The sequence below is a fragment of the Streptomyces sp. NPDC097107 genome, assembly GCF_044762405.1.
GTDB classification, from domain to species: domain Bacteria; phylum Actinomycetota; class Actinomycetes; order Streptomycetales; family Streptomycetaceae; genus Streptomyces; species Streptomyces thinghirensis.
The window spans coordinates 231,292-287,914 of record NZ_JBIWEF010000004.1 but is presented as its reverse complement, the minus strand read 5'-3'; the positions used below and the strand labels follow the sequence as shown (position 1 = coordinate 287,914).

At 73.4% G+C, this 56,623-nt stretch carries 48 protein-coding genes and 3 pseudogenes (2 of these 51 running past the window's edge); 20 read left to right on the top strand and 31 right to left on the bottom strand.

Translation table 11 applies throughout. The features are described 5' to 3' along the window. On the bottom strand, positions 1-367 hold the 5' end (the start) of the coding sequence (locus tag ACIQ1J_RS11510) for a LysR family transcriptional regulator (RefSeq protein WP_403556225.1). The gene continues 530 nt to the left of window position 1, outside the view; only the first 367 of its 897 coding nucleotides appear in the window; the start codon lies at positions 365-367; the stop codon falls past the left edge of the window. A 175-nt stretch (positions 368-542) separates the two neighbouring features. Here ACIQ1J_RS11510 and ACIQ1J_RS11505 point away from each other — a divergent pair, with 175 nt between their 5' ends. Together ACIQ1J_RS11505 and ACIQ1J_RS11500 are read left to right on the top strand one after the other, a co-directional pair. Further along, positions 543-890: a DoxX family protein gene (locus ACIQ1J_RS11505; protein WP_403556223.1), complete on the top strand. Its 348-nt coding sequence runs from the start codon at positions 543-545 to the stop codon at positions 888-890. 169 nt (positions 891-1,059) lie between these two features. Next, positions 1,060-1,566, top strand: a complete 507-nt coding sequence (locus ACIQ1J_RS11500; protein ID WP_210963785.1) for a DUF2165 domain-containing protein — start codon at positions 1,060-1,062, stop codon at positions 1,564-1,566. On the opposite strand, the gene ACIQ1J_RS11495 is transcribed toward ACIQ1J_RS11500, so the two are convergent. Further along, positions 1,550-2,110: a hypothetical protein gene (locus tag ACIQ1J_RS11495; protein ID WP_403556221.1), complete on the bottom strand. Its 561-nt coding sequence runs from the start codon at positions 2,108-2,110 to the stop codon at positions 1,550-1,552. The two genes, ACIQ1J_RS11500 and ACIQ1J_RS11495, sit on opposite strands and share 17 nt — an antisense overlap. A gap of 93 nt (positions 2,111-2,203) precedes the next feature. After that, a complete protein-coding gene (locus ACIQ1J_RS11490; protein ID WP_403556219.1) occupies positions 2,204-4,807 on the bottom strand; it encodes a bifunctional FO biosynthesis protein CofGH in 2,604 nt (867 codons plus the stop codon). Positions 4,808-5,013: 206 nt separating this feature from the next. On the opposite strand from ACIQ1J_RS11490, the gene ACIQ1J_RS11485 reads away from it, so the two are divergent. Next, positions 5,014-6,546: a CehA/McbA family metallohydrolase gene (locus ACIQ1J_RS11485; RefSeq protein ID WP_403556217.1), complete on the top strand. Its 1,533-nt coding sequence runs from the start codon at positions 5,014-5,016 to the stop codon at positions 6,544-6,546. Between the two features lie 220 nt (positions 6,547-6,766). Here the strand turns inward: ACIQ1J_RS11485 and ACIQ1J_RS11480 are convergent, their stop codons facing one another. The 3 genes from ACIQ1J_RS11480 to ACIQ1J_RS11470 form a co-directional block, all read right to left on the bottom strand. Further along, positions 6,767-6,967: a hypothetical protein gene (locus ACIQ1J_RS11480; RefSeq protein ID WP_403556215.1), complete on the bottom strand. Its 201-nt coding sequence runs from the start codon at positions 6,965-6,967 to the stop codon at positions 6,767-6,769. Between the two features lie 42 nt (positions 6,968-7,009). Beyond that, on the bottom strand, positions 7,010-7,828 hold the full coding sequence (locus ACIQ1J_RS11475) for an endonuclease/exonuclease/phosphatase family protein (protein ID WP_403556213.1): 819 nt from the start codon (positions 7,826-7,828) through the stop codon (positions 7,010-7,012). Between the two features lie 120 nt (positions 7,829-7,948). After that, positions 7,949-9,175: an RNA-guided endonuclease InsQ/TnpB family protein gene (locus ACIQ1J_RS11470; protein ID WP_403556211.1), complete on the bottom strand. Its 1,227-nt coding sequence runs from the start codon at positions 9,173-9,175 to the stop codon at positions 7,949-7,951. 283 nt (positions 9,176-9,458) lie between these two features. Between ACIQ1J_RS11470 and ACIQ1J_RS11465 the strand changes: the two genes are divergently transcribed. From ACIQ1J_RS11465 to ACIQ1J_RS11455, 3 genes are all read left to right on the top strand, one after another. Beyond that, positions 9,459-9,875: a nitroreductase family deazaflavin-dependent oxidoreductase gene (locus ACIQ1J_RS11465; protein WP_403556209.1), complete on the top strand. Its 417-nt coding sequence runs from the start codon at positions 9,459-9,461 to the stop codon at positions 9,873-9,875. Between the two features lie 90 nt (positions 9,876-9,965). Next, the gene (locus tag ACIQ1J_RS11460) at positions 9,966-12,938 is read left to right on the top strand and encodes a BTAD domain-containing putative transcriptional regulator (protein WP_403556207.1); all 2,973 of its coding nucleotides are present in this window, start codon (positions 9,966-9,968) and stop codon (positions 12,936-12,938) included. Positions 12,939-13,190: 252 nt separating this feature from the next. Continuing rightward, positions 13,191-13,382 carry a hypothetical protein gene (locus tag ACIQ1J_RS11455; protein ID WP_403556205.1) on the top strand — a complete coding sequence of 64 codons (192 nt, stop codon included), beginning with the start codon at positions 13,191-13,193 and terminating at the stop codon, positions 13,380-13,382. A gap of 99 nt (positions 13,383-13,481) precedes the next feature. On the opposite strand, the gene ACIQ1J_RS11450 is transcribed toward ACIQ1J_RS11455, so the two are convergent. Together ACIQ1J_RS11450 and ACIQ1J_RS11445 are read right to left on the bottom strand one after the other, a co-directional pair. Continuing rightward, complete coding sequence (locus ACIQ1J_RS11450; RefSeq protein WP_403556203.1) at positions 13,482-15,887, bottom strand: PQQ-binding-like beta-propeller repeat protein; 2,406 nt, start codon at positions 15,885-15,887, stop codon at positions 13,482-13,484. Positions 15,888-16,078: 191 nt separating this feature from the next. Further along, positions 16,079-16,885: a VOC family protein gene (locus tag ACIQ1J_RS11445; protein WP_403556201.1), complete on the bottom strand. Its 807-nt coding sequence runs from the start codon at positions 16,883-16,885 to the stop codon at positions 16,079-16,081. 134 nt (positions 16,886-17,019) lie between these two features. On the opposite strand from ACIQ1J_RS11445, the gene ACIQ1J_RS11440 reads away from it, so the two are divergent. After that, positions 17,020-17,655: a TetR family transcriptional regulator gene (locus ACIQ1J_RS11440; protein WP_403556644.1), complete on the top strand. Its 636-nt coding sequence runs from the start codon at positions 17,020-17,022 to the stop codon at positions 17,653-17,655. Positions 17,656-17,704: 49 nt separating this feature from the next. Here ACIQ1J_RS11440 and ACIQ1J_RS11435 read toward each other — a convergent pair whose 3' ends face one another. Next, positions 17,705-18,157 (bottom strand): Lrp/AsnC family transcriptional regulator, encoded by a 453-nt coding sequence (locus ACIQ1J_RS11435; RefSeq protein ID WP_210962244.1) that lies wholly within the window; start codon positions 18,155-18,157, stop codon positions 17,705-17,707. An 82-nt stretch (positions 18,158-18,239) separates the two neighbouring features. Between ACIQ1J_RS11435 and ACIQ1J_RS11430 the strand changes: the two genes are divergently transcribed. The 3 genes from ACIQ1J_RS11430 to ACIQ1J_RS11420 all read left to right on the top strand — a co-directional run bounded on the left by ACIQ1J_RS11430 (position 18,240) and on the right by ACIQ1J_RS11420 (position 20,102). After that, positions 18,240-18,878: a LysE family translocator gene (locus tag ACIQ1J_RS11430; RefSeq protein WP_403556199.1), complete on the top strand. Its 639-nt coding sequence runs from the start codon at positions 18,240-18,242 to the stop codon at positions 18,876-18,878. A 98-nt stretch (positions 18,879-18,976) separates the two neighbouring features. Next, positions 18,977-19,402 carry a pyridoxamine 5'-phosphate oxidase family protein gene (locus ACIQ1J_RS11425; protein WP_403556197.1) on the top strand — a complete coding sequence of 142 codons (426 nt, stop codon included), beginning with the start codon at positions 18,977-18,979 and terminating at the stop codon, positions 19,400-19,402. A gap of 31 nt (positions 19,403-19,433) precedes the next feature. Then, complete coding sequence (locus ACIQ1J_RS11420; RefSeq protein WP_403556195.1) at positions 19,434-20,102, top strand: pyridoxal 5'-phosphate synthase; 669 nt, start codon at positions 19,434-19,436, stop codon at positions 20,100-20,102. A 7-nt stretch (positions 20,103-20,109) separates the two neighbouring features. Here the strand turns inward: ACIQ1J_RS11420 and ACIQ1J_RS11415 are convergent, their stop codons facing one another. Then, positions 20,110-20,730, bottom strand: a complete 621-nt coding sequence (locus tag ACIQ1J_RS11415) for a GNAT family N-acetyltransferase (RefSeq protein WP_403556193.1) — start codon at positions 20,728-20,730, stop codon at positions 20,110-20,112. A gap of 102 nt (positions 20,731-20,832) precedes the next feature. Between ACIQ1J_RS11415 and ACIQ1J_RS11410 the strand changes: the two genes are divergently transcribed. Together ACIQ1J_RS11410 and ACIQ1J_RS11405 are read left to right on the top strand one after the other, a co-directional pair. Further along, complete coding sequence (locus tag ACIQ1J_RS11410; RefSeq protein ID WP_403556191.1) at positions 20,833-22,035, top strand: flavin-containing monooxygenase; 1,203 nt, start codon at positions 20,833-20,835, stop codon at positions 22,033-22,035. A 112-nt stretch (positions 22,036-22,147) separates the two neighbouring features. Then, positions 22,148-22,789, top strand: a pseudogene (locus ACIQ1J_RS11405) (GlxA family transcriptional regulator); the annotation flags it as partial. Positions 22,790-23,207: 418 nt separating this feature from the next. On the opposite strand, the gene ACIQ1J_RS11400 reads toward ACIQ1J_RS11405, so the two are convergent. The 3 genes from ACIQ1J_RS11400 to ACIQ1J_RS11390 form a co-directional block, all read right to left on the bottom strand. Beyond that, positions 23,208-23,684 carry an ATP-binding protein gene (locus ACIQ1J_RS11400; RefSeq protein ID WP_403556642.1) on the bottom strand — a complete coding sequence of 159 codons (477 nt, stop codon included), beginning with the start codon at positions 23,682-23,684 and terminating at the stop codon, positions 23,208-23,210. Between the two features lie 508 nt (positions 23,685-24,192). Further along, on the bottom strand, positions 24,193-24,705 hold the full coding sequence (locus ACIQ1J_RS11395; RefSeq protein ID WP_403556189.1) for an EF-hand domain-containing protein: 513 nt from the start codon (positions 24,703-24,705) through the stop codon (positions 24,193-24,195). 112 nt (positions 24,706-24,817) lie between these two features. After that, positions 24,818-25,198 carry an STAS domain-containing protein gene (locus ACIQ1J_RS11390; protein WP_210962250.1) on the bottom strand — a complete coding sequence of 127 codons (381 nt, stop codon included), beginning with the start codon at positions 25,196-25,198 and terminating at the stop codon, positions 24,818-24,820. 379 nt (positions 25,199-25,577) lie between these two features. Between ACIQ1J_RS11390 and ACIQ1J_RS11385 the strand changes: the two genes are divergently transcribed. Together ACIQ1J_RS11385 and ACIQ1J_RS11380 are read left to right on the top strand one after the other, a co-directional pair. Continuing rightward, the gene (locus ACIQ1J_RS11385) at positions 25,578-26,168 is read left to right on the top strand and encodes a sigma-70 family RNA polymerase sigma factor (RefSeq protein ID WP_403556187.1); all 591 of its coding nucleotides are present in this window, start codon (positions 25,578-25,580) and stop codon (positions 26,166-26,168) included. Positions 26,169-26,356: 188 nt separating this feature from the next. Next, entirely contained in the window at positions 26,357-27,763 is a 1,407-nt protein-coding gene (locus tag ACIQ1J_RS11380; protein ID WP_403556640.1) for a zf-HC2 domain-containing protein, read from the top strand. A 191-nt stretch (positions 27,764-27,954) separates the two neighbouring features. Here ACIQ1J_RS11380 and purU read toward each other — a convergent pair whose 3' ends face one another. Together purU and ACIQ1J_RS11370 are read right to left on the bottom strand one after the other, a co-directional pair. After that, positions 27,955-28,848 (bottom strand): formyltetrahydrofolate deformylase, encoded by an 894-nt coding sequence (gene purU, locus ACIQ1J_RS11375; RefSeq protein ID WP_210962252.1) that lies wholly within the window; start codon positions 28,846-28,848, stop codon positions 27,955-27,957. A gap of 46 nt (positions 28,849-28,894) precedes the next feature. Continuing rightward, positions 28,895-29,395 (bottom strand): hypothetical protein, encoded by a 501-nt coding sequence (locus ACIQ1J_RS11370; RefSeq protein ID WP_210962253.1) that lies wholly within the window; start codon positions 29,393-29,395, stop codon positions 28,895-28,897. 117 nt (positions 29,396-29,512) lie between these two features. On the opposite strand from ACIQ1J_RS11370, the gene ACIQ1J_RS11365 reads away from it, so the two are divergent. After that, positions 29,513-30,829: an ABC transporter substrate-binding protein gene (locus ACIQ1J_RS11365; RefSeq protein WP_403556184.1), complete on the top strand. Its 1,317-nt coding sequence runs from the start codon at positions 29,513-29,515 to the stop codon at positions 30,827-30,829. A 41-nt stretch (positions 30,830-30,870) separates the two neighbouring features. Here the strand turns inward: ACIQ1J_RS11365 and ACIQ1J_RS11360 are convergent, their stop codons facing one another. After that, positions 30,871-32,772: a hypothetical protein gene (locus ACIQ1J_RS11360; RefSeq protein ID WP_403556182.1), complete on the bottom strand. Its 1,902-nt coding sequence runs from the start codon at positions 32,770-32,772 to the stop codon at positions 30,871-30,873. A gap of 201 nt (positions 32,773-32,973) precedes the next feature. Next, complete coding sequence (locus ACIQ1J_RS11355; RefSeq protein WP_403556180.1) at positions 32,974-34,359, bottom strand: transcriptional regulator; 1,386 nt, start codon at positions 34,357-34,359, stop codon at positions 32,974-32,976. A gap of 304 nt (positions 34,360-34,663) precedes the next feature. Here ACIQ1J_RS11355 and ACIQ1J_RS11350 point away from each other — a divergent pair, with 304 nt between their 5' ends. The 3 genes and pseudogenes from ACIQ1J_RS11350 to ACIQ1J_RS11340 all read left to right on the top strand — a co-directional run. Continuing rightward, the gene (locus tag ACIQ1J_RS11350) at positions 34,664-35,317 is read left to right on the top strand and encodes a bifunctional DNA primase/polymerase (RefSeq protein WP_210962257.1); all 654 of its coding nucleotides are present in this window, start codon (positions 34,664-34,666) and stop codon (positions 35,315-35,317) included. Then, positions 35,224-35,802: pseudogene (locus tag ACIQ1J_RS11345) on the top strand (ATP-binding cassette domain-containing protein); the annotation flags it as partial. The gene ACIQ1J_RS11350 and the pseudogene ACIQ1J_RS11345, both read left to right, overlap by 94 nt. 55 nt (positions 35,803-35,857) lie before the next feature. After that, positions 35,858-36,019 (top strand): annotated as a pseudogene (locus tag ACIQ1J_RS11340) (transporter); the annotation flags it as partial. Positions 36,020-36,038: 19 nt separating this feature from the next. On the opposite strand, the gene ACIQ1J_RS11335 reads toward ACIQ1J_RS11340, so the two are convergent. Continuing rightward, on the bottom strand, positions 36,039-36,968 hold the full coding sequence (locus ACIQ1J_RS11335; protein ID WP_403556178.1) for an alpha/beta fold hydrolase: 930 nt from the start codon (positions 36,966-36,968) through the stop codon (positions 36,039-36,041). A gap of 573 nt (positions 36,969-37,541) precedes the next feature. Then, a complete protein-coding gene (locus ACIQ1J_RS11330; protein ID WP_121747618.1) occupies positions 37,542-38,234 on the bottom strand; it encodes a metal-dependent transcriptional regulator in 693 nt (230 codons plus the stop codon). 211 nt (positions 38,235-38,445) lie between these two features. On the opposite strand from ACIQ1J_RS11330, the gene ACIQ1J_RS11325 reads away from it, so the two are divergent. Beyond that, positions 38,446-39,201, top strand: a complete 756-nt coding sequence (locus ACIQ1J_RS11325) for an SIS domain-containing protein (protein WP_210962261.1) — start codon at positions 38,446-38,448, stop codon at positions 39,199-39,201. A 449-nt stretch (positions 39,202-39,650) separates the two neighbouring features. On the opposite strand, the gene ACIQ1J_RS11320 is transcribed toward ACIQ1J_RS11325, so the two are convergent. Continuing rightward, the gene (locus ACIQ1J_RS11320; protein ID WP_403556175.1) at positions 39,651-41,054 is read right to left on the bottom strand and encodes a PAS domain-containing protein; all 1,404 of its coding nucleotides are present in this window, start codon (positions 41,052-41,054) and stop codon (positions 39,651-39,653) included. A gap of 523 nt (positions 41,055-41,577) precedes the next feature. After that, positions 41,578-42,678 (bottom strand): citrate synthase 2, encoded by a 1,101-nt coding sequence (locus ACIQ1J_RS11315; RefSeq protein WP_403556173.1) that lies wholly within the window; start codon positions 42,676-42,678, stop codon positions 41,578-41,580. 306 nt (positions 42,679-42,984) lie between these two features. Between ACIQ1J_RS11315 and pdxH the strand changes: the two genes are divergently transcribed. Further along, entirely contained in the window at positions 42,985-43,671 is a 687-nt protein-coding gene (pdxH, locus tag ACIQ1J_RS11310) for a pyridoxamine 5'-phosphate oxidase (protein WP_403556171.1), read from the top strand. A gap of 32 nt (positions 43,672-43,703) precedes the next feature. Here the strand turns inward: pdxH and ACIQ1J_RS11305 are convergent, their stop codons facing one another. The 10 genes from ACIQ1J_RS11305 to ACIQ1J_RS11260 form a co-directional block, all read right to left on the bottom strand. Beyond that, positions 43,704-44,342, bottom strand: a complete 639-nt coding sequence (locus tag ACIQ1J_RS11305; protein WP_403556169.1) for a TetR/AcrR family transcriptional regulator — start codon at positions 44,340-44,342, stop codon at positions 43,704-43,706. Beyond that, positions 44,330-45,064, bottom strand: a complete 735-nt coding sequence (locus ACIQ1J_RS11300; protein ID WP_403556167.1) for an enoyl-CoA hydratase family protein — start codon at positions 45,062-45,064, stop codon at positions 44,330-44,332. The genes ACIQ1J_RS11305 and ACIQ1J_RS11300 overlap by 13 nt, the downstream gene beginning before the upstream one ends. Then, entirely contained in the window at positions 45,061-46,629 is a 1,569-nt protein-coding gene (locus ACIQ1J_RS11295) for a 4-coumarate--CoA ligase family protein (RefSeq protein ID WP_403556165.1), read from the bottom strand. The genes ACIQ1J_RS11300 and ACIQ1J_RS11295 overlap by 4 nt, the downstream gene beginning before the upstream one ends. A 205-nt stretch (positions 46,630-46,834) precedes the next feature. Next, positions 46,835-47,974, bottom strand: a complete 1,140-nt coding sequence (locus tag ACIQ1J_RS11290; protein ID WP_403556163.1) for an acyl-CoA dehydrogenase family protein — start codon at positions 47,972-47,974, stop codon at positions 46,835-46,837. A gap of 96 nt (positions 47,975-48,070) precedes the next feature. Continuing rightward, entirely contained in the window at positions 48,071-49,918 is a 1,848-nt protein-coding gene (locus ACIQ1J_RS11285) for a biotin carboxylase N-terminal domain-containing protein (protein ID WP_403556161.1), read from the bottom strand. A gap of 10 nt (positions 49,919-49,928) precedes the next feature. Next, the gene (locus tag ACIQ1J_RS11280; RefSeq protein WP_403556159.1) at positions 49,929-51,527 is read right to left on the bottom strand and encodes an acyl-CoA carboxylase subunit beta; all 1,599 of its coding nucleotides are present in this window, start codon (positions 51,525-51,527) and stop codon (positions 49,929-49,931) included. Continuing rightward, positions 51,524-53,194 (bottom strand): acyclic terpene utilization AtuA family protein, encoded by a 1,671-nt coding sequence (locus ACIQ1J_RS11275; RefSeq protein ID WP_403556158.1) that lies wholly within the window; start codon positions 53,192-53,194, stop codon positions 51,524-51,526. The genes ACIQ1J_RS11280 and ACIQ1J_RS11275 overlap by 4 nt, the downstream gene beginning before the upstream one ends. Beyond that, the gene (locus ACIQ1J_RS11270) at positions 53,191-54,057 is read right to left on the bottom strand and encodes a TIGR03084 family metal-binding protein (protein ID WP_403556156.1); all 867 of its coding nucleotides are present in this window, start codon (positions 54,055-54,057) and stop codon (positions 53,191-53,193) included. Before ACIQ1J_RS11270 ends, ACIQ1J_RS11275 begins: the two co-directional genes overlap by 4 nt. Before the next feature lie 385 nt (positions 54,058-54,442). Beyond that, positions 54,443-56,374, bottom strand: a complete 1,932-nt coding sequence (locus ACIQ1J_RS11265) for a protein kinase (protein ID WP_403556154.1) — start codon at positions 56,372-56,374, stop codon at positions 54,443-54,445. A gap of 99 nt (positions 56,375-56,473) precedes the next feature. Then, on the bottom strand, positions 56,474-56,623 hold the 3' portion of the coding sequence (locus ACIQ1J_RS11260) for an EamA family transporter (RefSeq protein WP_403556152.1). Its footprint extends 813 nt past the window's final position; the window shows 150 of its 963 coding nt (coding positions 814-963); the start codon falls outside the window, past its right edge; it ends in the stop codon at positions 56,474-56,476.

The window sequence follows — 56,623 nt, the reverse complement described above, 5'->3', positions numbered from 1 at the left end:
GCCAGCCCGGCCGGCGCCGGGCGAACTCCGCGATGATCGGCTGCGTCGCCTCGTTGGCGGCGCTGGCGATGAATCCGACCCGCAGGACGCGGGCCGCACGGCTCGCCGCGGACCTCGTCTCCCGCAGCGCCCGCTCCCACCCGGCCAGCAGGGCGGGGGCCCGTTCCGCCAGCGCCCGCCCCGGCTCGGTGAGGGTCATGCCGGTCCTCGACCGCGTGAACAGGTCCACGCCGAGCCCGGCCTCCAACTGCCGGATCTGCTTGGTCAGCGCGGGCTGGGAGACGTACAGCAGCTCGGCGGCCCGGGTGAGGCTGCTCTCCTCCGCCACAGCCACGAAATACCGCAGCAGCCGGGTGTCGACGTCCATGCCGCCAGGTTATAGGCGCAGGTATTGGACGTCGTGGCACGCCGAGATGAAGGCTTGGTCCCGTGGTTCCTTGGCCTCTTGGCCTCTTGGCCTCTCGGCCTCTTGGCCTCTTGGCCTCTTGGCCTCTTGGCCTCTTGGCTTCTTGGCTCAGGGAAACGGGTGGGAGGAGAGGTGCGTGTTCACGGCCTGCGTGATCGTCACCGTCGTCGCCGTCGTGGCGAACGCCGGGATCGCCGTCGCGGACCTGATGGGGGCCCGGTTCGTCCTCGCCAACTCGGCCGAGGTGAAGGTCCCCGCGTCGTGGATTCCGGGACTGGCCGTGCTCAAGGCCGCCGGAGCCGCCGGGCTCCTCATCGGCATGCTGGGCGTCCGGCCCCTCGGGATCGCCGCCGCGGTCGGTCTCGTCCTGTTCTTCGTCGGTGCCGTCGTCGCCCACGTCCGCACGCGGGTCTTCCACAACATCGCCTTCCCCGCCGGGTACCTGGCTCTGAACGCGGTCGCGCTCGTCCTGGTGGCCATGTGAGTCGGAAGGCGTGAACACTTCGGGCGGTTTTGTCATCGGGCTGCTCGGATGAGCCGACGGAGGACGGATTGCCGTCGAGTGTTCGCGGCGGTGGCCGGGAACACTGCGAAAGGATCACGGTAGCGGACCCCGCCGATCGGAGCGTTCCGCGCTTCGCGATAGTGCTCTCATGGCCAACACTCCACGCACGCTTCCTCTCGCAGCCACCGTCCTCACCGGGATCCTGGCCCTCTACATCGCCCTCGTGGCCCTCGGGAACATCACCGACTTCGACAGCAACCAGCAGTTCGTGCGCCACGTCCTCGCGATGGACACGACGTTCAAGGACGACGACCTGATGTGGCGGGCGATCACGAGCGAGGGCCTTCAGGACACCGCGTACGTGGCGATCATCGTCTGGGAGACGGTCGCCGCGTTCGTGCTGATCTACGCGACCTGGCTCTGGATACGCCGGGACCACGCCCCCGCGCGACGCATGACCACGTACGGCACGCTGATGCTGATGCTGCTCTTCGGGGCCGGGTTCATCGCGATCGGCGGCGAGTGGTTCGCGATGTGGCAGTCGGAGGACTGGAACGGGCTGGAGGCGGCGACGCGGGTCTTCCTGCTCAGCGGCGTCGTGCTGATCGTCGCCCAGCTCACGCCCGGTGACGCGGACGCTACTCGACGACCGTGACCGTCGTGCCCGAGGTCGCGAACTCCCAGAGCGCGTCGCCGTCCGCCTTGGGCAGCCGTATCCCGCCCGTCTTCGCGTCGGCGGCGGGAGGCGGCGAGGAGCCGTCCACGGCGTTGGAGAAGGCGACCCAGACGCCGCCCTCCTGGGCGAAGTACATGATCTGCTCGACCTGAATGCCGTCGGAGCCCGTCGTCGGGTCCTCGCGCCGGGTGCCGACGCTGTACTCCCCGGGGCCGGGGTCGACCGTGCCGGGCCACACCGTGAAGGACCGCCGGGCTGCGTCGCTGGCGTCGACCAGCCACACCCGGTCCTGGCCGACCGAGTAGACGACGCGCCGCCCGGTGCCGGAACCGTCCGGTACCGGGGCCGGGGTGGTCTCCTTCGGCGTCGGGTGCGCCTCGGCCGACGCGGAGGGGCTCGGCTTGGCGTCCGCGGCGGTGGGACGGGGTCCCTGGTCGGCCTGTACGGCCAGGACGCTCACCGCCGCGATCGCCCCCACGGTCAGTCCGGAGACCCAGGCCCATGAGGGAAGTCGGGCAGGCACGGGCACGCATCTCCTCAGCTACGAGAACCCCGACACACCGGGGGCCCGATCATCGTACTGCGGGCGGCCCGTGCCGCTGCTCCTCCCCGGATGTCAGTCCAGTACCGGCAGCAGCTCCGGCAGGTGGCCGTCGGAGGCCGCCGCCGCCCGCCGCCGCTCCTGCGGTACCGGGCCGTACAGCGTCGTACGGGGCCTGGCCGGGCGGCCCGCGGTGTCGGCGACCGCGATCAGGTCCTTGACCGACTTGTACGAGCCGTAGGACGAGCCCGCCATGCGGGAGATCGTCTCCTCCATCAGTGTGCCGCCGAGGTCGTTCGCGCCGGAACGGAGCATCTCCGCCGCACCTTCGGTGCCCAGTTTGACCCAGCTCGTCTGGATGTTGGGGATGTGCGGGTGCAGGAGGAGACGGGCCATCGCCGTCACCGCGCGGTTGTCGCGCATGGAGGGGCCCGGCCTCGCGATGCCCGCGAGGTACACCGGCGCGTTGGTGTGGATGAACGGCAGCGTCACGAACTCCGTGAAGCCGCCCGTGCGCTGCTGGATGCCGGCGAGGGTGCGCAGGTGGCCGAGCCAGTGACGGGGCTGGTCGACGTGGCCGTACATCATGGTCGAGGAGGAGCGGATGCCCAGTTCGTGGGCCGTCTCGACGACCTCGATCCATGTCGCCGTGGGCAGCTTGCCCTTGGTCAGGATCCAGCGGACCTCGTCGTCGAGGATCTCCGCCGCCGTGCCCGGGATCGAGTCCAGGCCCGCATCCTTCGCCGCGCTCAGCCACTCGCGGATGGACATGCCGGTGCGGGTCGCGCCGTTGACGACCTCCATCGGGGAGAAGGCGTGCACGTGCATGCCGGGGACGCGTTCCTTGACCGCCCTCGCGATGTCGAAGTACGCCGTGCCGGGCAGGTCCGGGTGGATGCCGCCCTGCATGCAGACCTCGACCGCGCCCACGTCCCAGGCCTGCTGCGCGCGGTCGGCCACCTGCTCCAGGGAGAGCGTGTAGGCGTCGGCGTCCGTGCGGCGCTGGGCGAAGGCGCAGAAGCGGCAGCCGGTGTAGCAGACGTTCGTGAAGTTGATGTTCCGGGTGACGATGTACGTGACGTCGTCGCCCGACACGGACTTGCGCACGTCGTCGGCCACCTTGCACAGGGCGTCCAGCGCCGGGCCGTCGGCGTGCAGCAGGGCGAGGGCCTCGCCGTCCGTGAGCTTCGCCGGGTCGTCGGCCGCCGTCGCCAGCGCCTGGCGCACGTCGGTGTCGATGCGCTCCGGTGCCATGCCCGGGGCGGCGGCCTCGCGCAGGGCGCCCCAGTCGCCGTACACCTCGTCGAAGTCGTCGCGGCGGTCCGACGTACGGCCCTCGGTGTCGATGGTGGTGTGCAGGTCGGTGCGGCCGGTCGCGGTGAACGCCTCGTCCGGCTCCTGCCACGGGTGGCCCTCGACCGTCGCGTCCTCGCGGGCCAGGCCGGTGGCCGGGTCGGCGAGGGCCGCGACGTGCGGGCGCAGCCGCGGGTCCAGCCAGGGTTCCCCGCGCTGTACGAACTCCGGGTACACGCAGAGACGTTCGCGCAGCTCGAAGCCGGCCGTGCGGGACTTCTCGGCGAGTTCGCCGATCTGCGGCCAGGGGCGCTCGGGGTTGACGTGGTCGATGGTGAGCGGGGAGACACCGCCCCAGTCGTCGATGCCCGCGCCGATCAGGCGCTCGTACTCCGAGTCCACCAGGTTGGGCGGAGCCTGGAGGCAGGCGGACGGGCCCATGATGTGGCGGGCGACGGCCACCGTGGCGACCAGTTCGTCCAGTTCCGCGTCGGGCAGGCCGCGCATCGCCGTGTCCGGCTTGGCGCGGAAGTTCTGGATGATCAGTTCCTGGATGCCGTGGTAGGCGCGGGAGACCTTGCGGAGGGCGAACAGCGACTCGGCGCGCTCCTCGTAGGTCTCGCCGATGCCGATGAGGACACCGGAGGTGAAGGGGACCGAGGAGCGGCCGGCGTCCTCCAGGACGCGCAGGCGGACGGCCGGTTCCTTGTCCGGGGAGCCGTGGTGGGGGCCGCCGGGCTCGGACCACAGGCGGGTCGCGGTGGTCTCCAGCATCATGCCCATGGAGGGGGCGACCGGCTTGAGCCGCTGGAAGTCCGTCCAGGTCATGACGCCGGGGTTGAGGTGCGGGAGGAGGCCCGTCTCCTCCAGGATGCGGATGGAGATGGCGCGGACGTAGGCGATGGTGTCGTCGTAGCCGTGCGCGTCGAGCCACTCGCGCGCCTCGGGCCAGCGGTCCTCGGGCTTGTCGCCGAGGGTGATGAGGGCTTCCTTGCAGCCGAGGGCGGCGCCGCGCCGGGCGATGTCGAGGACCTCGTCGGGGGACATGAACATCCCGTGGCCCTCGCGGCGCAGCTTGCCGGGGACGGTGACGAAGGTGCAGTAGTGGCACTTGTCCCGGCACAGGCGGGTCAGCGGGACGAAGACGCTCTTCGAGTACGTGATGACGCCGGGGCGCCCGGCGGCCTCCAGGCCCGCGTCCCGGACCCGGGCGGCGGAAGCGGTGAGCGCTTCGAGGTGCTCGCCGCGGGCCTGGAGCAGCACCGCCGCCTCGGACACGTCGAGGGCGACGCCGTCCCGAGCGCGTTTGAGGGCGCGACGCATGGAGTTCTCGGTGGGACCGTTGGGGTCGGTGGGTCCGGTTCCGGAGGTCGCGGAAGTCGTCATCCTTCGAGCATACGAGCGGGGTGATCAGGACGCCGGGCCCGTCCCGCCGGCCCACCGCGGCGGGCCCGTGTCCGCACCGCGCGGTTTCCCGCTCTCAATCCGCCGAACCCCTTTCCGTGCGCGGGAGTTCACGGCTCAATACGAGGGTTGCACGCACCACCCCGCGCCACCGATGTCATGTCACTGACGACACTGGGAGCAGCAGCATGTGCGAGGACGACCACGCCGGCACCGGCCCGGGCAGACGCGCCCTGTTCGTGACGGGAGCCGCCGCCGCGCTTACGTTGGGAAGCGTGAGCTTCGCTTCGGCGTCGGGCCGGAACAGCCCGGGCCCGCAGACCAGGACCGTGCGCGGCACCCTGCCGCCCGGTTCCCCCGACTTCGTGTACGTCCCGGTCGAAGTCCCCTCGGGGGTCCGGGAGATCCGGGTCGCCTACACCTACGACCGCCCCTCGGTCCCGGCCGGCACCCAGGGCAACGCCCTCGACATCGGCCTCTTCGACGAGCGCGGCACCGATCTGGGGGGCCGGGGCTTCCGCGGCTGGTCGGGCGGCGCGCGCACGGAGTTCTTCGTCCGGGCCGACGAGGCGACGCCGGGGTACGTTCCGGGACCCGTGCGACCGGGTGTGTGGCACATCGCGCTCGGTCCGTACACGGTGGCCCCGCAGGGCCTGTCGTACGAGATCACGGTCACCCTGACGTACGGGGAGCAGGCCAGGACCGCACGGCCGGTCTATCCGCCCGAGCGCGCCAAGGGGCGGGGACGGGCCTGGTACCGGGGCGACTGCCACCTGCACTCCGTGTACTCCGACGGCCGCTACACCCTCGCCGAGATCGCGGCGCTGGCCCGGGCGGCGGGCCTGGACTTCATCAACTCCTCCGAGCACAACACGCACTCGGCGCACGCGCACTGGGCCGAGGAGGCCGGGGAGGACCTGCTGATCCTGCTCGGCGAGGAGGTGACGACCCGCAACGGCCACGTCGTCGCGCTGGGCACCGATCCCGGCACCTTCGTCGACTGGCGCTACCGGGCCCGCGACAACCGCTTCGGCCGTTTCGCCCGGCAGATCCGCCGCGCCGGCGGCCTGGTCGTCCCCGCCCACCCGCACGCCACCTGCATCGGCTGCAACTGGAAGTTCGGGTTCGGGGAGGCGGACGCGGTCGAGGTGTGGAACGGGGCCTACACGCCCGACGACGAGGTGGCGCTGGCCGACTGGGACAGCATGCTGGTCACCGCCGTGCGCGACGGGCGGGACGGACGCGGCTGGCTCCCGGCGATGGGCAGCAGCGACTCGCACCGCGCCCCCGACGTCATCGGCCGCCCGCAGACCGTCGTCCTCGCCGACGACCTGACGCGGGAGGCGATCCAGGAGGGCATCCGGGCGGGGCGCTCGTACGTCACCGAGTCGGCGAAGGTGTCGCTGGCCCTCACCGCGTCCGGCGGCCGGGGCGAGCACGCCGGCATCGGCGAGCGGCTGCGCGTGGACGGTGACACCCCGGTCACCGTCCGCCTGGAGGTGACGGGCGCCCCGCGCTGCACGGTGCGCTTCGTCACGGACCAGGGCGTGCTGTTCACCGGCCCGCCCCTGCCGGTGTCCGGCTCGGGCGTCGCGGAGTGGCGGACGACCGCCTCGTACGCGGCGTACGTACGGGCGGAACTGCGACACGAGGCGGCGGCGGGACCCCTGCCGGGAGCACTGGCCGCGTTCACGAACCCGATTTTCCTGGGGCGCGGGTAGGCCGAAGGCAGGCATATTCGAGCAATCAGGAAACCGGCCGAATCACCTTTCACCGTCTCGAGCCGTGTAGCGCTCCCGTAGACTCGTCGTGCGTTATCGCAAGGGGAAGGAAGCCGCAAGACAATCTGACAGGCGTGGAAACCGAAGGTCCCTCGGACTTCCTTCCCCGATTACCGCTCCTGCTCCTCGGCGGAAAACGCGCAGTCGTGCAATTCCCGCGCTACTGACGGACGAGGACGATCACATTCCAGACGAACGCCCCGTGGACGAGAAGACACGTGGCCCATGCCCCGCCCGTGCGGGTCCCGTGACGCAGCACCGCGCTCCACCCGACCGCCATCAGGACGGCGGCCAGGGCCAGAAGCCCCCAGGAAGCGGCGAGCCACGGCGCGGAGGGCTCCGTGAAGAGCCTGACCAGCACCGGCGGAATTCATGCCGGGCGGACAATGCCCGCTCTCCGGCGTCAATTGCCGGCCAGGTCCACGACGACCGCCGCGTGGTCGGAGGGCCAAACGCCGTCCACCGGGCCGTCGCCCGCCCGTCGTACGGCGCGTACGCGGGCGAGTCCGTCCGGGCCGGGCGGGCCGACGAGGACGTAGTCGATCCGCGCACCCGGCACCGGGCCGCCGGGGATGTGCGGGTTGGCGCCGTCCCAGGTGGCGGACGGGGCCGACGGGTCGGCGTAGTCCCAGGCGTCGAGCAGGGCGGCCCGCCCGGGGGCGGCGGGCGCCGGACGGGTGAGGAGGCGGACCTCGGCCGAGTCGGGGGTGGCGTTGAAGTCCCCTGTGACGACGGGCGGGAAGACGGTGCCGTGGCGGTGGGTGTCGACGAACCTTGCGAGGGCGGCGGCCTGTTCGCGGCGCAGCGCCGAGGCGTGGCCGCCCGAGTTCAGGTGGGCGGTGAAGAACGGGACCGGGTGGCCGGGCGCGTCCAGGCGGGCGTACAGCGCGAGGCGTCCGTCGTCGAGGTCCTCGGAGGCCGGCAGCCGCAGCGCGGCCCGCTCCACCACGGGCCAGCGGCTGAGCACCGCGGTGCCGATGCCGACCGTGTCGTCCCCGATCCGCCGCTGCCACCGCTCCGGGGCCTCGGAGGCCGCCCAGGCGCAGTGCAGGCCGAGTTCACCGGCCAGCCACTCGGCGAGGTTCCCGCCGTCGTCGGCGGCCCACACCTCCTGGAGCCCCACGACATCGGGGCGCAACTCCGCCAGCACGGCGAGGATCGCCTTCTGCCGGTCGGCCCACGGCCCGAACCGCCACCACAGATTCCAGGTCACGACCCGCACGACCGCACCACCCGTCTCTTGGCCCTGCCATCACCTTTCCCCTGATGTTTTCCGCGGAACATGAGGCACACGAGACGGGAGCTTGAATCCTCCCCTCCCTGAAGGGAGGGGATTCCTGGCTCAGGCTGCCTCCCGGAGCAGCGCTCCAGGAGGTCTTGCGCCATCGGCACCAGCCGGGTTGAGACCAGCCCGGACGAGCATGACGCGTGCGGAGTTCTTGTCCCTGGGGGACGCGATTCCGCAGGCGGTGCAGGTGTAGGTGCGTTCACCCAGCGGCAGTGCGTGCTTGGCTCTCGCTCCGCACTGCGCGCAGTCCATCGTGGTGTACGCGGGGTGGATCAGGCGGATGTCCCGCCCGTGCTTGCGGCCCATCTCGATCAATGCGGCCTTGGTGGCGCCGATGGCGGCGTCAGCGGCCTTGCGGGCCATGGTCGACCTGGCCAGGAACCTCGGACGAAAGTCCTCGACCGCGATGACGTCATGGTCGCGGACCACGTTCTTGGCCCACTTGCGGCCGGTGTCCGTACGCTGCCTGGCGACCTTCTTGTGGGCCTTCGCCCGCAGTCCCCGCGCCTCGCGGTAGCCCTTCGACCCGGACTGGCCCTTCTTGGGTTTGCGGCGGGCCATCATCCGGTCGTACCGGGCCGGCCTCACCCGCGCCTTCCCGCCGTGCCCGGCGTGCGGCAGGTCGTGCACGTCGGACGTGGTCGTCGCGGTCTCCCGCACACCCCAGTCGACACCAAGGACGCGGCCGGTCTCCGGCAGGAGCTGGAGCTGGGCGGGGGCGACGAACGAGCAGTACCAGTGCCCGAGACCGTCCTGGTACACGCGCACCGAGGACGGCTCACCCGGCAGCCCCCGCGACCACACCACCGACAGGACGATGCCACCCGCCAGGTGCAGCCGGCCGTCCTTCAACCGGAACCCGCGCCGGGTGTAATTCAGGGTCGCCAGCGCATCGCGCTTGGTCTTCCACTTCGGCATCCCGGCCCGACGCGCCATCGGCAGGCGCTCTGCGATGTCCTTGTGCGCCTTGGCGCGGGAGCGGCCGAAGTCGCGGATGACCTGCTGCTGGGGGACCGACGAGCCCGCACGTAACCACGCCGTGCGGGCGCGGGCCTCGGTCAGCATCCTGTCGAGCTGGGCCGGGCCGCACGTGGCCTTCTCGCCGGTCGCCCTGTTGTGCAGGTGCACGGCCCTGGACTTGGCGACGCACTCGTTCCACACCCAACGGCACCGGCCCCACTCCGCCACCAGAGCGGTGCGGGCAGCGGACGACACCCGCAACCGGTACGTATACCGTGCATGCCCGACACCCGCACCCGCACCCGCACCCGCCTGCGCCATCCCGCCCCCCTTCACGGCCCCGGCCAGGACACCGTGCCGTCCCGGACCCTGCGAAGGACCATACGTACGACACCCGCACAAACACCCGCAGATCCTGCAACCGCCCCCCGGCCAGCGACCACAGGTACACGTGTTCGCATCACCTCGGGGTCATGCCGACAGCGGTACGGGAGCTCCGCGCCCGGGAACCGGACGCGGCGACGCTCCGCGTCGCAACATCCGAATGTGATTCCTTTCCGGCGTGAACGCCGGAGCCTCCTCGCAAGAAACAGGTGAACGAACGATGTCGAAGCCGCCCTACGCCGAGAAGAAGTACCGGGCCGTCACCGCCGTCCAGCGCCGCCTCAACACCGTCCTGCGCCGCCTGCCGGCCCAGACCCTGCTGGAGACCACCGGCCGCGTCTCCGGTCTCCCCCGCCGCACGCCGGTCGGCGGGCGCCGCGTGGGCGACTCCTTCTGGCTGGTGTCGGAGTTCGGCGAACGGTCCCAGTACGTCCGCAACATCCGGGCCGACCCGCGGGTACGGGTACGGATCCGGGGCCGCTGGCACCCGGGGACGGCCCACCTCCTCCCCGACGACGACCCGATCGCGCGCCTGCGTCGCCTCCCCCGCTTCAACAGCCTCGCGGTGCGGGCCATGGGGGCCGGGACGGGGCTGCTGACGGTGCGGGTGGACCTGGAGGGGCGAGGGAGCAGGTGAGGGACCTGTGATCGGCGTCTCCCACGGCTGACGAGGTCGGCATGAACAAGGCAAACTGACGTAGTTGCTCAGGATGTCTAGGGGGACTGCATGGACGGTGTACCGCGGGTACCGGAGCAGCGGCGTCCCGGGGCCCCGGCGGAACCGGACAATTCGACGGCGCTGCGTTTCGGGGTGCTCGGACCCGTACGCGCCTGGCGCGGCGGGGAACCGCTGGTCACCGGCTCCCCGCAGCAGCGCGCCCTGCTGGCCGCACTGCTGCTCCGCGAGGGCCGTACGGCCACGGCCGCCGAACTGATCGACGCCCTGTGGGGCGAGGAACCTCCGTCGCAGGCGCTGGCGGCGCTGCGCACGTACGCGTCCCGGCTGCGGAAGGTGCTGGACCCCGGGGTCCTGGTGAGCGAGTCGGGCGGGTACGCCGTGCGGGGCCTGGGCGAGGGGGCGCTGGACCTGGCCGCCGTCCAGGACCTGGCCGCCCAGGCGGAGAAGGCGCGGGCCGCCGGGAACCTGTGCCACGCCCGTGACGTGCTGCGCCGCGCGCTGGCGCGGTGGGACGGCGAGGTGCTGGCGGGCGTCCCGGGCCCCTACGCGCAGGCGCAGCGCGTCCGTCTGGAGGAGTGGCGGCTCCAACTCCTCGAAACCTGCCTCGACATGGATCTGGAGCAGGGCTGCCACGCCGAGGCGGTCTCGGAACTCACGGCCCTCACGGCGGCGCACCCTCTGCGCGAACGCCTGCGGGAACTGCTGATGCTGGCCCTCTACCGCAGCGGACGCCAGGCCGAGGCCCTCGCCGTCTACGCCGACACGCGGCGCCTGCTCGCCGACGAACTGGGCGTCGATCCGCGCCCCGGCCTCCGGGAACTCCAGCGGCGCGTCCTCCGGGCCGACCCGGGCCTGGCCGAGCCGTCGGCACCGGCCGCGGAGACGGTGGTGACCCCGGTCCGCCCGGCCCAGCTCCCCGCCTCGGTCGCGGATTTCACCGGCCGGGCGTCCTTCGTCCGCGAGCTGAGCCACGTACTGTCCTCCGCCTCCGGCGAGGGGGACACGGGCCGCGTGATGGCGGTCTCCGCGCTGGCCGGCATCGGCGGCGTCGGCAAGACGACCCTGGCGGTGCACGTCGCCCACCAGGCGCGGGCCGCCTTCCCGGACGGGCAGTTGTACGTCGATCTCCAGGGCACGGGCGCGCGGGCGGCGGAACCGGAGACGGTACTGGGCTCCTTCCTGCGTGCCCTGGGTACGGCCGATACGGCCGTACCGGACTCCCTGGAGGAGCGGGCCGCCCTGTACCGCTCCGTCCTGGACGGCCGCCGCGTCCTCGTCCTCCTCGACAACGCCCGGGACGCCGCACAGGTGCGCCCGCTGCTGCCCGGTGCGGACGGCTGCGCGGCACTGGTGACGTCGCGGGTGCGGATGGTGGGCCTCGCGGGAGCGCATCTGGTCGACCTGGACGTGATGTCCCCGGAGGAGGCGCTGGCCCTCTTCACGAAGATCGTCGGCGAGGAGCGGGTGGCCTCGGAGCGGGAGGCGGCGCTGGACGTGGTCGGGGCGTGCGGCTTCCTGCCGCTGGCGATCCGCATCGCGGCGTCGCGGCTGGCCGCCCGGCGCACGTGGACGGTGTCGGTGCTGGCGGCCAAACTGGCGGACGAGCGACGCCGCCTGGACGAGCTCCAGGCCGGCGACCTGGCCGTCAAGGCCACCTTCGAGCTGGGGTACGGCCAACTGGAACCGGCCCAGGCCCGCGCCTTCCGGCTGCTGGGGCTGGCGGACGGCCCGGACATCTCCCTCGCGGCGGCAACGGCCGTACTGGACCTCCCGGCGGAGGACACCGAGGACCTCCTGGAGTCCCTGGTGGACACGTCGCTGCTCGAATCGGCGGCACCGGGCCGGTACCGGTTCCACGACCTGGTCCGTCTCTACGCGCGGGCGTGCGCGGAGCGGGACGAGCATCCGCCGGGCGAGCGGGGCGCGGCGCTGTCGCGGCTGCTGGACTTCTACCTGGCCACGGCGGCGGGGGTCTACGCGATCGAGCGGCCCGGGGACCGACTGGTGGACGGCCTGGAGCCGACGGAGTACCCGGGGCTCACGTTCGACGACGGTTCGGCGGCGCTGGACTGGCTGTACAGCGAGGCGGCGCCGCTGCTCGCGTGCGTGCGGCAGTGCGCCGGAACGGCCAGGCTGCGGCGGGCGGTGGACCTGCTGTGGGCGGCCAAGGACCTGGCGGAGTCCGGTGCCAACTCCCACCAGTACGAGACGACGGCACGCGCGATGTGCGACGCAACCGAGGACGCCGGGGACGCACGCGCGCAGGGCCGGGCCCGGACCACCCTCACCAACGTCCTGCTGGTCTCCGGCCGCATCCAGCAGGCCGCCGAGCAGGCCGAGTCGGCCATGACGCTGGCGGAGTCCGCGCGGGACACGACCGCCGTGAGCTGGGTCGCCAACGACCGGGGGCTCATCTCGCTGCACCAGGGCCGGTACGCGGACGGACGGACCTTCCTGGAGCAGGCCATCGACGGGTACCGGGCAGCCGACAACCGGGCCGGCGAAGCGCTCAGCCTGTGCAACCTCTCCCGCGCGCACCTGGGTATGGGCAACACCGAGAAGGCGGTGGCCATCGCGCACCGCGGACTGACCGCACAGCTCGACATCGGCCGGACCATGCGTCTCGCCAACGGGCACTTCACGCTGGGTATCGCGCTGACCGCGGCCGGCCGCCACAGCGAGGCGCTCCAGCAGTTCTCCGACGCCCTGTGCATCTTCGAGGCCCACCGGCAGCGCCTGTGGCAGGGGACGACCAACTTCCGTATCGCCGAGGTGCACCTGGCCGCCCGCCGGCCCGCGCAGGCGGCCCAGCACTCGGAGCAGGCGCTGGCGCTGGGATGCATCGGTGGCGACCGGATGCGGGGCAACGTCCTGACGCTGCTGGGACGTTCCCTGTCCGCGCTCGGGCAGGTGGACAGGGCGAAGGCGTGCTGGCAGGAGGCCCTCAACCTGCTCCAGCAGTGCGGCGCGCCGCAGGCGGACGAGGTGCGGGCGCTCCTCTCGCCGCTGACGGCCGCCTGAACCGCCCCTGTGGGGCGTGCGGGTGAGGCGTGCGGGCGGGGCGTGCGGGTGAGGCCCGCGGGTGGGGCGTTCAGCATTCGTTTATCGCCCTCGGGCACTGTCGTTCCTGTCACACCGTCGCGTCGGGGGGCAGGCGGGGTGGCCGGGAGCCCGGCAAGTATCGTGCGGCTCCGCGCGCCCGTCCGGCGCCCACGGGGGAGCTGCCGGACGGGCGTTGCCCACTCGCCGACCTCGCAGCAAAGGACTGATGACATGAGCGACAAGAAGAAGGACGCGGAGATCACCCCGCAGGACAACGCCATGCCCACGCCGCCGGCGAACGACGAGACCGTCACCACGCTCGACGATGCCCTGCCCGGTGGGCCCGCCCAGGGCACCATCACGACGATGGACAACGCCATGCCGGCCCCGCCCGCCCTGGGCCTGGACGGCGGCGGCAAGTAGACCTTTCTTCCCACACGGGGATCGGCCGCGGCGGCGCGGAGGGGAGCCGCCGCGGCCGACGTGTGTCCGGGCCGCGGCCGGTGTGCGCGCGGTCCGGACTCAGGTGGTGCGGGCCGTCCCGGTGCCCTTCTCCGCGTCCAGCGCGTACACGCAGCGGTCCCTGCTGCACGCGTACACGATGCCGTCGCGGACGACCGGGGAGCCGGTGATCTCGCCGCCGGTCGCCAGCTTCCAGCGGAGGCGGCCGTCGTCGGCCTTGAGGGTGTACAGCAGGTGGTCGGTCGAGCCGAAGTGGATGCGGCCCTCGGCCACCGCGGGGGCGCCCACGATGTCGCCGCCCGCCTGGAAGCGCCACTTGGGGGTGCCGGTGACCGCGTCCAGGGTGTAGAGCCCCTTGCCGCTGCCCACGTGGACGTGGCCGGCGGCCACCAGGACCGGGTCGGTCGAGGAGCGGGCCTCCGTGGCGATGCGCCAGCGGTCCCGGCCGTCGGTGGCGTCGAGGGCGTAGACCGTGCCGAGGTAGTCGGCCAAGTAGACGCCGCCGCCGGTCACCGCGGGGCCCGGCACGAACGTGGGCGGGGCGAGGAAGACCGCCGGGGCCTCGAAGTGCCAGCGGACGTGGCCGGTGGTGACCTCCAGGGCGAGGGCCCGGGTGCCGGCACAGACGTAGACGTATCCGTCGGGTGCCTGGGTGACGCGGACCGGCACTCCGCCGCAGGAGGCGGCGTCGCCGATCGGGTACGACCAGCGCTCGTCGCCGGTCCGGGCGTCCAGGGCGCGCAGCCGGGCGTCCTGCCAGACGTACACCGTGCCGTCGTGGAGGGCCGCGCCCGCCTCCGGGGACTCGAAGTCGGTCTGGGCGCCGGTGATCTCCCACAGCTTCTGGCCGCCCGATGCCTCCCGGGCCTGCACGCCGCCGCCGCGGGTGGCGGTGACCACGGTGCCGCGGGACGCCTGCAGCGAGTACACCCAGGCGTCCGTCTGCAGGCGCCAGAGGTCGGCGCCCTCGCGGGCGTCCAGGGCGAAGAGGGTCGGGCCGTCGGAGGCGTGGATACGGCCGTCCGCGACCGCCATCGACCAGGCGACGTCCCGGGTCTTGAAGCGGCGCCGCCCGGTGGCCACGTCCAGGGCGTGCACCTCGAAGGAGGTGACGTAGACGAGGTCCCCGGCGACGGACGGCGTGCCCCACACATCGTTGGACATGCGGAAGCGCCAGGGGCGCCAGCCCGCCGGTGACGCCTCGGGAGGCGCGGCGGGGGCGGGCGGGGCCGCCGCCGGTACGGCGGGGTCGGCGCCGTTGACGCCGGGGCGCGGGCGGGACCAGGACGCGGCGAGGGCGGACTCCGGCGGGGGTGCGGCGACCGCCGCGGAGCGCATGTCGGCGACGCGCGGGCCGGGGCCGATGGGCACCGAGCCGCCGGCCAGCCGGACCGGGCCGGAGTCGGGGGCGCCGACGGGCGCGGGCACCGGCGGTCCGTGCACGGGCGGCGCCGGTACGACGGGGTCGTGCGAGGGCGGGGGCGGCAGCACGGGCGCGGGCACGGCGGGGCGACCGCCGGCCGGGCCACCGCCGCGGCCGCCTGCCGTCGCGCCGGGCTTGACCGGGGGGCGCCCGTTGCGGCGGCCCTCGATCAGGCTCACCGCCCGCTCGGGCAGCCACGCCGACGCCGTACCGCTGTCGTCGGAGCCGGAGCCGAACAGGTGCGGGGCGAGCTGGGACTGGAGGTCGGCGGGGTTGGGGCGGCCGGTCGCCTCCATCTGCATGCAGGACTCGATGAGCGGGCGCAGCTCGTGCGGGAGCCCTTCCAGGTCCGGGCCCTCGCGCAGCAGCATGAAGACCGTTTCGACCGGGTTGGCACCGTGGAACGGCGGGTGCCCGGTGGCGGCGAAGACCAGCATGGAGCCCAGCGAGAACACGTCGCTGGCGCCGGTGACGCTGCGGGAGTCCTTCGCCTGCTCCGGGGACATGTAGGCGGGGGTGCCGACGGCGACGTTCGTCATCGTCAGACGGGTGTTCGAGACGCCGGACGCGATGCCGAAGTCGATCACCCGGGGGCCGTCCTCGACGACGAGGACGTTGGAGGGCTTGAGGTCGCGGTGGACGAGTCCGGCGCCGTGGATCGACTGGAGCGCCTCCGCCACGCCCGCCGCCAGCCAGCGCACCGCCTGGGCCGGCAGCGGCCCGCACTCGTTCACTATCTCCTCGAGGGAGGGTGCGGGGACGTAGGCCGTGGCCAGCCACGGGACCGCCGCGCGGGGGTCGGCGTCGACCACCGCCGCCGTGTAGAAGCCGGAGACCGCGCGGGCCGCCTCCACCTCGCGCGTGAAGCGGACGCGGAACAGCTGGTCCTCCGCCAGCTCCGTGCGGACCGTCTTGATCGCCACGCGCCGGCCGGACGCCGAGCGCGCGAGATAGACCAGCCCCATGCCGCCGGCGCCGAGCCGGCCCAGCACCTCGAACGGCCCGATCCGCCGCGGATCGTGCTGCGTCAGCTGATCCACCACTTGCCTGCCACCTCCCCGTACGGGCCGCGCCATCCACATATGTACGCGACCGAAGTGCAGCGTCTCACCACCGCACCTCCGTGGCGCCACGCACCCCGATTCTTCCTGTCCGAGGCGCTGGTGGCGAACCTGGGGACAATCGGGGTGTCTCACCCGATCCCGGGCATAGGGTCACGGTCCCGCGGACCTGTTCAGCGTTGCAGCAGTGCGAACGACGCCCCCTGGTCGTCCGAGACCACGGCCACCCCTCCGTACGACGTCTCGAACGGCGGAACCCGTACCCGACCGCCGAGCCGGGCCACCGCACCGAGCGCGGCCTCGACGTCCCCGACCAGGAAGTGGACGAGGAAGTGCGGCGGCATCTGGGCGGGGAAGACGGACGAGACCGGGGCACGGCCGAAGTCGGGGGCGGCGTCCGGGCCGAAGAGGGCGTCGTGGAAGAGGTCGCCGTAGAAGGTGTTGGCGGCCTCGGTGTCCCGGGTGTACAGCTCGGTCCAGGTGAAGGTTCCCGGCTCGTGCCGGCGCCCGAAGCCGGGGTGGCCGGCCGGCTGCCAGAGGGCGAAGACGGCTCCGTCGGGATCGGCGGCGAGCGCGGTGGTGCCCAGGCCGCCGACCGGGTGGGGCGGGGTGACGACCTGCCCGCCGCCCGCCCGGATCCGCTCGGCCAGTGCCACCGCGTCCGGGGTGTGGAAGTACACGGACCACACGGTGGGCATCCGGCCGTCCGTCTTGCGGACCAGGGCCGCGACGGGCTCGCCGTCCAGCCGCGCCCACACCCACTCGCCCGCAGCTGCCTCGGCCGACCCCTTCACCGGCTCCTGCGCCGAGCCCTTCGCCCGCTCCTCGAAGGTCCAGCCGAACAGCTCGCCGTAGAAACGCTTGCCCGCCGCCACGTCGGAGAGGTGCGCGTCCACCCAGCAGGGAACGCCTTCCGGGTACGCGGACACCTCAGCCGGGTCACCGGACGTCCGTTTCGCTGATGCACCATTTTCGGCCATGTCGTCAAAGTAACCGCGCCGCCCGCACCGCGCAGACCAGGCACACCAGCCTCTCGCCGCTCGCGCACCCCATTTGCAGTCGGCCGAATCGCGCTCGGATCACCCGTCGGTAAGCTGACGGCATGACAGGACAAGTGCGTACCGTCGACGGCCGCGTGGCCGGTCGGCGTGGGCAGGCGACCAGGCAGAAACTGCTCGACTGCCTCAGCGAAATGCTCAGCTCCTCCCCCTATCGCGATGTCAAAGTCATCGATGTCGCCCGCAAGGCCGGCACGTCGCCCGCGACCTTCTACCAGTACTTCCCGGACGTCGAGGGCGCCGTCCTGGAGATCGCCGAGCAAATGGCCGCCGAGAGCACCGGGTTGGCCGAGCTGACGGCGGGCCGCTCCTGGGTCGGCAAGGCGGGCTGGCAGACGGCGCAGGAACTCGTCGACGGATTCCTGGAGTTCTGGCGGAAGAACGACGCGATTCTCCGGGTGATCGACTTGGGCGCGGCAGAGGGCGACAAGCGGTTCTCCAAGATCCGGATGAAGATCCTGAACTCGGTGAACTCCTCCCTCGCGGACTCCGTCGCCGAACTGCAGGCCAGGGGCAAGGTCGACAAGGACGTGAACCCCGCGGCGATCTCCGGCTCGCTGGTCGTCATGCTCGCGGCCGCCGCGTCGCACCAGAAGGGATTCTCCTCCTGGGGCGTCAAGCAGGCCGAACTCAGGCCGAGCCTGGCCCTGTTGATGCACCTGGGCGTCACCGGCAAGAAGCCCGTCAAGTAGCAGTACGCCCGGCAGCCTGTCATCCGGGCCGCGTGCGCCACGCGCCGCGCTATGCCGGCAGCGGCCGGTCCCGCACCACGTGCTTCATCACCAGCGTCGACGTCAGCCGCTGCACCCCGGGCAGGGTGGCGAGCCGCTCGTCGTAGAGCCGCTGGTAGGCCGCCAGGTCGGCGGCGACCACGCGCAGCAGGTAGTCCGGCTCCCCGAACAGCCGCTGCGCCTCCACCACCTCCGCCACCTCGCTGACCGCCCGCTCGAACTCGGCGACCGTTTCCCGGTCCTCCTGCCGCATCGACACGAAGACCAGCGCCTCGAAGTTCAGCCCCACGGCGGCAGGGTCCACCACCGCCCGGTAGCCGCCGATCGCCCCCGACCGCTCCAGCTCACGCAGCCGCCGGTGACACGGCGAGACGCTCAGCCGCACCCGTGCGGCCAGCTCGGTCACGGTCAGCCGCCCGTCCTGCTGCAGCTCGGCAAGAATCTTCCGGTCCATGTCGTCCACGGGGCAGATTCTTCCACCACATGCCCTGACCGGGGAAAAGTTCGGGAACACCTTCGGGACGTATGCGCCTAATCTTCCCGGCATGGACTCGGGACTCCTCATCTCCTTCCTCGCCCTGGACCTCCTGCTGGTGTGCGTGCCGGGCGCGGACTGGGCGTACGCCATCACGGCCGGGCTGCGCGACCGGTCGGTGACGTGGGCGGTGGGCGGCCTGGTCGCCGGGTACGCGCTGCACACCCTGCTGGCGGCGGCCGGGCTGGCGGTGCTGGTGGCCGGGTCGCCGGGTCTGCTCACGGTGCTGACGGTGGCGGGGGCGGCGTACCTGGTGTGGCTGGGGTGGTCGGTGCTGCGCCGGCCCGGTACGCCGGGGGCGGCCGCGCAGGACGGCCCGGCCGCCGCGCAGGGCGGTTCCCGGGCCCGGGTGTTCCTGCGCGGCGCCACGATCAGCGGGCTCAACCCCAAGGGCCTGCTGCTCTACCTGTCCGTGCTGCCGCAGTTCCTGGTCACCCGGGGTGCGCACCTGCCGGTGCCCGTGCAGACTGTCGTCCTGGGACTGCTGCACATGGCGTGCTGTGCCGCCGTCTACCTCACGGTCGGTGTCGGCGCCCGTGCCGTCCTGGGCGCGCGCCCGGCCGCGGCCCGCGCGGTCACCCGTACGTCGGGCGCCGCGATGCTGGGCATCGGGGCGTTCCTGTTGGTGCAGCGGCTGGCGTTGTCCTGACGGACGTCCGGCGGGACTCCGCCGGACGGGGAACAGCCTTGCCCCCGCCCGGCGTTGAGCCAAGACAACGACGTCCGTACCCGCTGAAGGAGACCGGAATGGCCCTGCCCCGCGAAGAGCGTGAGAAGTTCCTGGCCGAGCCCCACGTCGCGGCGCTCGCGGTCGACGCGGGAGCGGGCCGCGCCCCGCTGACCGTGCCGATCTGGTACCAGTACGAGCCCGGCGGCGACGTATGGATCATGACCGGCCTCGACAGCCGCAAGAACGAGCTGATCAAGGCGGCGGGCCGGTTCTCCCTGATGGCCGACCGGCTGGAGCCCACCATCCGGTACGTGTCGGTGGAGGGGCCGGTCGTCGAGACGGTCACCGCCACCGAGGACGACCTGCGGGAGATCTCCGCCCGGTACCTCCCGGCCGAGAAGGTCGACGGCTACGTCGCCTTCGCCTCCGCGAGCCACGGCGAGCAGGTCATCGTCCGCATGCGACCGGAGCGCTGGGTCTCCTCCGACCTCGGCTCGGTGTGAACCGGGGCCCGGTGCCCGTGACAATCGGGGCATGGGAACCGATCTTCACGAGTTGCTGAGGTCGCTGCGGGTGTGGGATCCCGCGGTCACCGCGCTGCCGCCCTTCGACCCGGCCACCGCGCCCGGCGATCCGCTGACCCTGTTCACGGCGTGGTTCGCCGAGGCGGTGGTTGCCGGTCAGAGCGAGCCGCACACCGTGTCGCTGGCCACGGCGGACGCGGAGGGCCTGCCGGACGTACGCGTCGTGATGCTGCACGGTGCGGACGCGGACGGCTGGTCCTTCGCCACGCACGCCGGCAGCCGCAAGGGCCACCACCTCGCCGCCCGCCCGTACGCGGCGCTCGTCTTCTACTGGCCGGTGCTGGGCCGCCAGGTACGCCTGCGCGGCCCGGTCGCCGCCGCCCCGGCCGACGTGGCGCACGCCGACCTGCACGCGCGGTCGACGGGCGCCCTGGCCGCCGCCCTCACCGGACGGCAGAGCGCCGACCTGGACTCGCCGGACGAGCTGGCCCGCGCCTCCGAGGCGGCCTGGGAGCGGGCCGGCCGGGAGCCGGACGCGCCCGTCCCGTCCTGGACGCTGTACCGGCTGCTCCCCGACGAGGTGGAGTTCTTCCAGGGGGACGCCCGCCGCCGCCACGTACGGCTGGCCTACCGGCGGACGGAGGAAGGCGGCTGGGACACGCGGCTGCTGTGGCCGTGAGCGACGGTCACCGGCCGGCGGGCGCCGGGGGCTCTGAGGGCTCTGGGTCCGTCGCCAGCCGCGCGTGCAGATGCGCGTCGCGGAACGTGTCGTGCCGGCCGGCCTCGAACATCGCCCCGCGCATCGTGCCCTCGTGGCCGTAGCCGCAGCGTTCGGCGATCCGGCATGAGGCGTCGTGGCCGACCGCGTGACCCAGTTCCAGGCGGTGGAGGCCGAGTTCCGCGATGGCCCAGCGCGACGCGAGGAGCAGGGCGCGGGTGGCGACCCCCTGCCCGCGGGCCTCGGGGAGCACCCAGTAGCCGACCCGTGCCGACTTCAGCGGCAGGCTGATCTCGTTGACGCCGATGTGGCCCAGCACCGTGCCGCTCGCCTCGTTTGTGATCCGGAACGACGCGGACCGGCCCTGCCCGGCGTCCCGGGCGCGGGCGCGCAGCGACTCACGGGCGCCGGCGAGGTCCGTCCACGGCCTGAGCGGGGTGTTCCAGCGCTGGAACTCGGGGTCCAGGCAGCCGCGCAGCCACGTCTCGGCGTCGGCGTCGGAGCCGGCGTCCCAGGACCGGAGGTGAAGGCCGTGTCCGCGCGGTTCGGTGAGGGAGGGCGCGAGGGTCTGCGTGCGTGTGCGGGCCATCGAGCCATTCAATCCGACCGCCGGCGGTGATCGTGACCGATCCGCAACCGATTCCGCTCTTGACCGAGACCCATCAAGCGAGAGCTTGATTACGCTCGCGGCATGGCCGACTCCACAGCGTCCGCTGAACCGCAGCCCGCACACCCCGCGGACCGCCCCGTGTACGTCATAGGCGCGGGCCCCGGCGGCCTCGCCGTCGCCCACGCGCTGCGCGCGCGGGGCCTGCGGGCCGTCGTCCTGGAGCGTGCCGACCACGTCGGCGCCTCCTGGCGGCGCCACTACGACCGGCTGCGCCTGCACACCACCCGCCGCCTCTCCGCGCTTCCCGGGCTGCCGATGCCGCGCCGCTTCGGGCGGTGGGTGGCCCGGGACGACGTGGTGCGGTACCTGGAGAAGTACGCCGAACACCACAAGCTGGAGATCGTCACCGGCGTCGAGGTCTTCCGCGTCGAGCGCGCGCCCGACGGCGGAGACTGGCTGCTGCACGCCTCGGGCGGCCGCGAGCTGACCGGCGCCGCGGTCGTGGTCGCCACCGGCTACAACCACACCCCGCGCCTGCCGGACTGGCCCGGCCGGAGCACCTACACCGGCGAGGTCCGGCACGCCGCCGAGTACCGGAACGCGGCCCCGTACGCCGGCCGTGACGTCCTGGTCGTCGGCGTCGGCAACACCGGCGCCGAGATCGCCGTGGACCTGGTGGAGGGCGGCGCCGCCCGGGTCCGGCTGTCCGTGCGCACCGCGCCCCACATCGTCCGCCGCTCCATCGCCGGCTGGCCCGCCCAGTACAACGGCGTCCTCGTACGGCGGCTGCCGACCGGCCTCGTGGACCGGCTGGCCCGGCCGCTGGCCAGGCTCAGCACGCCCGACCTGTCGGCGCACGGGCTGCCCCGCCCGGACACCGGCCTCCTCACCCGGGCCGCCGAGGGCGCCGTTCCGGTGCTGGACGCCGGCCTGATCGACGCGGTGCGCGGCGGCCGGGTGGAGATCGTGGCCGCCGTCGACGGCTTCGAGGACGGCAAGGTGGTCCTCGCCGACGGCACCCGCGTCGCACCGGACGCCGTGCTCGCCGCCACCGGATACGTCCGGGGCCTGGAGGGACTGGTCGGCCACCTCGGCGTACTCGACGCCCACGGCGGACCGGCCGTGCGGGGCGCCCGCTCCCCTGAGAACGCCCCCGGCCTGTACTTCACCGGCTTCACCAACCCGGTCAGCGGCATGCTCCGCGAACTGGCGACGGACGCGGCGCGGATAGCGAGGGCGGTGGCGAAGAGGGACGGGGGCCGGGTCTCGCGGCTTCCGGGCTGAGGGGCGGCGGGGGCGGCGGGGGGTGGCACCTCCCGCCCCGTGCCGGGGCAGCCCGCGCCCCGGTGACGGCAGCGCGGTCACCGGTGCCGGGCGGCGCCGGATGACCAGTGCCATCAGTGCCGCCGCCGGGTACCTCGACGGCCGGCCGGCGAGCACGCAGCGGGCGTCCGCCGAACACTTCCAGCGGCTGTTCCCGAAGGTGCGGGTGGACCCGGACGTGCTGTTCGTCGACGACGGCGACGTCCTCACCTCGGCCGGGGTCGCGGCCGGGATCGACCTGTGCGTGCACATCGTGCGCCGGGACCACGGCAGCGTCGTCGCCAACGACGTGGCCCGCCGCACCGCCGTGCCGCCCCATCGCGACGGCGGGCAGGCGCAGTACACCGAACGGCCGGTGCCCGATCCCCAGCAGTCCTCGACGACCAGTGCGCGCGCCTGGGCGCTCGGCCGCCTCCACGAGCCGGTCCAGCTGCGGGACATGGCCGCCCAGGAGTCGATGTCCGTACGCACCTTCACCCGCCGTTTCCGCGAGGAGGTCGGCGTCAGCCCGGGCCAGTGGCTCACCGGTCAACGCGTCGAACGGGCCCGGCACCTCCTGGAGTCCGCCACCCTGTCCGTCGACCAGGTGGCCCGCGACGCCGGCTTCGGCGCGGCCCAGTCGATGCGGCAGCACTTGCAGGCGGCACTCGGGGGGACCCCGACCGCATATCGGCGGACTTTCCGTACGGAGTTGTCCACAGCCTGTGGACAGTGAACGGGAACTTCACCGCGCCCCTTCAGGCCCCCCGGCACCACTCGGTCCCCCGGCACCACTCGGTCCCCCTCACTTGCCGGAACGGCGGCGCGGCGCTGTCCGCCCCGAGCATGGCACCGCGCGCCGCCACCCGACTCCGGCGCTCCCGCCCGGCTCCCGTCGCCCCCGAGGGAACCGCCGCCGAATCACGACCCACGCTCGTCGAGGGCTCCGTCACCGAGGCCTCGTCGTCCCCTCGCGGCGAATCGCTGCCTACAAGCGTGAGGAGACGGTCACGATCCGTCAACCGGCAAAGCGCGATTCATCCCTTACGCCCCGTATGCGCGGGACGCGCGCGGAAGCATACCCGGCGCACTGCCGCATCACCGCCGGGAGAAGCGGGAGCTCGTGCACCCGGCGCATCCCGCGCCGCCGGCCGCTACACCACTTCGTAGGCGAACCCCTCGAACGCCACCGCGCCGCCACCGCTTCCGCAGACGGGCGCGGCGTCCTCGCGCCCGGCGCAGCGGTCCAGTTCGCACCAGATGCGCTTGCCGGTACCCTCCCGGCTCCAGCCCCAGCGGTCGGCGAGGCCGTCGACGAGAGCGAGACCCCGGCCGCCCGTCGCCTCGCCGTCCATACAGCGGGGCACCGGGGCCCGGTCGCTGACGTCGTCCACTTCGAGACGGACGGTCGCCTCCGCGGACTCCTCGGCCACCGCTCCCGGCAGCACCAGCCGCAGCACGGCGGAACTGCCGGTGTGCACCACGGCGTTGGTGACCAGTTCCGAGACGAGCAGGACCAGCGTCTCGGCGAGTGGTTCGTCGGCCTGTATCCCGGCCCCGGCGAGCCGGGAGCGCGCCCACCGCCGCGCACGCCCCACTTCCGAGGGGTCGGGCCGGACCTCCAGCTGCACTTGAAGCACCTGCACCGCTCACACCATCCGAACCGGCGGACACAAAGGCTCGCGCCTCATGAGGGCCACGATCGTAGCCATTCTCTGCATGGCCAGAACAAAGGCCGGGTCAGGGATCACGGAACGTGAATCCCGTGCGGCACAGCATGGTTGACGTACAGTCACCTCAACAAGCGCTTCGGGCATATTCCAGCGCGAAGGAGTACCCGTGCGGCATACTGTGCGACGCTCGCTCCGGGGAGTCGAACAGGCGGCGGCCGGCGGCCGTTCCACCCTGCGAGGCAAGGCGCACACCGCCGGTTCCGGAGCCGCCCCAAGGGCAACTCCGGCACGGCTGGCGCTCGGGACCACTCGCATCCCACACAAGGTACCGGAGTGTGGCGCCGGCTCCGGGCCGTGACGGGTCACACGGCGGACACAACCCGGTATCAACGCTCCGTGATGCCGCCCTGCCACGATCCGCGACATCTGTTCGGGAAGGCGCCGACGGCCGCCGGCGCGGGACGCGCTACTCGGGCACGGTGAAGTAGCGGGCGAAGGCCGGGACGATCTCCGCCTCCCCCACCTTGCCGTCGCCGTCCGCGTCGAGCGCCTCGGCGACCGGCCGGGCGGCGTCCCCGGGCACGCCGAGCGCGGTGAGCACGCGCGCGACGGCCTCGACCGTGGCGGCTCCGCCACTCTCGGGGCCGGCGACGTCCAGGGCCGCGTGCAGGAAGGGCCGGGCGATCTCCGCGAACCGGTCCGGATTGTCCCGCAGCCGCTTGACCGCCCCGGACACGAACTCCTCGCGGGTGATGCGCTGGTCGCCGTCCCGGTCGGCGATGCCGGCCATGCCCTGCCAGAACGCCTCCGCGCCGCCGTACAGGGCCTGGCCCTTCTCGGAACGGGCCGCGGTGCCGAACTCGGCGAGCACCGCCTTGGCCGCTCCGCTGAAGTCCGAACGGTCGATGTAACCGTTGCCGTCCTGGTCGAAGGTGGTGAACCGCGCGGCGATCCTGCGCTCGTACTCGCTGTTGACCATTGTCTTCTCCGGCCGCCTCACGTCGTCGGTTTCGGTGGGTGCGTATCGCTCGCGCGCAACCTCGCGCGCGACGCTGGGAGCGTACGACGCCGGGCGCGACCGCGGGCGGGATCTACGCGGAGAGCGGGCGCGGTTCGTCACCGGTCGCCGAGGCGAGGTCGGGATGGACGTCGAAGAGCCGGCGCACCCCGAGCGCGCCCAGGACGCGGTTGACGTGGGAGCCGTCGACGGCCCCCTGGGCGGGCAGTATCAGGCGGAGCCGGCCCTGACAGGAGCGGATGAGCCGCCGGGAGGCGATGAGCACGCCGACGCCGCTGGAGTCGCAGAACAGGACCTCGGAGAGATCCAGGACAAGGCTGTGCCGCCCCTCGGCCACCTCGTCGTGCACGCGCTGCCGCAGCACCGGTGACGTCACCAGGTCCAGTTCGCCCGACACCTGGAGCACGGCCCACTGGCCCCGCTCGCCGCCGATCACGTTGAACGTCACCACCATGCCCTTCGTTCGTCGGAACGTCCGGAATCACCCGAAACGGAAGCCATGCTTACGCTTCTTGGCGGCGCGCCTGCCCACCGGCCGTTCCCGCAAACGCCCGCCCGGAAACGGGGCCCGGTCAGAAGAGGCTTGTTTCAGACGGTTTCGATCCTGTTCGATCGAATCCGGTCGCACGATAGAGGGTAGGTGAGGCGCGTCGGAGGCGTTTACCACCTGCGGGCCGTCGGGGGCGCGCATTGGCACAAAGGGGCGTGCGGTGTCGGACGTGCCGACTACATTCGGGGAGACGGTGGCCGCAGGCTGGAGACCGGCGGGCCGGAGAGCGAGCACGCACGAGTACGGAACGAGCAGAGGACCGCACAGGGGGTGAAGGAGCCGTATGACGAAGAGGGACGTACCACTGCGCTGGGACCGCAAGATGCAGCAGCGGCTCGCGCGTGGCGAGGCCGCCGCCCTGGGCGAGCTCTACGACCGGTTCGCCTCACTCGTGCACGGCCTGGCGCACCGCGTGCTCGGTGACGAGCGGGCCGCCGACCACATCACGCGCGACGTCTTCGCGCACGTCTGGGAACACCCGGACGCCTACGACCCCCGGCAGGGCCCGCTGCGCACGTGGGTCGCCACGCTGACCCACCGCCTCGCCGTGCAGCGGCTGCGCGCCACCGAGACGGCCGCCCTCGCCCGAGGCGGACCAGGCACCACCGAGGAGCTGGAGAGCAAGGTGCGCCACGCCTCGGTCGCCGCCCGCGCCGACTACATCGTCCAGTCCATGCCGGCCCCGTTGCGGGCCGCCCTGGAACTGGCCTACTTCCAGCGCCGCGACTACCGCCAGACCGCCGCCGACCTCGGCGTCACGGAGGACGAGGCCCGCCGCCGCCTCCGCCTCGGCCTGCAGCTCCTCTCCACCGCCCGCTACGCCGGCGCCCCGGAGACCCCCGGGGCGCCGCCGGGATACGGGGGTGCGGCATGAAGGGGGCGTACGACGGCAACGGGGGCTTCGAGGCTCCCGACCGCTCGGGCGCCGAGGGGGCCGGGGAAGGCGCCGGGGGGACGGTGGGGCAGGCGAGGCAGGTGGGGCAGGCGAGGCAGGCGGGGCCCGACGTACCCGGCACGCTCGGCGGTCCCGGGCGCCCCGGTGCGTCCGAAGGCGGCAACGCCCTGCCCGGTGCCCCGGGAGGGCGTGGACACCGTGGCGGAGGCGACGGGCCCGGCGCACCGGCGCCCGGCGAAGGTCCTGGTGGGCCTGAGGGGCGGCCTGGTGGAGCTGATAGGCCTGAGGGGCGGCCTGGTGGGCTCGATGGACCTACGCCTCACCCCGGAGTCGGTGGGCCCGACGAGCCGGCGTCCCAAGGCGGAGGCGGCGGATCCGGTCCCGGTCCGCGGATACCGCTGCCCCGTGCGTCCGTCGAGGACGGCGGGCGGACGTTGCCCGACGCGGCGCCGGGCGGGGCGGCGGTCGCGCTGGGGCACCACGTGCTGACGTCGCTCCTCGGGGCATGGGCACTGGCCGCCTGCTCGGCCGAGGAGGCCACGGCCGTCGAGAAGCATCTCGGCGAGTGCGACGCCTGCGCCGAGGAGGCGCTGCGGCTGCGTGAGGCCGTCGCGCTGCTCCAGCGACCGGAGAGCCTCGACCTGGACCCGGCCCTGCGCACCCGGGTCCTGGACAGGTGTCTGGAGCGGCGTCCGCCGCGCATCCCGGTACCGGAGTGGGCCACGCCGTACGACGCCGAGACCGCGCGGCTGGACGCGCTGCTGCAGGACATCGGCGACGCCGAGTGGCACGCGCCGGTGCGGCTGCGCTGGTTCGAGGCCGACGAGGCCGCGAGCCGCCGTACCACCGTCGCCGGGGTCATCGCCCACCTGCTGACGGTGGACGGGCTGGTCGCGGTCCCCCTGGGCCTCGACGACCCGCTGGGCGACATCACCGCGCCCACCCCCGCGCCGGCCGGCCGGACCGAGGCGTACTGGCGGGCCTCGCACTTCCCGCCCACCCGCGCGGTGCGCGCTCCCTGGCGCGAGCAGAGCCACGGCATCGTCCGCACCGTGTCGTTCACCGGCGACGCGGGCCGGATGCCGGTGTCGTACGGCGACTTCGAGCTGCCGCTGCACGACGCGATGCTGGACCGGGCGTTCGAGTGCTGGGTGCACGCGGAGGACATCGCCGACGCGGTGGACTACCCGTACGAGCCGCCCTCCGCGCGCCATCTGAACCGCATGATCGACCTCGCGGCCCGGATACTGCCGGGCGTCCTGGCGGCGCGCCGCCGGGCCGGGCTGGCCACTCCGGGCGTCCGCCCGCACCTGGTCACGGCGGGTGAGCCGGGACGCAGCCTGCGGCTGGAGATCGAGGGCTCGGGCGGCGGCGAGTGGCTCATCCCGCTCGACTCCCCGGGCGCGGTGGGCTCCGCCGAGCACGAGGTGGCCCACGTCGCCCTGGACGGCGTGGAGTTCTGCCGGCTGGCCGCGGGCCATGTGCCTCCGGCGGAGGCGGCGGCGGGTCAGCTGGGCGACCGGGAGGCGATCAGGGACGTGCTGTTCGCGGCGGCGAGTTTGAGCCGGATGTAGGGGGCGGTGACCGTCTCGCCGGCGGATGCGGGGGCGTCGTGGCTGGCCGCGCAGTTCCCCGCGCCTCTTGAGGGCGTGCGGTGGACGCCCCTTCAGGGGCGCGGGGCCCCTGTGAGATTGCGGCTCCGCCGCGCGGGCGCGAGCAACCACCGGCCACCCGCAGCCGCCGCTGAACCAGAACTCCCACCCCGCTAGGCGAACACCACCGTCCGGCGACCGTTCAGGAGAATCCTCCGCTCCGCGTGCCACTTCACGGCCCGCGCCAGCGCCTGGCACTCCACGTCCCGCCCGACCGCGACCAGCTGGTCCGGCGTGACGTCGTGGCCGACCCGTTCGACCTCCTGCTCGATGATCGGCCCCTCGTCGAGGTCGGCCGTCACGTAGTGCGCGGTCGCGCCGATCAGCTTCACGCCCCGTGCGTGCGCCTGGTGGTACGGCTTCGCGCCCTTGAAGCTCGGCAGGAAGGAGTGGTGGATGTTGATGATCCGGCCGCTGAGCTGCTTGCACAGGTCGTCCGAGAGGACCTGCATGTAGCGGGCCAGCACCACGAGTTCGACGTTCTCCTCGCGCACGATCTCCAGGACGCGCGCCTCGGCCTCCGCCTTGGTGTCCTTCGTCACGGGGATGTGGTGGAAGGGGATGCCATAGGACCCCACCAGCTCGGCGAAGTCGGTGTGATTGGACACCACCGCCGCGATCTCCACCGGCAGCGCGCCGATCCGGGCCCGGAAGAGCAGGTCGTTCAGGCAGTGCCCGAACCTGCTGACCATGAGCACGATGCGCATCTTCTCGTCGGCCCGGTTGATCTGCCAGTCCATGTGGAAGGCGTCACCGATGGCCGTGAAGCTGGCGCGCAGCTTGTCCACGGTCACCGGCTCGTCGGCCGAGAAGTGGACGCGCATGAAGAACAGTCCCGTGTCGTGGTCGCCGAACTGCTGGCTGTCCTCGATGTTGCAGCCGGTCATGAACAGGTAGCTCGAAACGGCGTGCACGATGCCCTGCTTGTCGGGGCAGGACAGGGTGAGGACGTACTGGTCGGCCGGGGCGGCGGCCCGGGAGGCGGCCGCGGAGGACTGCTCGTTCATGCAGGACAGGGTCCCATATCCGGACCCGCTCCCGGCGGGCGTCCCGTCAGGCGGACCGGGTCAGGATCTGCAGCACCTCCAGTGTGCGCGGCTCCACCTCCGGGTCCTCGCCGTCACCGGCGGCCAGCCGCACGTGCGCGTCGCGCGCCGCCCGCACCGCCTCCGGCCAGTCCGGGTGGTCGAGGTAGGCGTGCACGGGCGCGTCCGGCCCCACCTGGTGCATGATCCGCAGTACGCGCAGCACGGCGGTGTCGACGAGCGCCGCCTCCTGCGAGTCGCGGAAGACCGTGCCCACGTACTTCTCGGCGGACCAGTGATCCAGCCAGGTGTCCTCCACCAGCCGGTACACCGCGTCGGTGACGTCGCCGTAGCCGTCCACACCGGCCAGCCAGACGTCCCGCTGGAAGGCGGGGGCGGAGAGCATGTGCAGCGCTGAACGCACCTGGCTGCGCCAGCGCCACCACGGCATGTCGTTGAGTGGCATGCCGCCCATGGTGGAGGAGCGACGGCCGCGACGGGAAGAGTTCTCCGAACCTTGCACGGTCATCGATCGTACGTTCCCCTCCACCCGTGCCTCGCCGGCCCCCGTAATTCACTCCCGCGTCACCACGTGTTGACCGCAGATCACTTACAGGTTAGCCGTGTGACGGAATCGTGCGGGTACATGACCGGCAGGCGACCCACCCGCAGCACCTTCCTCCGCGGCCTGATCTGCCGCTCCCGGGCCACTCGCACCGGCGCCCTGTCCGCGGGCGCCCTGGTGGCGTGTGCGTCGCTCGCCGTCGGCTGCGGGATCGTCCCCGGTGCCACGGGGGGCTCCGGGGACGATCCGATCACCGTCATGACCTGGGCCCCGCAGGACACGGGCGCGACCAACAAGCCGGGTCTGCCCGCCTTCGCGCAGGCCTACGCCCGCTGGATCAACGACCGGGGCGGCCTCGCCGGCCGCGAACTCAACGTCCTGACCTGCAACGACCACAACGACGGCATCACCGCCGCGAAGTGCGCCCGGCGCGCCGTCAAGGAGAACGCGGTCGCCGTCGTCGGCTCCTACAGCCAGCACGCCGACTCCTTCTTCCCCGTGCTGGAGGGCGCCGGCATCCCGTACATCGGCGGCTACGGCATCACGAACACGGAGTTCACCAGCCCGCTGTCCTACCCGGTGAACGGCGGTCAGCCGGCGCTGCTGGCCGGCCTCGGCAGCACGCTCGCCGACTCGTGCGGGCCCGTCACGCTGGTCCGGCCCGACACCATCGCGGGCGACCAGCTGCCCGTGCTGCTCGACTCGGGGCTGACCGCGGGCGGGCACGAGCGGGCCCACGACCAGCGGGCGGCGGAGGACGCCACCGAGTACGACGGGCAGTCCGGGCAGGCGCTGGAGCGCACGACCACCGACCCGGCCGAACCGGGGTGCGTGGTGCCCGTCCTCGGAGACCGCACCGGCACCTTCATGGACTCCTTCCGGCGGGCGCGCGAGGAGTACCCCGAGGTGGGTACCGCGAGCGTGCTGGGCAGCGTCGACCAGACCACGATCAACGCGAGCGGCGGGGCGTCCGGTCCCTACGAGGGGGCGTACGTCACCGGCTGGTACCCGGCGGTGAACGACCCGGCCTGGGACGGGATGAAGAAGGTGATCAAGGAGCAGTCGTTCGGGGACAACAACGTCGACGCGGCGGACGCCGGGGTGCAGACCACCTGGATCGCGTACACCGTCCTCAAGGCGGCCGTCGAGTCGCTCGGCGACGGCGAGGTCAGCGCCGACACCCTGACCCGCTCCCTCGACGACGGGCTGAAGATCGACACGGGCGGGCTCACCCCGCCCCTCCAGTGGGAGTTCGCGGACAAGCTGGCGTCGGTCGGATTCCCGCGCCTGGTCAACGCCGAGGTCACCCTCCAGGTCGTACGCCAGGGCCGCCTGGTGTCGGCCCGCGACGGCGCCGTGGACACCACCCGGACCCTGCAGAACGCCGACGTGACCTGAACGAGCCGGGCGGGCGACCGGGGGGCCGCCCACCCGGCGGGTCACAGCTGGGTGGGCTGCCGTTCGGTCAGGCCGTACTTCTTGGCGATGGTGTTCCACAGCTTGGCGGCCTCGGTCTTCTCCTTGCTCGCCGTGCCGCTGTCCCGGTTGCCGGCCTGCGTATGGCTGGTGGTGCGGGCCTTGCCCTTCTTGCAGCCCTTCTTGCCGGCCGTCTGGTCGGCCCAGGCCGCGTAGTGGTTGTCGGCCGACGCCGAGGCCTTCCACGCCTTGGTGAGGGCGGTGGTCAGCTCGGTGTGCTGCGGCAGCTTGTCCACGGACAGCTGGGAGAGGCTGGTGACCAGCCCGGTGCGCTGCTTGGCGGCCTCGCGCAGGTCCTTGGCCGCCTTGGGCAGGTTGTCGCAGGACTTCACGTCGCCGACGGCGTTGATCACCGCGGTCCGGCCGGTGCCGCTCTCGGCCAGGAGCTTGTCCAGCTCGACGGCCTGCTGCCGGACCGGGTCGACGGACGGCGAGGCGGAGGCCGACGCGGACTCGGAGACCGGGGCCGTGGCGGACACCGTCTGGTTGCCGCCCTCGTCCTCCTCGCCACCGCCGCCGGCCATCATGGCGCCGGCGCCGACACCGACGACGGCTATACCGACGCCCACGGCCGCGAGGAGCGGCAGGCGCGAACCGGCCCGCCCGCCGCGGCCACCCCGGCCGCCCCGGCCGCCACCGCCGTCGTGCCCGCGTCGCCTGCCGCCACCACTACCGCCGCCGCCCGGGCCCTGCGGGGCGTACGCGGGCTGGTCGCCGGGGCGCGGATGCTGCGGCTCGTCGAAGGCGGGCAGCTGCTGGGTGGCGGAGGCGGGGCCGTCGGCGCCCGGCGCGCTGCGGAAGAGGTTGTCGAACTCGGCCGGCGGCTGCCGGCCCTCGTCACCGCCGGGCGCGGCACCGTACGGGGCCGGGGCGGGGCCGCCGGGCACGGGCGCGATGAACTGCGTGGCCTCGGCGTCGGGATGGGGGGCGGGCGCGGCGGGGGCGGGCTGGTAGCCGGCCGTGGGCTGCGCGGGGTACTGCGGTGCCGGGCCGAGGAACTGCGTCGACTCGGCGTGCGGCTGGGCGGGTCTCTCGGGAGGCAGCGCTCCCGGGGCCACGGGGGGTATGTACTGCGTGGCGCCCTCGTCCGCGGGTGTCCCGACCGGCGGCAGGTACTGGGTGGCACCCTCGTCGGCGGGCGCCGGGAGCACGGAGGGGTACGGCGCGTACGACTGGGGCGCCTGCGACGCGTGTGGCTGATGCGGCTGATGCGGCTGATGCGGCTGATGCGGCTGATGCGGCTGATGCGGCTGCGCGGTCGGCTGGCCGTGCTGGTCGTACGGGCCGTGCTGCCCATGCTGCCCGTGCGGGCCGTGCTGCCCATGCTGCCCGTGCTGCCCGTGCTGCCCGTGCTGCCCGTACAACGGTTGGGGCGCGGGCGCCTGACCGTGCCGGCCGTACGACGGCTGCGATCCGTACGCCTGGCCGTCGGCCGGTCCGCCGTACGCCGGGGCCTGCGCGCCCTCGGGAGGCAGCGGACCCGGGCCCGCCTGGGGCGGCAGGGCGCCGGGTGCCTCTGCCGGGCCGCTCTGCGCCGGCCAGGCAGGCGAGGCGGACTGCTGGGCGGGCGGCTGAGCGGCCGACGGGTCGGTCTCCGAGGTCCCCCAGGGCTGGGCGCCGGGCGGCGTGGGCCAGCCCTGGCCGCCCTGGCCCTGCGCCGGGCTCTGCTGCTGCTCGGGGCCCCACGGCCGGTCCCAGGCCTGGCCGCCGGGCGGCGCCGAGGCGGACACGGGCCGACCCGCCCGCGGGCCGGCGGGTCCGCCGGCCGAGCCCGGCAGCAAGGGCTCGCCGCCGTCCGAGGGCAGCACGACGCCTTCGTGCGCTTGCCGCGCCGAGGGCTCCTCGCCCTGTCCACTCTGCGTCACCGGGACTCCTACGAATGGGGGACCTTCGGAATCGTCGGCTCACGCTACCGGGTCCCCGGAGCCCACTGCCACGCCGCATGGGGCGTGAACTCCTTCCCTGTGACAGCAGTAACAAAACCAGGCCGCGGCGCGCTGCTCATGGCGCCTGCCGCTCACCGCGCCGTCGTTTCCCGCACGTTCACGCGTCCGCGGCCCGTTCGTTCACGCGGCGGCCTGCAGGTCGAGCCGCGCCCCGAACTCCCTCACCACCGCCTCCTCCCGGTACGGTTCCAGCCGGGCCTGGAAGTCCTCCAGGTACTCGGCGCCCCGGTTCGAGCGCAGCGTCTCGAGGAGTTCCACGGCCTTCGTCGCGGTGTTGCAGGCCTGCTCGACCTCGCGCTGCTGCACCTGAGCGGTGGCGAGCAGCACATGGCCGATGGCCCGCCTGCGCGCCCGCGACTCCGGATGCCCGTCCAGGGACTGCCGCGCGTACCGTGCCGCCGCGTCGGCCTGCCCGAGGTCCCGGTGGCAGTGCGCCAACTCGTCGGCCAGATAGGCCTCGTCGAAGTGCGCGATCCACACCGGATCGTCCCCGGAGGCCGGATCGGCCGCCTCCATCGCGCCGACCGCCCGCCCGGCCGCCGTGTGGGCCGCCCGTACGTCGCCCAGCAGCGCGTGGCCGCGGGCCTCGGCCGCGTGGAACATCGCCTCCGCGCGCGGCGTCACCCGCCCGCGCGCTCCCTCCTGCGCCGCTCGCGCCAACTGCGCGATCTCACGCGGGTTTCCGAGCTGCGCGGCCAGGTGGCTCATGGACGCGGCGAGAACGTACCCGCCGTAGCCCCGGTCCCCGGCCGCCTGCGCCAGCCGCAGCGACTGGATGTAGTACCGCTGGGCGAGGCCCGGTTGCCCGGTGTCGACGGCCATGTATCCGGCCAGTTCGGTCAGTCGGGCGACCGTCGCGAACAACTCCCGTCCGACCGACTCCCGGTAGGAGCCGGCGAGCAGGCCGGAGACGACGCTGTTCAGGTAGTGCACGACGACCGGGCGCACGTGCCCGCTGCCGTACTGGTGGTCCAGGTCCACCAGCGCCTGCGTCATGGCCCGCACGGCCGCCACGTCGGACTGGCCCACCCGCGGCCCGGCCGCGCGCGACACCTGTGAGTCGGGGGCGGAAATCAGCCAGTCCCGGCTGGGCTCGACGAGCGCGGACGCGGCGACGGACGAGCCGGACAGGAAGTCCCGGCGTCCCACGTCGCTGCGCCACAACTCGCAGACCTGCTCGATGGCTCCCAGTACCGTCGGCGAGAACTGGAGGCCGACGCCCGACGCGAGGTTCTTGCCGTTGGCCATGCCGATCTCGTCGATCGTGACCGTGCGGCCCAGCTTGCGCCCGAGCGCCTCGGCGATGATCGCCGGTGCCCGGCCGCGGGGTTGCTGTCCGCGCAGCCAGCGGGCCACGGACGTCTTGTCGTACCGCAGGTCGAGACCGTGCTCGACCCCGCACATGTTGACCCGGCGGGCGAGGCCCGCGTTCGAGCAGCCCGCTTCCTGAATGAGCGCCTGCAGTCGTTCGTTCGGCTGCCGCGCGACGAGCGGCCTTGCGGCCATGGCGTAACCCCCATGCGGTCTCATGCGGTCTCATGCGGTCTCGGTGCTGTCCCGGCGGACGAAAAGTCCCGGCCGTGAAGATCAATGCCCCGTCGATGTGCCGACAATGCGAGACTTACGAAGCTTGCGAGGATTGCCGGAGCAACGGCTGACGCCGGCCCCACACGTGGCTACCCAGCTCCTGTGGCGAATCCTCCCGCGCGCCCCCATGCATGCACCCATGCGCCCCGGATGCGGAATCGATGCTCCTCCCCCGCGCGCACAGCCCCCGTAACCACCGGTGAGCAAGGGAGTTGAGTCCCACGTGGAAGAGACCATCCCCGGCACCGAAGCCGCTCAGATCCCCCAGCAGCGCGGCACATCGCTGCTGGAGACCGCCGTACGCTACGCCGAGGAGCGCCACTGGGACGTGTTCCCCGGCACCTGGCTGGTAGCCGGCGACGGCGCGCAGCACTGCTCCTGCGCGGACCCCGCGTGCGCCGCCCCGGGCGCGCACCCGGCGCGCGAGGACTGGGCGACGCAGGCGACGGGCAGCGCGACCGTGGCCCGCCGGATGTGGCAGAAACAGCCGACGGCGTCGATCCTGCTGCCCACGGGGCGGACCTTCGACGCGATCGACGTGCCCGAGACCGCGGGATTTCTGGCCCTGGCCCGGATGGAGCGGATGGAGTCGACGCTCGGGCCGGTGACGCTGACGCCGGACCGGCGCATGCGGTTCTTCGTCCTCCCGGGAGCCGCGGTGAAGGTGCCGGACCTCGTGCGGCGGTTGGGGTGGTCGCCGCTGTCCCTCGACCTGACGGCGCTGGGGGAAGGGACGTACGTGGCCGCGCCGCCCACCCGGTACGGGACTCGGGGGGCCGTGCAGTGGGCCTGCCGGCCCACACCGGCGAACCGGTGGCTGCCGGACGTGGAGGAGTTGATCTCGCCGCTCGCCTACGCGTGCGGCCGGGATCGCTAGAGATCGTCGGGGTCGCCCCGTTCCCCCGTAGGGTTTCGACTCGACGGAGGGAGACGTGGTGGCTTGTAGCGCCGTGCGTGTGCGGGGGCTCTGGAAGCGGTTCGGGCAGCAGGTCGCCGTGGGCGGGATCGACCTGGAGCTGCCCCGCGGGCAAGTTCATCGGGCTCGTCGGGCCGAACGGGGCGGGGAAGACCACCACCCTGTCCATGGTGACCGGGCTGCTCAGGCCGGATCAGGGGTCGGTCGAGGTCGTCGGGCACGACGTCTGGCGTGACCCGGTGGAGGTGAAGGCCCGGATCGGGGTGCTGCCCGAGGGCCTGCGGCTGTTCGAACGGCTGTCCGGACGGGAACTGCTCGCCTACACGGGGCGGTTGCGCGGACTGCCCGGGTCCGAGGTGGACAAGCGGGCCACGCAGCTGCTCGACGTGCTCGACCTGTCCGGAGCCCAGCACAAACTGGTCGTCGACTACTCGACCGGCATGCGGAAGAAGACCGGCCTCGCGGCGGCGCTGCTGCACAACCCCGAAGTGCTCTTCCTGGACGATCTGGCTGAACGTGCGCGAGGGCGGCGACGGCGGCCGGCCGCTGCTTCCGGTGGGCGCGGTGTACGGCGCCGTGCTGACGCTGCTCGGTCTGCGGCTGGCCGCGCCGCGCACGGCGGGGCGGCTGCCGGAGATCCTGACGGCGGTCAGCAAGGGGTGACGGGTCGTCCCGGGGACGGTCAGCCCTCCCGGAGGGAGTCCAGGAAGGGTTCGATGGCCGCCCGCCACGCCTCCGGCTGGTCGTAGTGGACGAGGTGGCCGGCGTCGGCGACCTCCGCGTACTGGCCGCGGGGCAGCACGCGGACCATCTCCTGCGCCTCGGCACGGCCCAGCTCGCCGTCGAGGCCGCGGACGACCAGGGTCGGGCAGCGCACCTGGGCCAGCTCCTCCCAGTGGGCGTCGTAGACCCAGGTCTCGCGGGACCTGAGCATCTGCTCCGGCTCGAAGACGGGCCGCCAGCCGTCCGGGGACTCGGCCATCACCTCGGCGTAGAACGCGCCCCGGGCCGGGTTCGGCCGCTCCACCCACGGGTCGTCCTCGCCGAACCACTTGCGTACGTCGGCGAGCGTGGCGAAGGGGACCGGCCAGGCGCGGAACCACTCGGTCCAGGTGTGCTGCGAGGCGGCGCCGAGCGCGGAGGCCCGCATGTCGCAGATGATCAAGCCGCGGACCAGGTCGGGGCGTTTGGCGGCGAGCTGCCAGGCGGTCAGCGCGCCCATGGCGTGGCCGATCAGGACGGCCGGGCCGAGGCCGAGCTGCTCCAGGGTGGCCTCCAGGTCCTCGACGTAGGCCTCGCGGGTGTAGGACGCCCGCGGGGGCTTGTCGCTGCGGCCGTGGCCGCGCTGGTCGAGGGCGACGGCCCGGTGACGCTCGGAGAGCCAGCGGGCGGTGGGGGCCCAGTGCGAGGCGCGGCCCATCAGGCCGTGCAGTAGCAGCACGCCCGGCAGGTCACCGGCCCCGTACGTGGCACTCCCGGGGACCGGGTCCGCCGGGGCAGTGTCCCCGGACGCCGTGCCATGCGTCCGGTGGTCGGTCTTGGGAGGGTCGCCGAACTCCCAGGCCGCGAGGCGTACGCCGCCCGCGCCGGTCACGTCGATGCGCCGCGCCATAGGTCCTGGCACCCCCAAGCTCCGCTCGGACCGTGTTCTGCCTGCCGTGCCTTGCCGTGCCTTGCCGTACCTGCCGTGGTGCCCGCGAGACCTGCCGTGGTGTCCGCGACCGATCGACGTCCGCAGAGTATCGAATATCTATTCGAGAATGCCGTTCCGGCGGGCAACACCCCTCATTCGAGTGACACCTCTCAGGGATTGATCGCCGTCGCCGGGGGGAGATCTTCAACGGGAGGCGGACCGCTCGGGGAAAACGGTCCGAGGGGATTGACCCTGAGAGCTCGGGGCTCCGGGTCAGCACAGGGGAGGACAGGCCCCGGCGCCACATGGCGCCGGGGCCCTCTGCATCTCTCCGGCACGCCCCACCCCTCTCCGTCCGGCCCCTCTCCGACCTGGCGACATCGCTGTCACGCCACGGTCAAGGGCCCCGCACGTCATATGCCTCACGCGACAGCCTCGCACGCGAAGCGTTCGGGCGCTGCGATTCGGCGCACTGAATCCAGGAAACGACGGGATCGGCTCGGTGGCGCAAATTCCCCTCACCTGGCGGGAAGTTGACGACCCAACGACCACTCAGCGCTTGGCGACGAACACGTGGGAGGCGACGTCCGCCTCCAGCTCGGCCGCCTCGCCGCCGCTGCCCACCAGCACGCCGCCCGCCGACTCCGTCACGCTCACCACCGAACCGGGCTGCACGCCCGCCCGGCGCAGCGTGTACATCAGCTGCGCGTCCGTCTGGATCGGTTCGCCGATACGGCGCACGACGACCGTCTTGCCCTCCGGCCCCGGGTCCAGGTCGGCGAGGGACACCATGCCCTCGTCCAGGAACGGGTCGGCGATGTCCGTCTCGCCCAGCTCCTCCAGGCCCGGGATCGGGTTGCCGTACGGCGACTCGGTCGGGTGCCGCAGCAGCTCCAGCACGCGGCGCTCGACGGCCTCGCTCATCACGTGCTCCCAGCGGCAGGCCTCGGCGTGCACCTGCTCCCACTCCAGGCCGATCACGTCGACGAGCAGGCACTCCGCGAGCCGGTGCTTGCGCATCACGCGGGTGGCCAGCCGACGGCCCTCGTCGGTCAGCTCCAGATGCCGGTCGGCCGCCACGGACACCAGACCGTCGCGCTCCATCCGCGCCACCGTCTGGCTGACCGTCGGGCCGCTCTGGTCGAGCCGCTCGGCGATCCGGGCGCGCATGGGGACCACGCCTTCCTCCTCCAGCTCGAGGATGGTGCGGAGATACATCTCCGTGGTGTCGATCAGTCCGGACATTCGTGCCCCTTGATGAGATTGCCGGAGGCTACGGCCCACCGGCGCGTGCGCTGGCCCTGGATTCAATTCTGACGCATACCACCGACAACCGTGCCTCGCCGTGGAAACCCGGGCCCGTGCGGCCCACTGTGCCGCGTTGACGCCGTATTGACACCGCACTGGTCCAGACCGCACGGTGATCCGCGACGCAGCCACACCGAAGGGGTCCCGCATGAGCGACCGCAAGCCGGCCGGCCAGTTCATCGACGCCGCGATCGACCTCCTGCGACGCGTCCGCGACGAGGAGGCCGACAGCGTGGAGGCGGCCGGCACGCTGCTCGCCGACACGGTGCAGAACGGTGGTCGGCTCTTCGCCTTCGGCGCCGGTCACTCCTCCCTCGCCGCCCAGGACGTCGTCTACCGCGCCGGCGGACTCGCCCTGATGAACCTGCTCGCCGTGCCCGGCGTCGTCGGCGTGGACGTGATGCCGGCGACGCTCGGCTCCGCGCTGGAACGCGTCGACGGCCTCGCGAGCGCCGTACTGGACTCCTCGCCGCTGCGCGAGGGCGACGCCCTGGTGATCGTCTCCCTCTCCGGGCGCAACGCCCTGCCCGTGGAGATGGCCCTGAACGCCCGCGCGCTCGGCGTACGGGTCATCGGCGTGACCTCGGTGGCGTACGCCTCGCAGACCAAGTCGCGGCACACCTCCGGCACCTTCCTCAAGGACCACTGCGACATCGTGCTGGATTCCAAGATCGCCGTCGGCGACGCGGAACTCACCCTCGACACCGTCCCGGCGCCCTTCGCACCCGCCTCCACGGTCGTCACAAGCGCCCTCCTCCAGGCCGTGATGGCGACGGCGGCCGCCACCCTCGCCGACCGGGGCATCGAGCCCCCACTGCTGCGCTCGGGCAACGTGGACGGCGGCCACGACTGGAACGGACGCGTACTGGAGCAGTACCGGGACCGGATCTTCTACCGCCGCTGAGCGACTGCGGCCCGGCGCGCGGCGCGCGGCGTCCGGCGCGGCGTCCGGCGCGGCGTCCGGCGCGGCGTCCGGCGCGGCGTCCGGCGCGGCGTCCGGCGCGGCGTCCGGCGTCACGCGCGGGGCGCGGCATCCGGCGCGGCGTGCGGTCCTCACCCGGACCCGCAGCGCGCCACAGCGCGGGGCCTGGCGAAACCCGCCGTCACGGACCCGGCCCGGCGCTCAGATCCCCGCGGCGGCGGGCCCGGCCCCGGGCACCGGGCCCGCCGCCCGAGCCCCCGCAAGCGCACCGTCCGGGGCCGGGACACAGGCCGGTCCCGGCCGTTCCACGCCTCCGCTACCGCCCCTCCACCGCGCCGGCCAGGCCCAGCGCCGGACCTGCCGCCCGAGCCCCCGCAAGCGCACCGCCCAGGGCCGGGACACAGGCCGGTCCCGGCCGTTCCACGCCTCCGCTACCGCTCCTCCACCGCGCCGGCCAGGTCCAGCGCCGTCGCGATGCGGACCGCCACGTCCTCGGCGTACATCGCGTCGGGGCGTTCGAACGCGCTTCGTCCAGCGCCCCGCAGGAAGGTGACGACGCCCAGCGTCCGGCCCCGGCTGCGCAGCACGGTGCACAGGCCGTGCACCGTGTCCGCCGGCCACTGCCGGGCCGCGGCCCACTCGCGCACCTGCTCGGCCCGCACCGCCCGGGCACCGGCGCTGGCCCGCACCGAACCCGCCCGCTCCACGCACTGCACCGCCGGATGCGCCTCGCCGTAACGGACCGGCATCCCGGCCGTCCCGGTCGGCACGCTCGGCCCGGGCGCGCCGGACGGCGTGGCCGCGACCCGGACCAGCCGGACCGGCTCCGACGCGTCGGTGTCGGCCACCGCCCCGCCCACGACCCGGTCGATCAGGGCGTGGTCGGCGAACCCGGCGAGCGCGAAGTCCAGGTGGACGACCGCCGCCTCCGCCGGGTCCTCGCACTCGGCCGCCGCACGCGCCGCGCGGTGCAGCTGGTTGCCGCGGAAGCGCAGCAGGGCCGCCTCCTGCTCGGCCTGCTTGCCCTCGGTGATGTCCTCGAAGAGCCAGCCGACGCCCAGCGGCACCGGCTCCTCCGCCAGCGGAGACGCCAGCCGCACGAACCCGCTGCGCCAGCACCGGCGCCGCTCGCCCTCCGAGGTGCGCACGCTCACCCAGACCTCGGCGGGCGCGGGCGGCGCGCCCTCCGCCAGCACGTGCGTCAGCGCGTTCTCCAGCTCCTCCACGCCCTGCGCGAGCAGATCCCCGAGCGGCCGGCCCAGTACGGACGTGCGTCCGGCGCCCAGCGCACGCGCCGCGTGGGCGTTCACGACCGCGGGGCGCAAATCCACGTCGACCAGCACGACACCCCAGCTGGCATCCTCCAGCAGGGCCTCGCTCAGCGCGATGGACCGCTCCAGGTCGATCTGCGCGTGCACCTCGCTGAACGCGCAGTACACCCCCGCGGGCCCGCCGTCGGGACCGCGTACGGCCGCGGACTGGGTGCGCACCAGCACCCGCCCGCCGTCCTTGGTCAGCAGCGCGAACTCGTGCACCTGCCGCCCCGGGGCCCGCATCGCGGACAGCAGCCGCTCCTCGACCTCCGCGGCGTCCGCCCGGCGCACGGCCCACCCGGCGAATCCCTGCCGTCCCACGGCCTCGGCCGCGGTCCAGCCCAGGATCCGCTCCGCCTCGCGGTTCCAGTGGGTGACGATGCCCTGCGCGTCGAAGGCGCACAGGGCGGCGTCCATCCCGTCGAGGAGCGCGGCCAACAAATCCGCGCCGTCCCGCTCGGGCTGTTCCGGCTCGTCCGGTCCCAGCTCGTCGGTGGTCCCACTACGCCGGGAAGCACTCACCTGGACCCCCTGCAGGCTGCGTCCGCCGTACGGTACGTCGGTTCGCTCACTGGCCTTCATTCAACTCGAACGTGATGCAGCACACACCGAGTTCCCGCAAGATTGCAGAAATCGTTGTACTGCGGAAACTCGGCATACGCCCCCGTCATGGGGGGTGCGGGGCGAGCCGGTGACGGCCTCGATCAGCGGCACCGGGCCCGCTGGGCCCGGCGGCTCCCCTGTCGACTCGAAAAACCGATTGATCGGCGGCCCGACCGGTTCCTAGGGTGTGGCGTACACACGAAGGGAGGTGGTTCGGCAGATGTATGAGAACCGGACGCGTGAGGTGGCTGCGGGCTAGCGGCCCGTCACCACACCGAGTGCGGTGCCGGACCAGCGCGTGAGAGACGCGTGCAGCCGGCCCGATCCCGAGCAGTCACCCGACCCGCGAGTCGCCGGTACGTCCGGCCGGCTCCTCCACTGGAGGAACCAGACTCGCGGGTCGTCTGCGTTCCGCAGGACTCGCCAGGTGCTACCGGACTCGTCAGTCCGCGATGTCGGCGTACCCCTCGATGTCGCGCGGGTCGCGGGAGCCCTGGCCCACGTAGCGGGCGGAGGGGCGGACCAGGCGGCCGGTGCGCTTCTGTTCCAGGATGTGCGCCGACCAGCCGGCCGTGCGGGCGCAGGTGAACATCGAGGTGAACATGTGGGCCGGGACCTCGGCGAAGTCCAGCATGATGGCGGCCCAGAACTCGACGTTGGTGGCCAGGACCCGGTCGGGGCGGCGGGCGTGGAGCTCCGCCAGGGCGGCCTTCTCCAGGGCCTCGGCGACCTCGAAGCGCGGGGCGCCCAGTTCGCGGGCGGTGCGGCGCAGGACGCGGGCGCGGGGGTCCTCGGCGCGGTAGACGCGGTGGCCGAAGCCCATGAGGCGTTCGCCGGCGTCGAGGGTCTTCTTGACGTAGGCCTCGGCGTCGCCGGTGCGCTCGATCTCCTCGATCATGTGCAGGACGCGGGAGGGGGCGCCGCCGTGCAGCGGGCCGGACATGGCTCCCACGGCGCCGGAGAGGGCCGCCGCCACGTCCGCGCCGGTGGAGGCGATGACGCGGGCGGTGAAGGTGGACGCGTTCATGCCGTGCTCGGCGGCGGAGGTCCAGTAGGCGTCGACCGCGGCGACGTGCTTGGGGTCGGGCTCGCCTCGCCAGCGGATCATGAAGCGTTCGACGACGGACCGTGCCTTGTCGATCTCCCGTTGCGGGACCATGGGCAGGCCCTGGCCGCGGGCCGACTGGGCGACGTAGGACAGGGCCATGACGGCGGCGCGGGCGAGGTCGGCGCGGGCCTGCTCGGCGTCGATGTCCAGCAGGGGTTTCAGGCCCCAGACGGGTGCCAGCATGGCGAGCGCGGACTGCACGTCGACGCGGATGTCGCCGGAGTGGACCGGGATCGGGAAGGGCTCCGCCGGCGGCAGGCCGGGGTTGAAGGCCCCGTCGACGAGCAGGCCCCAGACGTTGCCGAAGGAGACCTGCCCGACCAGGTCCTCGATGTCGACGCCGCGGTAGCGGAGGGCGCCGCCCTCCTTGTCGGGTTCGGCGATCTCCGTCTCGAACGCGACGACTCCCTCTAGCCCGGGTACGAAGTCGGACATCAGGCGGCTCCTCGTGATCGTGATGTGTGGCGACCGGTGCGGGGGCGGTGCGGCCGTCCCCATGGACCCGCCGGGACCATCGGATCGGGCGGGTCCGTCGGATCGGGCGGGTCCGTCGGATCCACGGTCGTGTCGACGGCTCGCGGTCCTGGCGGTCGCCCCTGTGCTGCCCCGTACGGTCGGCGGTCGTCCAACCGGGTCGGGAGCAAGCACGATATCCCCGAGTGCCGCGCTTGGGGAGGGGCTGCGGCACTCAGTGCCACTGGGTGACGCAGGACACGGGCGCATCGGCCCGGATACGGCAGGATGGCCGACGTGACCGATCGCGAAGCCGACCCCGCCGCTCCCTTCGATCTCGCCTCGATGCGCAAGCAGTACCGGGCCGCGGGGCTCTCGGAAGCCGAGCTGGCGGCGACTCCCGTCGAGCAGTTCGCGCGCTGGTTCAAGCAGGCCGCGACGGAGGGCGGGCTCTTCGAGCCGAACGCCGTGGTCGTCTCCACCGCGGACGCGGAGGGCCGGCCCGGCTCCCGCACGGTGCTGCTGAAGCACTTCGACGAGCAGGGGTTCGTCTTCTACACCAACTACGACTCCCGCAAGGCGCGTGAGCTGGGCGAGAACCCGCACGTCTCGCTGCTGTTCCCCTGGCACCCGATGGCCCGCCAGGTGATCGTGGCGGGGGTCGCGCGGCGGACCGGGCGGGACGAGACCGCCGCGTACTTCCGGACCCGGCCGCACGGCTCCCAGCTGGGTGCCTGGGCCAGCGTCCAGTCCGCGGTGGTGGCGGGCCGGGAGGCCCTGGACTCCGCGTACGCCGAGCTGGCGGCGCGTTACCCGGAGGGTGAGCAGGTGCCGGTGCCGCCGCACTGGGGCGGGTTCCGGGTGGTGCCGCGGGCGGTGGAGTTCTGGCAGGGCCGGGAGAACCGGCTGCACGACCGGCTGCGGTACGTGGCGAAGGACGGCGGAGGCTGGCGGGTGGAGCGGCTCAGTCCGTGAGCGGCCCGGCCGGCGACTCAGGCCGGCGCCGCTCAGTCCAGCGCCCCGTCCAGCGCCCCGTCCAGCAGCCGGGCCCACTGCTCGATCACGCGTTCCCGGCGGGCCGCGTCATCGGTGAGGAGATTGGCGAGGCCCAGACCGCGGGCCATGTCGAGGAGGCCCTGGACGGTTTCGCGGGCGCCGGGGCGGGCTTCGTCGGCGCCGAGGAGGTCGACCGCTATGCGGTGCGTCTCGCGGCCGACGCGGGCCTCCAGCTCGGTCACCCGGCCGCGCAGCTGCTCCTCGTTGGAGGCGGCCACCCACAGGTGGAGGGCGGCCCGGAACAGGGGGCCCGTGTAGAGGTCGACCAGGGCGGCCACCACCTCGCGGCGGTCCGCCGCCGTCGCGCCCTCGGGGAACAGGGCGCGCAGCGCGACGGAGCGTTCCTCCGCCACGTACTCCACGGCCGCCGTGAAGAGGTCCTCGCGGGTCGGGAAGTGGTGCTGGGCGGCGCCGCGGGAGACGCCGGCGTGTTCGGCGACGACGGAGACCGTGGACCCCGTCCAGCCGTGTGCGGCGAGGCAGGCCACGGCGGCTTCGAGGAGCCGTTGCCGGGTGGCCCGGCTGCGGTCCTGCTTGGGAACGCGCTCCGCGCGGTCGGCCGTGTTCACGGCACCGCTCACACCACCCATTCCGGATCCCGTCGTTCGAGGAAGGCCGTCATCCCCTCGCGGGCCTGCGGGGAGGCGAACAGCCGGGCCGAGAGCGCGGTCAGGTCGGCCGCGTCCCGGTCGAAGGCCTCCAGCACCCTAGCGGTGAGCAGCCGTTTCGTCGCGGCCAGCGCCTGTGGTGAGGCGCGACGCACACCGTCCAGTACGGGTTCCAGTACGGCGTCCACGTCGTCGCCCGCCGCCGTGACCAGGCCGGTCCGGGCGGCCTCGGCGGCGTCGAAGCGCTCGCCGGTGAGGTAGTGGCGGGCGAGGGCGCGGGGGTCGGTGCGGGGCAGCAGCGGGAGGGAGATGACGGCGGGAGCCACGCCGATGCGGACCTCGGTGAAGGCGAACGTCGACGCGGTGGACGCGCCCGCGATGTCGCAGGCCGCGAGCAGGCCGAGGCCGCCCGCGCGGACGTGTCCGGCGACGCGCGCGACGACCGGTTTGGGCAGCTCGACGATCTGCCGGAGCAGGGCGACCAGGGCGTCGGGGCCGGGCGGGTCGCGCAGGTCGGCACCGGCGCTGAAGGTGTTGCCGGTGTGGGTGAGGAGGACGGCGCGTACGCCGGTGTCCTTGCCGGCTTCGGTGAGGGCGGCGGCCAGGTCGCCGACGAGCGCGGAGGAGAGGGCGTTGCGGTTGTGCGGGGAGTCGAGGGCGAGGGTCTCGACTCCCCGGTCCCGGGAGCGGCCGACGGGGCTCATGAACGGCCTCGCAGTTCCCGGCGGAGGATCTTGCCGCCGGCCGCCCTGGGCACGCCGTCGGTGAAGGTGACTCGGCGGACGCGTTTGTAGGGGGCGACGCGTTCGGCGACGTACATCATGATCTCGTTCTCCGAGAGGTCGGGCGCGGCCGGCCCGCGCACCACGTAGGCGTGCGGCACTTCGTTCCCGTCGTCGTTGTAGGCGCCGATGACGGCCGCGTCGGCGATGCCGGGGTGGGTGAGCAGGAGGGCTTCGAGTTCGGCGGGGGCCACCTGGAAGCCCTTGTACTTGATCAGCTCCTTGACGCGGTCGACGACGAACAGCCAGCCGTCGGCGTCGACATGCCCGACGTCCCCGGTGTGCAGCCAGCCGTCCTCGTCGATCATGGCGGCGGTGGCGTCGGGGCGGCCCAGGTAGCCCTTCATGACCTGGGGTCCGCGGATGAGGAGCTCGCCGGGCTCGCCGACGCCGAGGTCCTTGCCGGGGTCGTCCAGGGAGACGACGCGCATCTCGGTGCCGGCGATCAGCTTGCCGACGGTTCCGGGCGGTGCGGCGCTCATCGCGCCCAGGGGGACGACGTGGGTGCCCGGGGAGAGTTCCGTCATGCCGTACGCCTGGCCGACGGGCGGCAGGCCGAGCCGCCGGGAGCAGGCGGCGGCGAGTTTCGCGTCCAGGGGGGCGGCGGCGCTGACGATGTACTTCAGGGAGGAGAGGTCGTAGTCGGCGACCAGGGGGTGCTTGGCGAGGGCGAGGACGATCGGCGGGGCGACGTAGAGGCCGGTGACGCGGTGGTTCTGGATGGCCGCGAGGAACTGCTGCAGGTCGAAGCGGGGCAGCACGACGACGGTGGCGCCGAGCCGCAGCGGGGCGTTCATGAGGGCGGTCAGGCCGTAGATGTGGAAGAAGGGCAGCACCGCCAGGACTCGGTCGCCCGGTGCGGCCGGCATCAGTGGCTCGAGCTGGGCGAGGTTGGTGGCGATCTGCCGGTGGGTGAGCATCACGCCCTTGGGGGTGCCGGTGGTGCCGGAGGAGTACGGCAGGGCGGCGACGTCCTCGGCCGGGTCGACGGCGACGGCCGGTTCGGGCGCGGCGGACGCCAGCATGTCGATGAGCGAGCGGTGGCCGGGCGCGCTGTCGCAGACGAGGATCTCCCGCACGCCGCCCGCGAGTTCCGCGGCCCGGCGGGCGGTGTCCAGCAGCGGGGAGACGGTGACGATCCAGCGGGCCCGCGAGTCGCCGAGCTGCCCCGCGAACTCCTCCGCCGTGGCCAGCGGGTGCACCGTGGTGACCGAGGCACCCGCGCGCGTGGCGGCGTAGAAGGCCAGCGGGAAGACGACGGTGTTGGGGCTGTGCAGGGCGAGGACGTCACCCTTGCGTACGCCGGTCTCGGCGAGGGCGGCGGCGACGCGCCGGTGGAACCGGTCCACCTGCTCGTAGGTGAGGGTGGTGCCGTCGGTGCCGTCGATCAGCGCCGGGGTGTCCCCGTAGGCGGCGGCCCGGCCGAGCACCGCGTCGTGGATGGGCAGGTCGACGGGCGGGACGTCTGCGTACTCGCTGCGGAACATGGTTCCTCCAGTACGGACCGGTGTGGGCTGGGGGATGTCGTTCGGATCTTGCCGGGGTCGCGGGGCCCGGCAGCCGCTCCCCCACTGCCTGAAGGGCGGGGGAGGTGCCCCCAGCGGCGTTGTTCGCGGCCGCACGCACCAGACCCCGCTCGGGTTGGCTGCAAGGCACCGATGCCTGGAGTCGGCCTGATCCGAACGTCAGCGCCTAGTACGACTTGGGCAGGCCGAGGGTCTGGTGGGAGACGTAGTTGAGGATCATCTCCCGGCTCACCGGGGCGATACGAGCCACGCGCGACGCCGTTATCAGCGGCGCGAGCCCGAACTCGCGCGTGAGGCCGTTGCCGCCGAGGGTGTGCACGGCCTGGTCGACGGCCTTCACACAGGCTTCCCCGGCCGCGTACTTGGCCATGTTGGCGGCCTCGCCGGCGCCCATGTCGTCCCCCGCGTCGTAGAGATGGGCCGCCTTCTGCATCATCAGGCGGGCCAGTTCGAGGTCGATGTGCGCCTGGGCGAGGGGGTGGGCGATGGCCTGGTGGGCGCCGATGGGGGTCTTCCAGACGGTGCGTTCGCGGGCGTAGTCGAGGGCGCGGGAGAGGGCGTAGCGGCCCATGCCGATCCCGAAGGCGGCCGTCATGACGCGCTCGGGGTTGAGTCCGGCGAAGAGCTGGAGGAGGCCCGCGTCCTCGTCGCCGACGAGCGCGCCGGCGGGCAGTCGCACGTCGTCGAGGGTCAGCTCGAACTGCTTCTCGGCGGCGTTCAGTTCCATGTCGATCTGCCGGCGCTCGAAGCCGGGGGTGTCGCGGGGGACGATGAACAGGCAGGGCTTGAGCTTGCCGGTGCCGGCGTCTTCCGTGCGGCCGACGATGAGGGTGGCGTCGGAGATGTCTACGCCGCTGATGAAGACCTTGCGGCCGGTGAGGATCCAGTCGGTGCCGTCGCGGCGGGCGGTCGTGGTGATGCGGTGGCTGTTGGAGCCGGCGTCGGGCTCGGTGATGCCGAAGGACATCATGCGGGTTCCGTCGGCGAGGGTGGGGAGCCAGTCCCGTTTCTGCGCCTCGGTGCCGAAGCGGGAGATGACGGTGCCGCAGATCGCCGGGGAGACGATCATCATCAGCAGGGGGTTGCCGGCGGCGCCCATCTCTTCGAGGACGAGGGAGAGTTCGGTGATTCCTCCGCCGCCACCGCCGTACGCCTCCGGCAGGTTGACGCCGATGTAGCCGAGCTTGGCGGCCTCCTGCCAGAAGTGTCTGCTGTCGGTGCCGAGGGTGCGGGGGTGGCTCTTGGCGAAGGTTGACACCGCTTTGCGGAGGGCCTTGTGCTCGTCGGATTCGATGAGGGTGGTCACGGAGCTCCTTCGGTCGCTTTTCGGGTGCGGGTCCGTCGTGGCCGGTCGCGCTCAGGCGGCGGAACCGCATGTTCCGTACCGCCCCGCGCCCCTGGGTCAGCCGGTCTCGACGACCGCCAGGAGGGTGCCCATCTCCACTTGCCGTCCAGGAGCCACCGGCAGCGCGGTCAGCTTCCCCGTGGCCGGGGCGGTGATCCGGTGTTCCATCTTCATCGCCTCCAGCCACAGGAGGGGCTGGCCGGCCTGGACCGTCATTCCCTCCGTGAGGCCCTCCGCGACGCGGACGACCGTGCCGGGCATGGGGGCGAGGAGGGAGCCCGGGGCGTGCTGGGCGGTGGGGTCGGGGAAGCGGGGCAGGGCGGTGAGGCGGGTGGCGTCGACGTGGATCTGATCGCCGTACGCCGCCACCTCGAACCTGCGTCGTACGCCGTCCGTCTCCAGCAGGACCAGGTGTGCGTCCGCGTGGAGGACGCGTACGCCGTCGGCGGCCGGACCCGTGCGGGTGTGCTGGTAGCGGACCTCGTGCTCCTCGCCCGCCATGGCGTAGCGCTTGACCTGGGGCTGCGAGGCCAGGTTGCGCCAGGCGCCGCCGAAGCGGGAGCGGCCGTGGGCGTCGGCGAGGGCGGCGGCCAGCGGGGCGAGGGGGTCGGCCGGGCCGCCGCGGGTGAGGTCGGCGAGGTGACGTTCGTAGAAGCCGGTGTCCATGCGGGCGGACGTGAACTCCTCGTGGCGCAGGGAGCGGACGAGCAGGTCCCGGTTGGTGACCGGGCCGTGGATCGCGGCCCGTTCCAGGGCGCCGGCGAGGCGGCGGACGGCCTCCGCACGGGTGGGTGCGTGGGCGACGGCCTTGGCGAGCATCGGGTCGTAGTGGACGCCGATGTCGTCACCGTCGGTGTAGCCGGTGTCGAGGCGGATGCCGTCGGGCACGGTGAGGCGGTGCAGGCGGCCGGTCTGCGGGGCCCAGCCGCTCGCCGGGTCCTCGGCGTACAGGCGGGCCTCGACGGCGTGGCCACGCGCGCGCGGGGGATCGCTCTCCAGGGCGTGGCCCTCGGCGACGCGGAGTTGGAGGGCGACGAGGTCGAGGCCGAAGAGTGCCTCCGTGACCGGGTGCTCGACCTGGAGACGGGTGTTCATCTCCAGGAAGTGCGCCCGGCCGTCCGCGACGAGGAACTCGACGGTCCCGGCCCCGGCGTAGTCGACGGCGCGGGCGGCGCGTGCGGCGAGGTCGTGGAGTTCACCGGTGAGTTCGGGCGTCAGGCCCGGTGCCGGGGCCTCCTCGATCACCTTCTGGTGGCGGCGCTGGAGGGAGCAGTCGCGGGTGCCGAGCGCCCACACCGTGCCGTGGGTGTCGGCGAGGATCTGCACCTCGACGTGGCGGCCGTTCTCGACATAGGGCTCCACGAACACCTCGCCGTCGCCGAAGGCGCTCGCCGCCTCCGCGCGGGCCGCGGTCAGTTCGTCGTCGAGGTCGGCGAGGCGCCGTACGACGCGCATGCCGCGTCCGCCGCCGCCCGCCGCCGCCTTCACCAGGACCGGCAGGTCGGCCTCGGTGACGTGCGTGAGGGGCACGGTGCCCATCAGTTCCTTGGCGCGCGTCTTGGACGCCATCGCCTCGATCGCCTCCGGCGGCGGTCCGATCCAGGTCAGGCCCGCGTCGGCGACGGCGCGTGCGAAGCCGGCGTTCTCGGAGAGGAAGCCGTAGCCGGGGTGGACGGCGTCGGCGCCGGCGGCGACGGCGGCCTTCACGATCAGGTCGCCGCGCAGGTAGGTGTCGGCGGAGGCCGCGCCCGGCAGTCGTACCGCCGCGTCGGCCACGCGCGCGTGGAGGGCGTTCTCGTCGGCGTCCGAGTGCACGGCGACGGTCCGGATTCCCAGCTCACGGCAGGTGCGGAAGATCCGGCAGGCGATCTCGCCCCGGTTGGCGACGAGGACAGTGCTGATCAAGGTGATCCCCTCACATCCGGAAGACGCCGAAGCCGCCGCGCGCACCCTGGTAGGGCGCGGTGTGGACGGCCGACAGACACAGGCCGAGCACGGTGCGGGTGTCGCGCGGGTCGATGACGCCGTCGTCGTAGAGCCGCCCGGACAGGAACATGGGCAGCGACTCCGACTCGATCTGCTGCTCCACCATGGCGCGCAGCGCCGCGTCGCCCTCGTCGTCGTACGGCTGTCCCTTGGCGGCTGCCGACTGGCGGGCGACGATGGAGAGCACGCCGGCGAGCTGCTGCGGGCCCATGACGGCGGACTTGGCGCTGGGCCAGGCGAAGAGGAAGCGGGGGTCGTAGGCGCGGCCGCACATGCCGTAGTGGCCGGCGCCGTAGGAGGCGCCGAGGAGGACGGAGAGGTGCGGGACGCGGGAGTTGGAGACCGCGTTGATCATCATCGCGCCGTGCTTGATGATGCCGCCCTGCTCGTACTCCCTGCCGACCATGTAGCCGGTGGTGTTGTGCAGGAAGAGGAGCGGGATGTCACGCTGGTTGGCGAGCTGGATGAACTGGGCGGCCTTCTGCGACTCCTCGCTGAACAGCACCCCTTGGGCGTTGGCGAGGATGCCCACCGGATAGCCGTGCAGGGCCGCCCAGCCGGTCGTCAGACTCGTCCCGTACAGCGGCTTGAACTCGTCGAAGTCGGAGGCGTCGACGATCCGGGCGATGACCTCGCGCGGGTCGAAGGGGGTCTTGAGGTCGCCGGGGACGATGCCGAGGAGTTCCTCCGGGTCGTACTTCGGCGGTTCGGCCGGGCCCGGATCGAAGTGTGCCTTGCGGTGGTTGAGGCGGGCGACGACGCGGCGGGCCTGCCGCAGCGCGTCCGGTTCGTCCACGGCGAAGTGGTCGGCGAGACCCGACACGCGCGCGTGCATCTCCGCGCCGCCCAGCGACTCGTCGTCGCTCTCCTCGCCGGTGGCCATCTTCACCAGCGGCGGCCCGCCGAGGAACACCTTGGCGCGCTCCTTGACCATGATCACGTGGTCGGACATGCCGGGGATGTACGCGCCCCCGGCGGTCGAGTTGCCGAAGACGACGGCGACGGTGGGGATGCCCGCCGCCGACAGCCGGGTGATGTCCCGGAAGATGCCCCCACCGGGGATGAAGATCTCCTTCTGCGACGGCAGGTCGGCGCCCCCGGACTCGACCAGGCTGACACAGGGCAGCCGGTTGGCGAGCGCGACGTCGTTGGCGCGCAGGGCCTTCTTCAGCGACCAGGGGTTGCTGGCACCGCCGCGCACGGTCGGGTCGTTGACGGTGATCAGGCACTCCACGCCCTCGACCGTGCCGATGCCGGTGACCAGGGAGGCGCCCACGGCGTACTCGCTGCCCCAGGCCGCCAGCGGCGACAGCTCCAGGAAGGGCGTGTCGGGGTCGAGGAGCAGCTCGATGCGCTCGCGGGCGAGGAGCTTGCCGCGTCCCCGGTGCCGGGCGACGTACTTCTCGCCGCCGCCGGCCAGCGCCTTGGCGTGCTCGGTGTCGAGGTCGGCGAGTTTGGCGAGCATCGCCTCGCGGTTGGCCCGGTGGTCGGGGCCGGCCGGGTCCACTGCGGAGGGCAGGACCGTCACAGGAGAACCTCCGGTATGTCCAGGTGGCGGGCGCGCAGCCACTCGCCGAGCGCCTTGGCCTGCGGGTCGAAGCGGGCCTGCGCGGCGACGCCCTCGCCGAGGATGCCCTCGACGGCGAAGTTGAGGGCGCGCAGGCCGGGGAGTGTGTGCCGGGTGACGGGCAGGCCGCGGGCTTCCGGGATCAGCTCCCGGAACCGGTCCGCGGTCAGCTCGTGCGCCAGCCAGCGCCAGGCGTCGTCGGTCCGCGCCCACACGCCGACGTTGGCGTTCCCGCCCTTGTCGCCGCTGCGGGCGCCGGCGACGAGGCCGAGGGGGGCGCGGCGTACGGGACCCGGCGGGAGCGGTTTCGGCAGCGGCGGTTCCGGTACGTCCGCCAGTACGGCGGTGTCCTGGGCGCCTGGTACGGGAATCCGCCGCCCGTCGTGGAGGACGGCCACATGGTCGACGGCGCCATGGGGGACGTACACATCCTCGAAGACCCCATAAGGCGCGCCCTTTCCTGGTAGCGCCAGCACATGGAAGCCGGGATAGCTGGCGAGGGCCAGCTCGATGGCGGCCCCGCTCAACGCCCGCCCGACGAGCTGCTGGTCGGCGTCCCGGACGACGAGCCGCAGCAGGGCGCCGGCCGTCTCCTCGGTCGGTGCGTCGGGCCGGTCGGTGCGGACCAGGTCCCAGCGGACGTCGGCGACCTTGGCGAGGGCGGGTTCCATCTGGGCCCGCACCAGGGCGGCCTTGGCCTCGATGCCGAGGCCGGTGAGCACGAAGGCGACCTCGTTGCGGAAGCCGCCGAGACGGTTGCGGCCGACCTTGAGGGTGGGCGGCGGGGCCTCGCCGCGCACACCCTCGACGCGAACGCGGTCGGGCCCGTCCTGGGTGAGCCGTACGGTGTCCAGCCGGGCGGTGACGTCGGGCCCCGCGTACCGGGCGCCGCCCGTCTCGTACAGCAGCTGGGCGGTCACCGTGCCCACGTCGACGAAGCCGCCGGTGCCGTCGTGCTTGGTGATGACGCAGCTGCCGTCGGCGTGCAGTTCGGCGAACGGGAAGCCGGGCCGGCGGACGTCGCCCTCCTCGAAGAACGCGTAGTTCCCACCGGTCGCCTGCGCTCCGCACTCCAGCACGTGTCCGGCGACGACGGCGCCCGCGAGCCGGTCGTACTCCGTCGGCGCCCAGCCGAAGTGCGCGGCGGCGGGCCCGGTGACCAGGGCGGCGTCGGTGACCCGGCCGGTGACGACCACGTCGGCGCCCGCGCGCAGACACTCCGCGATGCCGGACCCGCCGAGGTAGGCGTGGGCGGCCAGCGCTCCCGGGTGTGCGGCCGTGAGGTCGTCGCCCTCGACGTGCGCGACCCGTACGGGGATGCCGAGCCGTGCGGCGAGGGCGCGTACGGCGTCGGCGAGTCCGGCCGGATTGAGCCCGCCGGCGTTGGCGACGATCCTGACGCCCCGTTCGTGGGCGAGGCCGAGGCACTCCTCCAGCTGCCGCAGGAAGGTGTGGGCGTACCCGGCGTCCGGGTCCTTCAGCCGGTCCCGGCCCAGGATGAGCATGGTCAGCTCGGCGAGGTAGTCGCCGGTGAGGACGTCCAGCGGGCCGCCGGTGAGCATCTCGCGCATGGCGTCGAAGCGGTCGCCGTAGAAGCCGGAGGCGTTGCCGACGCGGAGGACGCTCACCGCCCCTCCCCACGCGGCGGGCGTCCCGCTCCCGGCGGGCGTCCGGCCCCCGGCGGGCGTCCCGCTCCCGGCGGGCGTCCGGCCCCCGGCGGGCGTCCCGCTCCCGGCGGCCCCGCGAAGGCCTGGGCGATGTCCAGCCATCGGTCGGCGTCCGGCCCCTCGGCACGCAGGGCGAGGTCCGCGCGGTGGGCGCGCTGGGTGGCGAGGAGGCAGAAGTCGAGGGCGGGACCGGTGACACGCTGGTCGGCGCCGTCGGGGCCGTAGGTCCACAGCTCCCCGCCGGGTGCGGTGAGTTCGACGCGGAACGGCTCGGCGGGCGGGGTCAGGCCGTGGGTCGCGTAGGCGAAGTCCCGGGCGCGGGCGCCGATGCGGGCGATGTGCCGCAGCCGGTCGGTGGGCGGGCGCGTCACGCCGAGGGTGTCGGCGATGTCGAGGCCGTGGGCCCAGGTCTCCATCAGGCGGGCGGTGGCCATGGAGGCGGCGGCCATGGGCGGGCCGTACCAGGGGAAGCGTGCCCCGGGGGCCGACTCGCGCAGCGCCTTGTCGAGGGCGGCGCGGCCCTCCCGCCAGGCGGCCAGCAGCTCGGCGGGGGCCCGCCGGGCGCCTTCCTCGGCGCCGTCGTCGACGTACCGGCCGGGCGTGGCGAGGGCCTGCCCCACCAGAGCGCGGAAGCCGTCCTCGTCGGTGACGGCGAGCAGGGCGGACCGGTCGGTCCAGGCCAGGTGCGCGATCTGGTGGGCGATCGTCCAGCCGGCAGCCGGGGTGGCGAGCGTCCACTGCTCCGGACTCAACCGGGCGACCAGCGCGTCGAGTTCCTCGCTCTCCTCGCGCAGGTCGTCGATCACGGGCGTCGGGTCGGACACGGGCGCTCCCCTCGGGCACGGCGGTGTGCGGCGCGGTGTGGTGAGGAGCATGGCAGGGGCGGTGGTAACAATCAAGCACGCTTGCATGATTTTTGCCCGCGGACGCCCCCGGAGGCCGTGCCCGCCTGTGGAGGCCAACGGAGAGCGGAGGCTCGCGGACGCCCGCGAAGACCATGAACCCCCGCGGAAACCCACGGAGAGCAGAGACTCACGGACACCCGCGAAGACCATGAACCCCCGCGGAAACCCACGGAGAGCAGAGACTCACGGACACCCGCGAAGACCGTAGCCGCACGCGGAAGCTCACGGAGGTCTGCGGAGGCTCACGGAGGTCTCAGGCGCCCGGACGGCGAGGGATGCCGGGTCTCCCGGCCGGGCTCGGACCTCAGTCCGCGCGCCAGGCCGTCATGTCCGCGGTGACGAAGCCGCTGTCCGGCATGGCGGTCGACTTCACCTGGACGACCAGCAGCATGATGTCGCCGTTGCGGTGCTTGGCGCAGATCTCGGAGCCGGCCGAGGCGGCGGCCAGCGGGAGGCGGTGGCCGTCGATGCTGGCATCGGCCTCGACGTCGGCCATCCTCTGACGGCAGTCCTCGTACGTGGCGCCCGGCTCGCCGAACATCATGGAGAAGACGCTGGTGTCGCTCTCCAGTGCGCACGTCTGCGCGCAGGTGAAGCGGATGTCTCCCTTGCGGTCGTCGCGGGTCTCCCCGCCGCTGGCACTGAGTGAGTTCTCGGCGTTGAGCAGCTGGGGGCCGTAGGCGTGGGCCACCGGAGCGGTGGAACCGGCGGCGGCACCGTCGGCCGCCGCATCCGGCGCGGCCGACCCGTCGGCCCCCGACCCCGTACCCTCCGTGGCCACCGTTCCGGACGCCGGGCCTCCGGACGCCGCATCGCCGGACGCCGCTCCGCCGGACGCCGACGACCGTGCCGTCGGGCCGGGGCTCCCGGACTCGGACGCGACCGTGTCCCGGTCGCGGTCTCGGTCCATCGCGTCCCGCAGCGTCCACGCCGCCGTGAGTACCAGCCCGGCCGCGGCCAGGGCGGCGGCCGCGATCAGGGCGACGCGTCTCCTGCGGTGCTTCCGCTCGTCCGGCCCGGCCGGCCGCTGCGGCGCGGTCGCGCCGTACGGACCGGCGGGCCGGAGCGCGGCGCCCGGACCGTTCGGGGCGGCGCCCGGCCCGTACGGGGCGGCGCCCGGCCCGTACGGGGCACCGGGCCCCTGCGCGGTGGCGGGCCACTGCCCCGCAGCCGGCCCCTGCCCTGTGGCGGACCCCTGCCCGGTAGCGGCCCCCTGCCCGGCACCCGCCCACTGCGCGGTAGCGGGCCCCTGCGGCGCGGCTGCCGATTGCGGGGCGGTCCATGGCCGCGTGTGTACCGCGGTGGGAGCCGGCGACGGCTCCGGAGCCAGGGGGGCAGGCGGCGGGACCGTCACCTCCGACCCCGCGAACTCCCGCCAGACGTCCGGCCCCGCGCCCGTCTCGGCGTCCCGCCCCAGTTCCCGCCGGCACCACTCGACGACCTCCGCCGGAGTGGCCCGCTCCCCCGGTTCCGCGGCCAGGCACCGGGCGAGCACCCCGCGCAGTTGCTCGGGCAGCCCGGACAGGTCGGGTTCGGAGTGCACGATTCGGTACAGCACACTGACCGCGGGCCCGTCCCCGTAGAGCGGCCTGCCCAGCGCCGCGTAGGCGGCCGTCTGGCCGAGCGCGAAGACGTCGGTCGCCGCCGTGACGTCACCCGCGGACGCCTGCTCGGGAGCCATGTACTGGGGCGTGCCGATCGCGGTGCCCGTGGCGGTGTGCGCGGTGCTGTCGGCGGCGAGCGAGATGCCGAAGTCGATGACCCGCGGTCCGTCCGAGGCGAGCAGCACGTTCGACGGCTTGAGGTCCCGGTGCACGATCCCCGCACCGTGGATGGCCTGCAACGCCTCGGCGACCCCCGCCATCAGCCACAGCACCGCCGGCACCGGCAGCGGCCCGCTCCGGGCGACGACGTCCGACAGGGCGGGGCCCGGCACGTACAGCGTGGCCAGCCAGGGCGGTGTGCCGTCCGGGTCGGCGTCGATCAGTTCGGCGGTGTAGGCGCCCTTCACCTTCCGGGCCGCCTGGATCTCCCGGCCGAAGCGCCGCCGGAAGGTCGGGTCGTCGGCCAGTTCCGACCGTACGACCTTGATGGCCACCGGTCGGCCGCCCCGGGTGTGGGACAGGTAGACCCGGCCCATGCCGCCCGCGCCGAGCCGCGCCGCGAGGCGGTAACCGGCCACCGTGCGTGGATCGTCGTCCTGCAAGGGCTGGAAGACCTCGGCCGTGTGGTTCATCGGTTCCTCCCCGTGATCCCGATGAGATGACCAGGTCCGCAGCCTATGCGCTGCGGCGCTGCGGATGGCCACGGGTCGGGCCGGGGGCGGCCGCGGCCGCTACGGCAAGTCCGGGATCGCCTTCACCCGGCGCCGCCCCACCTGCGTGCGCACCGCGCCCATGCTGGCCGCGATGACCAGGGCGATGGCGGCGGACTGGGTGGTGGACAGGGCCTGGTCGAGGATGAGGTAACCGGCCGCCGCGGCGAT

Bases quoted from the DNA above. Each gene is read 5' to 3' on its own strand.
- ACIQ1J_RS11500 (WP_210963785.1), top strand. From the start codon at position 1,060: ATGGCCAACACTCCACGCACGCTTCCTCTCGCAGCCACCGTCCTCACC.
- ACIQ1J_RS11490 (WP_403556219.1), bottom strand. From the start codon at position 4,807: ATGACGACTTCCGCGACCTCCGGAACCGGACCCACCGACCCCAACGGT.
- ACIQ1J_RS11485 (WP_403556217.1), top strand. From the start codon at position 5,014: ATGTGCGAGGACGACCACGCCGGCACCGGCCCGGGCAGACGCGCCCTG.
- ACIQ1J_RS11470 (WP_403556211.1), bottom strand. From the start codon at position 9,175: ATGGCGCAGGCGGGTGCGGGTGCGGGTGCGGGTGTCGGGCATGCACGG.
- ACIQ1J_RS11465 (WP_403556209.1), top strand. From the start codon at position 9,459: ATGTCGAAGCCGCCCTACGCCGAGAAGAAGTACCGGGCCGTCACCGCC.
- ACIQ1J_RS11460 (WP_403556207.1), top strand. From the start codon at position 9,966: ATGGACGGTGTACCGCGGGTACCGGAGCAGCGGCGTCCCGGGGCCCCG.
- ACIQ1J_RS11455 (WP_403556205.1), top strand. From the start codon at position 13,191: ATGAGCGACAAGAAGAAGGACGCGGAGATCACCCCGCAGGACAACGCC.
- ACIQ1J_RS11445 (WP_403556201.1), bottom strand. From the start codon at position 16,885: ATGGCCGAAAATGGTGCATCAGCGAAACGGACGTCCGGTGACCCGGCT.
- ACIQ1J_RS11430 (WP_403556199.1), top strand. From the start codon at position 18,240: ATGGACTCGGGACTCCTCATCTCCTTCCTCGCCCTGGACCTCCTGCTG.
- ACIQ1J_RS11425 (WP_403556197.1), top strand. From the start codon at position 18,977: ATGGCCCTGCCCCGCGAAGAGCGTGAGAAGTTCCTGGCCGAGCCCCAC.
- ACIQ1J_RS11420 (WP_403556195.1), top strand. From the start codon at position 19,434: ATGGGAACCGATCTTCACGAGTTGCTGAGGTCGCTGCGGGTGTGGGAT.
- ACIQ1J_RS11415 (WP_403556193.1), bottom strand. From the start codon at position 20,730: ATGGCCCGCACACGCACGCAGACCCTCGCGCCCTCCCTCACCGAACCG.
- ACIQ1J_RS11410 (WP_403556191.1), top strand. From the start codon at position 20,833: ATGGCCGACTCCACAGCGTCCGCTGAACCGCAGCCCGCACACCCCGCG.
- ACIQ1J_RS11395 (WP_403556189.1), bottom strand. From the start codon at position 24,705: ATGGTCAACAGCGAGTACGAGCGCAGGATCGCCGCGCGGTTCACCACC.
- ACIQ1J_RS11390 (WP_210962250.1), bottom strand. From the start codon at position 25,198: ATGGTGGTGACGTTCAACGTGATCGGCGGCGAGCGGGGCCAGTGGGCC.
- ACIQ1J_RS11385 (WP_403556187.1), top strand. From the start codon at position 25,578: ATGACGAAGAGGGACGTACCACTGCGCTGGGACCGCAAGATGCAGCAG.
- purU (WP_210962252.1), bottom strand. From the start codon at position 28,848: ATGAACGAGCAGTCCTCCGCGGCCGCCTCCCGGGCCGCCGCCCCGGCC.
- ACIQ1J_RS11370 (WP_210962253.1), bottom strand. From the start codon at position 29,395: ATGACCGTGCAAGGTTCGGAGAACTCTTCCCGTCGCGGCCGTCGCTCC.
- ACIQ1J_RS11365 (WP_403556184.1), top strand. From the start codon at position 29,513: ATGACCGGCAGGCGACCCACCCGCAGCACCTTCCTCCGCGGCCTGATC.
- ACIQ1J_RS11355 (WP_403556180.1), bottom strand. From the start codon at position 34,359: ATGGCCGCAAGGCCGCTCGTCGCGCGGCAGCCGAACGAACGACTGCAG.
- ACIQ1J_RS11335 (WP_403556178.1), bottom strand. From the start codon at position 36,968: ATGGCGCGGCGCATCGACGTGACCGGCGCGGGCGGCGTACGCCTCGCG.
- ACIQ1J_RS11330 (WP_121747618.1), bottom strand. From the start codon at position 38,234: ATGTCCGGACTGATCGACACCACGGAGATGTATCTCCGCACCATCCTC.
- ACIQ1J_RS11325 (WP_210962261.1), top strand. From the start codon at position 38,446: ATGAGCGACCGCAAGCCGGCCGGCCAGTTCATCGACGCCGCGATCGAC.
- ACIQ1J_RS11315 (WP_403556173.1), bottom strand. From the start codon at position 42,678: ATGTCCGACTTCGTACCCGGGCTAGAGGGAGTCGTCGCGTTCGAGACG.
- pdxH (WP_403556171.1), top strand. From the start codon at position 42,985: ATGGCCGACGTGACCGATCGCGAAGCCGACCCCGCCGCTCCCTTCGAT.
- ACIQ1J_RS11305 (WP_403556169.1), bottom strand. From the start codon at position 44,342: ATGGGTGGTGTGAGCGGTGCCGTGAACACGGCCGACCGCGCGGAGCGC.
- ACIQ1J_RS11300 (WP_403556167.1), bottom strand. From the start codon at position 45,064: ATGAGCCCCGTCGGCCGCTCCCGGGACCGGGGAGTCGAGACCCTCGCC.
- ACIQ1J_RS11295 (WP_403556165.1), bottom strand. From the start codon at position 46,629: ATGTTCCGCAGCGAGTACGCAGACGTCCCGCCCGTCGACCTGCCCATC.
- ACIQ1J_RS11265 (WP_403556154.1), bottom strand. From the start codon at position 56,374: ATGAACCACACGGCCGAGGTCTTCCAGCCCTTGCAGGACGACGATCCA.